Source organism: Massilia sp. S19_KUP03_FR1, assembly GCF_036688685.1.
Lineage (GTDB): Bacteria > Pseudomonadota > Gammaproteobacteria > Burkholderiales > Burkholderiaceae_D > JALYUM01.
Map to the genome: position 1 here is coordinate 114,387 of NZ_JAQQPS010000016.1, position 50,376 is coordinate 164,762.

A 50,376-nucleotide genomic window follows, 5' to 3' on the forward strand; every position below is an offset into this window, starting at 1 on the left:
CAGCCCTGTCGTTCGAGATCGACCAACTGCGCGACCGCGGCCTGATCACCGAATCGGTCGGGCGCGGCTTCACCATCGTACCGGGCGTGGCCTGGCCGGCGCTCGACGCCGTCCTGCGCAACCACAGCTTCGGCGATGTGCGTGACCTGTACCTGGCCGCCATGCCGATGCGCACCACCTGGCAGGGCAGCGTGAGCCTGCGCAGCTACCGCCATGGCCTGGCCCTGCTGCGCCTGGCCCTGTTCGACGGCGAAGGCCCGAAAGCGGTGGCCAATTTGCTGGCCGCCTGCCTGGCCTGCCACGAGTCGGCGTATCTGCACCCGCTGGTCGAAATCTTCGGGCGGCCGTTCGTGCCCGACATGATCGAACACATCAACCCGGCCCTGCGCGCGGACATCATGGCCGTGCTGTTGAACCAGGCGCAGCGCGACCCGCTCACCGCGCCGGCCATGCGCGACTATGCCCTCGACCTGACGTCGACAACCGGCGGCTCGGTCAATCTGCGCTCCGCTGTCACCGCACACCTGATCCTGTGCGGCCGCCTCGATGAAGCCACGCGCGTCATGGTCGACCTGGACAGCTCGACGACGCTGTACCACGCAGCCACGATCATGCTGCTGCGTGACGACAGCGAGAAAGCGCTGGCTGGCTTTGAACTGGCCCTGAAAACGCTGCGCAAGGAAACCGGCAAGAGAAAAGCCATTTTTGAGGGCTTCGGCGGCTATCTGTATGTAACGGCCTTGCTCAGGAGCGGTGATCCGAAACATGACAAGCTGGCCGAGGCTTACCTCGACAGCGCCACGCGCGCCGTGCAAAGCCACGACACCGCCGTCTACCAGCAGCTGTCGATGCTGCGCCAGATCCGCGCTGGCACGGTCGACACCGACGTGCTCCGGTCACGCAATTGGGAGGTCGCACTACAACCCGTCACCTTTCGCGCGCTGATGTACTGGTGGCTGGGTGTCGAACAGCTCGATGAACACCGCATGCGCCTGGAAGAAGCGCTGGACCAGGCCAACGCCGCCGGTTTCACGCTCATCGCCGCGCAGCTAGCCGCCGTCCTCGGGCAACTCGGCTACGTCAGCCACGAGCGCGACGCCATCACGCTGCGCCAGAACGGCCGCCTGTCCGACATGAGCATCTGGTTCGCGCGCGAAGAACCGTGGCAGCGCCAGTTGAATGCCCTGATCAACCTGCAACCGGCCGTGAATGTCGAAACGGTCAAGGAATCGCGCCTGGTGTGGCTGTTGCGCTACCAGGACGAGATGGGCGTGCAGCACATCGAACCGCGCGAACAGAAGCGCGATGCCCAGGGCGGCTGGAGCCGCGGCCGCGCCGTCGGCCTGAAACGCCTGTCCGAGGAAGCGGCCGAGCTGGATTTCCTGACTTCCCAGGACCTGCAGGTGGCCAGCACCATCGCCGGCTACAAGTATTATGGCAACAGCGCGGTGCGCTATGAGTTCGACACCGGTAAAGCCATCGCGGCGCTGATCGGCCACCCGCTGCTGTTCTGGTTCGACACCCCCGGCACCCGCATCGAGCTGTTGCCGGGCGAGCCGGAGCTGCTGGTGAAAGCGGCCGGCGGCAAGGTCACCATCACCATGCGTCCATCGCTCACCAGCGACGAACGCCTGGACAGCATCGTCTCGCGCGAAACACCCACGCGCTTGCGCGTCGTGAAAATCAAGGACGAGCACCGCCGCATCGCCGCCATCGTCGGGGAAGGCCTGGTCGTGCCGCTGCAGGCCGAGCGCCAGGTGCTGCAGGCCATCGGCGCCATCTCCGCGTCGATCACCGTGCAGTCGGACATCGGCGGCAGCGCGGCCGATATCGAGCAGGTGACGGCAGACCCGCGCATGCACGTGCACCTGCTGCCGTATCAGCAGGGCCTGAAAATGCAGATTTTGGTGCGGCCGCTGCCCGGCGCCGGCGCCTACTATCCGCCTGGCGACGGCGGCGAGAGCGTGATCGCCGACGTGAGCGGCGTGCGCACGGAAGCGAAGCGTGACCTGAATGGCGAGCGCGAGGCCGAACGTGAACTGATTGGCGCCTGCCACGGCCTCGACCACGCCGAACCCGAACACGGCGAATGGCTGCTGGGCCAACCGATCGCATGCCTGGAACTGCTGGCCGAACTGCAGGAACTCGACCCGACCAAAGTGGTGGTGGCGTGGCCGGAAGGCGAGTCGTTCCGCGTCATCAAAAAGGTGGAGACGAAAGCGGTCAAACTGTCGATCAAGCGCGACAAGGACTGGTTCGCGGCCAGCGGCGAAGTGGAGGTCGACGAGAACAAGGTGATGGACTTGCGCACCCTGCTCGAGAGCCTGCGCGCCGGAGAAGGCCGCTTCGTCGCGCTGGGGAACAACCAGTTCATGGCGCTGTCGCATGAACTGCACCGCCGCCTGATGGAGCTGTCCTCGTTCAGTGACCCCACCGGTGACGGGGTGAAAGTCAATCCACTGGCCAGCTTCGCGCTGGAAGAGCTGGCGCAGGATGCGGGCGGTGTGCAGTCCGATAAAGCGTGGAAGGATCACCTGGCGCGCCTGGCATCGACCAGCGATTACGTGCCGCAGCTGCCATCCACACTGCAAGCCGAACTGCGCGATTATCAGTTAGAGGGCTTCAGCTGGCTGGCACGCCTGGCCCACTGGGGTGTCGGCGCCTGCCTGGCCGACGACATGGGCCTCGGAAAAACCCTGCAGGCGCTGGCTTTGCTGCTGCTGCGCGCCCCGCAAGGACCGGCGCTGGTGGTGGCGCCTACGTCGGTCTGCATGAACTGGATCGCGGAAGCGGCGCGCTTTGCGCCAACCTTGCGCATCAAACTGTTCGGCCCCGGCGACCGCGCCGACATGCTGGAGAACGCCGGCGCCTTCGACCTGGTCATCTGCAGCTACGGCTTGCTGCAGCTGGAAGCGCCGTCGTTTGCCAAGGTCAAATGGCACAGCATCGTGCTCGATGAAGCGCAAGCGATCAAGAACGCCAACACACGCCGCTCGCAAGCCGTGATGGCGCTGCAGGGCGACTTCAAAATGGTGGCCACCGGCACGCCGCTGGAAAACCACCTGGGCGAATTGTGGAACCTGTTCCGCTTCATCAACCCGGGTTTACTCGGCAGCGCCGACCAGTTCAGCCTGCGCTTTGCCGGGCCGATCGAACGGGCCCAGGACAAGCGCGCTGAAACGGCCGCGCGCGCGCGCCTGCGCCGCCTGATTCAACCGTTCGTGCTGCGCCGGATTAAATCGCAGGTGCTGGCCGAACTGCCGCCGCGCACCGAGATCGTCATCCCGGTCGACCTGTCCGCCGACGAAACGGCGCTGTACGAATCGCTGCGGCGCCAGGCCATCGACAAGCTGGCGAATTTGCAGCAGCCGCAGAACCAGAAGGCCATCGAGATTCTGGCCGAGATGATGAAGCTGCGTCGCGCGTGCTGCAATCCGAACCTGGTCGCGCCCGAACTGGGGCTGGCCAGCAGCAAGCTGGCGCTGTTTGCGAAACTGGTCGACGGCCTGCTGGAGAATAAACACAAAGTGCTGGTGTTCAGCCAGTTCGTGGATCACTTGTCCTTGATTCGCCAGCACCTCGATAAAGAGGGCATCCGCTACCAGTACCTCGATGGTTCGACGCCGATGCAGGAGAGGAAGCGCCGAGTGGACGCTTTCCAGGCTGGCGACGGTGACCTGTTCCTCATCAGTTTGAAAGCGGGCGGGGTCGGCATCAACCTGACCGCGGCCGACTACGTGATCCACATGGATCCGTGGTGGAACCCGGCCGTGGAAGACCAGGCCTCGGACCGCGCGCACCGCATGGGCCAGCTGCGGCCCGTGACGATCTACCGCCTCGTCACCCGCCACACCATCGAAGAAGGCATCGTCGACCTGCACCGCCACAAGCGCGACCTGGCCGACAGCCTGCTGGAAGGGACCGACAGCGCGGCGCGCCTGTCGCCGGCCGACATGCTGGCCATGCTGCAGGAGGGATTGGCGAAGTGATGGCGTGCGCTCCACTGCTGTGCGATCATGCCTCTTTGAACGTTCAGTTGTAGGGGAGTAGTGACAGCGATGGATGAAAACAACGCAGGACACGCAGCGGCGCACGCGCAGGTCATCGGGCGCAAATCCTGGCTCGCGTATGGCGGCGTCGCGCTGCTGGCCGTGATCCTGTTGGGCGGTTTGCTGCCGGCCGCCTTCCTGTGGAACGAGACGGCCGCGCTCTGCGTGCTGGTGGCGTCCGGCGCCATCCTGTTTTACCGCATCGCCTTGCTGCGCAGCGTGCTGCTGTACATTGACGATGCCGGCGTCTGGGTCCACGCCGGCGTGCTGCCCTGGAAAAAGGGCGTCACCGGAGTGAAATGGCGCGACGTTGACGAAGCGACGTATGCACAGGGCTTCTGGAGCTGGCTGACGCGTTCCTACATGGTGCGGATCGGTCACCGCTTCACCAAATCGAATGAAATCGTATTGTCCAATATCGGCGGCGGCAAACACGCCGTCGGCTTGATCAATGCGCGCCACCAGGCGATCGTCCGCGCAGGACTGGACGATTGACCACCTTTATCAAGACAAGGTCCCGACCATGATGAAAACGAAAATTGCGCTGGCAGTGATGCTGGCCACGCTGGCGCTGGCGCCGGCAAGTGCCGCCAAAAAGCATGGCAAAGCCACGCACAGCACCACCAAATCCAAGGCCAAGGCCAAGCCCGAGAAGGCCGCCGCGGCAGCGCTGCCGGCCATCGTCGCCGCGCCTGCCGACCGGCGCCAGGACCGCGCCCTCGACACGCTGGCCATGCAGTTCCTCACCGCCCTGTGGCGCATCGATCCGGAGAACGGGATTGGCGTCGGCAAGTATGAAGCCGCCGCCAACCTGACCTTGCCCGATCCGGCCACGCGCGCCAAACAGCTAGCCTTTGCCAACGACTGGCTGGCCAAATTCCGCAAGCTCGATGCCAGCCAGTTATCCAGCAAGCAGCGCACCGACCAGGCCCTGTTGATCAACAAGCTGGAAACCGACCGCTGGTTCCTGACCACCTTCAAGGCCTGGGAGTGGAACCCGGCGCTGCACAATATCGCCCAGCCGCTCGACCTGATTTTGACCACGGAATACGCCTCGAAACCACAGCGCCTGCGCACCCTGCTCAAGCGCCTGGCCAACGTGCCCGCGTTCTACCAGGCCGCGCAGGCATCGATCGTCCATCCAACCCACGAGCACACGCAGCTAGCCATTGCACAGGCACCAGGCACGATGGCGATCCTGGCCGATATCGGCAAGGCCGCGCAGGAATCGATTTTGACGGTGCAGGAAAAAGCGATTTTTGCGGCCCGCATCGCCAACGCCGGCACCGCGCTGATCGGCTACACCGACTTCCTGTATGACATCGACCGCAAACAGCAGGCGAACAACAGTGCCCGCTCCTTCCGCATCGGCAAGGACCTGTACGACGCCAAGTTCGCGCTCGAAATTCAATCGTCCAGCAACGCCGAGCAGACCTACCAGAAGGCTTTGCGCGCACGCGAAGAACTCCTCACGCGCATGGACGGTTACGCCGACACACTGTGGGCCGGCACCATGGGCAATGTCGCCAAGCCGGCCGACCGCACCGCGAAAATCGGCGCGGTCATCGACAAGCTCTCGAGCCGCCACGTCGCGCGCGAGAATTTCGTGTCCGAGATCCGGCGCCAGATTCCGGTGCTGCAGGACTGGGTCATCAAGCACAACCTGCTGTCGCTCGACGCCAGCAAACCGCTGGTGGTGCGCGAAACGCCGATGTACCAGCGCGGCGTGGCCGGCGCGTCCATCGACGCCCCGGGCCCGTACCGCCCGCGCGACAAGACCTATTACAACGTCACGCCAATGGACGGCCTCTCGGCGGCCCAGGCCGAAAGCAGCCTGCGCGAGTACAACGAGTGGATTTTGCAGATCCTGAATATCCACGAGGCGATCCCGGGCCACTACGCGCAACTGGTGTATGCGAACCGCTCGCCGTCGCTGGTCAAATCCCTGTTCGGGAACGGCGCCATGGTCGAAGGCTGGGCTGTGTACGGCGAGCGCATGATGCTCGAGTCCGGCTACGGCGACAACACGCCCGAGATGTGGCTGATGTATTCGAAGTGGAATTTGCGCAGCGTATCGAACACCATCCTCGATTACAGCGTCCACGTACTTGGCATGACCCAGCAGCAGGCGCTCGACCTGCTGGTGCGCCAGGCGTTCCAGACGCCGCAGGAAGCGGCCGAAAAATGGCGACGCGTGCAACTGTCGTCGGTGCAGCTGACCAGTTATTTCAGCGGCTACAGCGAGATCATGGAGCTGCGTGAAGAGCGCAAACGCGCACTGGGCGACAAATTCGATCTGAAAGCGTTCAATGACAAGTTCCTCAGCTACGGCAATGCACCAGTGCGGGTGATCCGCGAATTGATGATGCAGCAGTAAGTACGCACTCTCGGCTGGCTGCGCTCGCAGCCGGCTTCTGCCCTCCTCTTCTCCAAATGATCATGTGCAGATCCGCACAGCGCGCCTGCCGCAACGCACCCCTGCGCTTTGATTTTGGCGCACTAGAATGAATTGCAGACCACGAATCTGCGCTTCCAATAGACGGAGACGACCATGACCAACCGCCCTACATCACGCGTGGCGCGGACCGCGTGCGCCCTGCTACTTCTCGCCCCCTGGCTGGGCACGCAGGCACAGGTCCATTCCGGCCCCGGCACCTGGAGCAGCAACCAGACCTGGGCCACGGACACCGTCAACGGCGGTTCCTTGACCGGCTATTATTACTGGCCGGCCACCGCGCCCACGCTGGCCGGCAAGCGCGCCCTGGTGTTGGTCTTGCACGGTTGCCAGCAGACCGCGGCTGGCGACGTCATCAACAACACCGACAACGGCTTTAACTGGAAGGCAGCCGCCGACCAGTACGGCGCAGTGATCCTGGCGCCGAATGCGACAGGAAATGTGTACAGCAACCACTGCTGGGACTACGCGCGCACCAGCCACAACCGCACGTCCGGCCACGATGGCGTGCTGCTCGAGCTCATCAATCGCTTCGTCACGAATACCCAGTACGCCATCGATCCGAAACAGGTGTACGTGGCCGGCCTGTCGTCGGGCGGTGGCGAGACGATGGTGCTGGCCTGCATGGCCCCGGACATCTTTGTTGGCGCCGGCATCAACGCCGGCCCGCCTCCGGGCACGACGACGGCACAAATCAGCTACGTACCGGGCGGCTACACGGCGACCACGGCAGGCAACAACTGCCGGGCTCTGGCTGGCGCCAATACGGCCAGCTTCGCCACCCAAATTGCCAGCGTCATCTGGGGTAGCAGCGACTACACGGTGGCGCAGGCGTATGGTCCAATGGATGCAGCGGCCATGCGCATCGCCTACGGCGGTAATTTTTACCAGGGCGCGAGCGCGACCGTGCCGGGTGGCGGCAGCAATATTCCCTACACCGACGTCAACGGCAAGCTGCGCACCTCGGAGATCACGGTAGCCGGGATGGGGCACGCGTGGCCTGCCGGCAACGGCGGGCAGAGCACGAATTATGTCGATGCCACGCACGTCAATTACCCGTCGTTCCTGATGAATTTCTGGTCGACCAACAACCTGCGCGTGAACCAGACGGGGGCGCCGGTGATGGCTTCGTGCAGCGCAACGGTGGCTGGTTCCACCGTCACCGTGAACGGCGCGGCGACGGACAGTGCGGGGGCGATTTCCAGCTACAAGGTGGTCTTGAGCGGGCCGACAGCCGTCAACGATGCGGCGGCCGGCAGCGGCGCGACTTTCAGCAAACAGTATTATTCGCTGACGAACGGCACGTATGCGGGAATGGTGACTGCTGCCGACAGCGGGACGGGCCTGACCTCGGCGGCGTGTGCCATTCCTGCGTTTACCGTCGGGACATCGGCGCCGCCGCCGGCGACGTGTACGGCGACGACATCAAGCAACTACGCCCACGTGCAGGCGGGCCGCGCGCACAATGGCGGCGGGTACGCGCTGGCGAACGGGTCGAATCAGAATATGGGCTTGAACAATACGTTTTATACGACCACGCTGGCGCAGACGGCAGCCCGGTATTTTGTAATCGGAGCGTGCCCGTCGCGCTGACAATTTCGTTGGCCCGTCATCCCCGCGCAGGCGGGGATGACGTGTTTACGACTAAACAACTACTTCGTCACCGTCAAATCATCTTCCGGCGGCGCCTGCGTCGCACGAACGAACGCCGGCGCCAGCAACAAGCCCAGCTCGTACAGCAGGCACATCGGAATGGCCAGGGCCAGCATACTGAAACCGTCCGGGGGCGTGATGATCGCGGCAATGACGAACGAGCCGACGATGGTGTACGAACGGATCGAGCGCAGCTTTTCGACGCTGACCAGTCCCATGCGCACGAGAATGACCACCACCACCGGCACCTCGAACGTTGCCCCGAAGGCCAGGCACATCGCCATCACGAAATCGAGATAGTTCTCGATATCCGGCATGACGGTGATCGACGCGGGCGCAAACGATGCAATGAAGTGGAACACGTTGCGGAACACGAAGAAGTAGCAGAACGCCACCCCGGCCATGAACAGCAGGGAGGACGACAGCACTAGCGGCAGCACCAGCCGTTTTTCATGGGCGTACAGGCCGGGCGCGATGAACGCCCACAATTGGTAAAACACCCAAGGCAGCGAAATGATGAGCGCGAGCATCAGCGTCACCTTCATCGGCACCATGAACGGCGCCGAGACGCCCGTGGCAATCATCATCGCGCCCGGCGGCAGCGAGGCCAGCATCGGTGCTGCGAGGAAATTGTAGATGGTGGCAGGACCGGGCCAGGCAAACAGGCCGGCACAAATGATGGCCACGCCGATGGCGGCGCGGACCAGACGGTCGCGCAGTTCAACCAGGTGGGAAATGAAGGTTTCTTCGGCCGGAGCTTGGACAGTCATTAAAAGAAAGAGGTATTGGATTTGACGCCAGGGCGGAAACGGCGCACGCGCGCGGCGCCGGAAATGACGTGCGTCTTGCCGCCGTGGCGCTGCTTGTACCAGGCCGGAATGGCCGAGGTGCGCACCAGCTTGTTGCGGCGGAAATCTTTGGCTTTGCGTTCCAGGTCGCTGATGGTGGCGGGAGAAGGCGTGCCGGCCACCGGGACGTCGTGGCGCAAGGCGTGTTCCACTTCTTCCATGCTGCCGGAAATCGTGCTCTGCACGTCGTCGCGGATGGACTGGGCGCTGTTTTTGACTTCCTGGTGCAGGCTGCGCAGCTCGTCGAGCTCGATTTCGCGGCTGACTTCGGATTTCACCTCGTGCAGGTAGCGCTGGGCGCGGCCATACAGGGTGCCTGCCATGCGTGCAACGCGCGGCAATTTTTCAGGACCGATGACAATCAGTGCCACCACGCCAATGATGGCGAGTTTCGTTAAACCCAGGTCGATCATGGCGTGGCGTGATCCTTAGTGACGGGATTTTTCGCGCGTTTCCACGTCGATGGTGGCTTTGTCGGCCACTTGCGATGGTGGCGCCGGCGGCACCGACGTCGATGGCGTCACCGGAGGTGGCGTTGCCTCATTGTCCTTGATGCCATCTTTAAAGCCTTTGACGGCTTTACCGATGTCCGAACCCATATTGCTCAATTTCTTGGTACCGAAAATGAGGATTACTACCACCAGGAGAATCACCCAGTGCACAGCGCTCATTGAACCCATAATCTTCTCCTTGCAGGGCAATACGCCCGAATTCGTGGAACGACCCACCGCCAGTATAAGCGATGCGGCAGTATCGTGGCATTTGCAATGTACTAGCTGGCCAACCCACGCCATGGTTTGGGGCCGCCATAGACATGCAAATGCAGGTGATACACCTCCTGCCCGCCGTCCGGTCCGCTGTTGATCAGCGTTTTGAAGCCGCCGTGCGGCACGCCCGCTTCGTCGATCGTGACCGCGCAACCATGCTCGGCGGCCAGTTTTGGCGCCAGCGCCAGCAATTTGCCCAATACATCAACTTGCGACGCGGTCGCCTGCGACAGCGTCGCGATATGCACCTTGGGAATCAGCAGCAAATGGACCGGCGCGGCCGGATGGATATCCTTGAACGCCAGCACATCGTCGTCTTCATACACGATGCTGGCTGGAATTTGTTTGGCGACAATCTTGCAGAAGATGCAATCTGGCATGCGATGCTCCTTAATTGGGTCGTGCGGCTTTTTCATCCAGCCCCGACAAGCCTTCGCGCCGGGCCAGTTCATCGAGCACCTGCTGCGGTGTCAGCTTGAACTGGGCCAGCAATACCAGCGAGTGGAACCACAGGTCGGCGCATTCATACAGCACCTTCGAACTATCGCCGTCGACGCGCGCATCCTTGGCGGCCATGACGGTCTCGGTGGCTTCTTCGCCGATCTTTTTCAAAATCGCGTCATCGCCTTTCGAAAACAGGCGCGCTACGTAGGACTTGGCAGGGTCGCCGCCATTTTCAAGCTTGCGCGATTCGATGACTTCAAAGACGCGGTTCAGTATTTGATCAGATGCTTCGCTCATGCCGGTTTCTTCGCATTCGTATAAATCGTTTCCGGATCCTGCAGCACCGGATCGACGGCCTGCCATTCGGCGCCGTCGAATTTTTGATAGAAGCAGGAGTGGCGGCCGGTGTGGCACGCAATGCCGCCGACCTGCTCGATTTTGAGCAGCACCACGTCTTCGTCGCAGTCGACGCGCATTTCCAGCACCTTCTGGATGTGGCCGGACTCTTCGCCCTTGTGCCACAGTTTTTTGCGCGAGCGCGACCAGTACACGGCCTCGCCGGTTTCCACCGTGCGCGCCAGCGCGTCGCGGTTCATCCAGGCGAACATGACCACATCGCCACTCGACGCTTCCTGGGCGATCACGGGCACCAGCCCATTTTCGTCCCAGCGCACTTTTTTAAGCCATTCGTTTGCCATCTCTTGTTTTACCTTCGTTTCAAACCAGCCGCATCGGGATGCCACGCTCGGCCATGAAGCGCTTCGCTTCACCGACCGTATGCTGGCCGTAATGGAAAATGCTGGCGGCCAGGACCGCGTCCGCGTGCCCTTCCAGAATGCCATTGGCCAGGTCTTCCAGGCTACCCACGCCACCCGACGCGATGACGGAAATGCCCACCGCATCCGACACGGCGCGCGTCAGGCCGAGATCAAAACCGGATTTGGTACCGTCGCGGTCCATGCTGGTCAACAGCAGTTCGCCCGCGCCGAGCTGCTCCATCTTGATTGCCCACTCGACCGCATCGAGACCGGTGGCATTCCGGCCGCCATGGGTAAACACTTCCCACTTGCCGGGGGCGACCTGCTTGGCGTCGATCGCGACGACGATGCATTGGGCGCCGTGTTTTTGCGAAGCGTCGTACACCAGCTGCGGGTTGACCACAGCCGAGGTATTCATGCTGACCTTGTCGGCGCCGGCATTGAGCAAGCGGCGCACGTCTTCGACCTTGCGCACGCCGCCACCGACGGTGAGCGGAATGAACACGGTCGATGCCACCGCTTCAATAATATGCAGGATCAGGTCGCGGTTGTCGGAGGACGCGGTGATGTCGAGGAAGGTGATCTCGTCGGCACCCTGGCCATCGTAGCGGCGCGCGATTTCAACCGGGTCGCCGGCGTCGCGCAATTCCGTAAAATTGACGCCCTTGACGACGCGGCCACCGGTCACGTCCAGGCAGGGGATGATGCGTTTGGCTAGCATGGGATCAAGCGCCGCCTTCAGTGAGTTGGTCCGCGCGTTCCTGCGCGGTGGTCAGGTCGAGCGAGCCTTCGTAGATCGAGCGGCCGCAGATGACGCCTTCGATGCCCTCGTCCTGCACCGCGCACAGGTCTTCGATATCTTTGAGCACGTGCACGCCACCCGACGCGATGATCGGGATGCGCACCGCTTGCGCCAGTTTTACCGTCGCCTCGATGTTCACGCCGCCCATCATGCCGTCACGGCCGATGTCGGTGTAGACGATCGATTCGACGCCGTAGGCCTCGAACTTCTTGGCCAGGTCGATCACTTCGTGACCGGACATCTTGCTCCAGCCGTCGGTGGCGACTTTGCCGTCTTTCGCATCCAGGCCGACGATGATGTGGCCCGGGAAGGCGCCACACGCATCGTGCAGGAAGCCGGGGTTTTTCACCGCTGCGGTACCGACGATGATGTAGCTGATGCCGTCGTCGAGGTAGCGCTCGATGGTGTCGAGGTCGCGGATGCCGCCGCCGAGCTGCACGGGGATTTCATCGATGCCCATTTCTTCGGCATAGTCCTGCACCACTTTCAGGATGGATTTCACGGCCGCTTCGTTCTTTGGCTTGCCGGCAAAGGCACCATTCAGATCGACCAGGTGCAGGCGGCGCGCGCCTTTTTTCAGCCAGTGCAGCGCCATATCGGCGGGGTCTTCGGAGAACACGGTGGCGAGTTCCATATCGCCCTGTTTCAGGCGAACGCAGTGACCGTCTTTCAGGTCGATGGCGGGGATCAGCAGCATGGTGGGTATCGTTTAGTTAGGTAAAAAAAAGCTCAGGGATTCCAGTGGACGAAATTGTGGTACATGCGTAGTCCGGCATCCGCACTTTTCTCCGGGTGGAACTGGGTGGCGACGATATTATCGCGCGCCACCGCGCAGCAGAACATGCCACCAAAATCGGTTTCGCCGATGTTATCGGCGGGGTCATCCAGCTGGGCGTAGTAACTGTGCACAAAATAAAAATACGCGTCTTCGTCGACGCCTTCCCACAACGGGTGCGCGCGCGTTTGGTGCACGCGATTCCAGCCCATCTGCGGCACCTTGAAGCGCGAACCGTCCGGCTGCAGTTTGCCGTCCAGTTGAAAGCGTACTACCTTGCCCGGCAACAAGCCGAGACCGGGGGTATTGCCCTCTTCCGAGACATCGAACAGCATCTGCTCGCCCACGCATACGCCCATGACGGGACGCGTTTTGGCGGCGCGCAGCAGCGCCTCTTCGACGCCGGAGGCGCGCAGGCTGGCCATGCAGTCGCGCATGGCGCCCTGCCCTGGCAGCACAATGCGGTCGGCGTGCTCGATATCGACGACTTCGCCCGAAATCTTGACATCGGCCTCGGGGGCTGCGGCACGCAATGCTTGCGCTACCGAGCGCAGATTGCCCATGCCGTAATCGACAACGACGATTTTATTGGTCATGGCAATCCTACAGCGAGCCTTTGGTCGAAGGAATCGTGCCGGCAGCGCGCTCGTCGAGCTCGGATGCCATGCGCAGCGCGCGGCCGAACGCTTTAAACACGGTCTCGCACTGGTGGTGTGCATTCACGCCGCGCAGATTATCGATGTGCAGCGTGACCAGGGCGTGATTCACGAAACCGCGGAAGAATTCGCCGGCCAAATCTACATCGAACTGGCCGATCATGGCGCGCGTCCACGGAATGTGCATTTCCAGGCCCGGGCGGCCCGAATAATCGATGACCACGCGCGACAGCGCTTCGTCCAGCGGCACATAGGCGTGGCCATAGCGGCGGATACCCTTGCGGTCGCCAATGGCTTTGGCCACGGCCATGCCCAGCGTGATGCCCGTGTCTTCCACCGTGTGGTGCGCATCGATGTGCAGGTCGCCGACGGCTTCCACTTCCAGGTCGAACAGGCCATGGCGGGCGATCTGGTCGAGCATGTGGTCGAGGAAGGGCACGCCGGTGTTCAGCTTCTGCTTGCCGGTGCCGTCCAGGTTGATGGCGACGCGAATCTGCGTCTCGTTGGTGTTACGGATAATCTCTGCGGTGCGGTTCATGGAAAGGTGCTCGGGCTAGACGGACGCTGTGAGGATGTTCAGGAAAACGGCATTTTCTTGCGGGGTACTGACGGTGACACGAATGCAATTGGCCAGTAATGGATGCATTTTACTCAAATTTTTGATCAAGACCTTCTCGGCCACCATCGCGGCCACCACTTTATCTGCGTCAAGCACGCGCAGCAGCAGGAAATTGGCCGCGGACGGGAACACTTCCACCCCCTTCAACTGGCCCAACGCGGCGACCATATTGGTCCGCTCGGCGTTGATGGCAGCTGCCTGTTCGTTGAGCACGTCGATATGGTCGAGCGCGAATTCGGCCGCGACCTGGGTCAGAATGTTCACGTTGTAGGGCGGGCGCACCTTCTCGAACTGCGCCAGCAGCTGCGGGTGCGCTGACATGTACCCGAGGCGGATGCCGGCCAGGCCCAGTTTCGACAGCGTGCGCATGACCACCAGATTCCGGTGCTGCGGCAGGCGTTCCATGAAGCTGGTGCGCGCAAACGGTTCGTAGGCCTCGTCGACCACGGCGATACCCGTGTCGCCCAGCGCCTCGATGATGGCATTGATGTCGTCGGCGTCGTACAGGTTGCCGGTCGGGTTGTTCGGGTAGGCAATGAAAACCAGCTTCGGCTGGTGTTCCTTGATGGCGGCGAGCATGGCTGGCAGGTCCAGCGTGAAGTCCGCCTTGAGCGGCACGCCAATAAAATCCATGCCGGCGAACTGCGCCGAACGCGCGTACATGACGAAGGCCGGAACCGGTGCCAGCACGACGGCGCGCTCGCCCTGGCGCGCGGTGGCCACGGCGACGATCGAAATCAATTCATCCGAGCCGTTGCCCAGGCTGAGGTCGTAGCCGGCCGGGATGCCTTGCGTAGCGCACAGCTTTTCCTTGAGCGTGGCGTAGGTCGGCACCGGGTAGCGGTTCAGCACTGCATTGGCCAGGCGCTCGGCCAGTTCCCCGCGCAGCGGCTCCGGCAGCTCGTACGGGTTTTCCATCGAATCGAGCTTGATGAACCCGCTGGCGTCGGCCACATGGTAGCCGCCAATGGCGCGCACGTCGGCGCGGATGGTGTTGGCGATCAGGGTATCGATTGTCATGCTTCTTTTTCCTCGGCAGATTGGTGAGCAGCCCGGGCTGCGGCCTTGCGTTTTTTGACGGTGGCGATGGTCGGCGCCGGTTCTGGCCCGATGAGCCGTTCGTTGATGATGGCGCAGTAATCGGGGTTCAGCTCGAAGCCAGTGAAATTGCGCCCGCAGCGTTGCGCCGCCAGCGCAGTGGTGCCGCTGCCCATGAACAGGTCGAGCACCACGCCGCCCGGCGGGCACGATGCCTTCACCATGCGTTCGATGATTTCCAGCGGCTTCTGGGTGGGATGCTCGGCGCGCTCGGGATGCTCCTTGTGCAGCCGCGAGACGCTCCAGACATCCTTCGGGTTGTAGCCGATTTCCAGCCACTTGGCGCCGACAAAAATCGAGCGCGAGCGGGCCTTCTTGGTGGCGGCGTCGTAAGGAATGCGTACCGCGTCGAGGTCGAAATAATAATCCTTGCGCCTGGCGAAAAAGCCGATGGTGTCGTGCACCGACGAGAAGCTGCGCACGCTGCCGCCCATCGACGGCACGCGCCGGTCCCAGATGATCTCGTTCATCATCGTCAGGCGCTTCTTTAACATCACGAAAATCTCGGGCGCAAACCGCCACGTGAGAAAAATATACAGGCTGCCGTTGGCCTTGAGCTTCGGAATGGCCGCATCGATCCACTGCTCGGTCCAGGCGAGGTAGGCTTCGACGCTTTGCTGGTCGGAGCCATTACCGTAGTCTTTACCGAGGTTGTAGGGCGGGTCGGTCAAAATCAGGTCGATGGCGCCATCCGGGATGCGCGCCAAACCGGTGAGCGCATCTTCGCAAAAGACCTGGTTGACCCAGGATTTCATGGCGTTCGCAAGGGTGAGCGTTGAAGCGGCACTGAATCGAGGCGCAGCTCGGCGCTGCGCGCGTGCGCCTGCAAGCCCTCGCCGTAGGCCAGTTCGGCCGCGACTTTACCGAGCGTTTGCGCACCGGCAGCAGACACTTCGATCATCGACGAGCGCTTCTGGAAATCGTACACGCCCAGCGGCGACGAGAAACGCGCCGTGCGCGAGGTCGGCAGCACGTGGTTCGGGCCGCAGCAGTAATCGCCCAGCGACTCGGACGAGAAGCGGCCCAGGAACATGGCGCCGGCATGGCGGATTTGATCGGCCCACTGGCGCGGCTCGACTGCCGAGATTTCCAGGTGCTCGGCTGCGATGTCGCTGGCGATCTCGCACGCCTCTTCCATGCTGCGCACCTTGATCAAGGCGCCGCGGTCGCTCATCGAGGTGGTGATGGTTTCAGAGCGCGGCATCGTCGGCAGCAGCTTGTGGATGCTCGCTTCCACCCTGGCGATGTAGTCGGCGTCCGGGCACAGCAAAATGGCTTGCGCCAGCTCGTCGTGCTCGGCCTGCGAGAACAGGTCCATCGCGACCCAGTCCGGGTCGGTGCTGCCGTCGCACAGCACCAGGATTTCGGACGGACCGGCGATCATGTCGATGCCGACGGTGCCGAACACGCGGCGCTTGGCGGCAGCCACATACGCATTGCCCGGGCCGACGATCTTGTCGACCGCCTGAATGGTCTCGGTGCCATAAGCGAGCGCACCGACAGCCTGCGCGCCGCCGATGGTGATCACGCGCGTGACGCCGGCAATGGCAGCGGCGGCCAGCACCATCTGGTTTTTGACGCCGTCCGGGGTCGGCACCACCATGATGATTTCCTTGACGCCGGCCACGTGGGCGGGAATCGCGTTCATCAGCACGGACGACGGATACGCCGCTTTACCGCCCGGGACGTAGATGCCGACGCGGTCCAGTGCATTGACGCGCTGGCCCAGCACCGTGCCGTCAGCTTCGGTGTAACTAAAACCGTTCAGTTCCTGCTTCTGGCGCGTATGAAACACGCGGATGCGGTCGGCGGCGGTGTGCAGGGCCGCGCGCTGCGCTTCCGGCAAGCCATCAAGCGCTGCCTGCAATTCGGCCTGGCCGATCTCCAGTTGCGCCATCGCCGTCACGCTGACGCGGTCGAAACGGTTGGTGTATTCGATCACGGCAGCGTCGCCGCGACTTTTTACGTCGGCCAGGATGGTGGTCACCGCATGCTCGATGGCGTCGTCCGTGGCGCTTTCGAACGCCAGCAGGGTATGCAGGCGCTCGTTAAAATCGGCGGCGGTGGAATCGAGGTGGCGGATCTGGATCATAGTTTTAAGCTTTTTTAGAGGCGCGTTCAAACGCGTCGAGAATCGGTTGCAAGCGCGCGCGCTTGAGTTTCAATGCAGCCTGGTTGACGACGAGGCGGGACGAGATGTCCATGATCTTCTCGACTTCGACCAGGTTATTGGCCCGCAGCGTGCCGCCGGTGGAGACCACGTCGACGATTGCGTCGGACAGGCCGACCAGCGGCGCCAGTTCCATCGAGCCATACAGTTTAATGAGGTCGACGTGCACGCCCTTGCTGGCAAAGTGCTGGCGCGCGGTGTTAACGAATTTGGTGGCCACGCGCAGGCGCGCGCCCTGGCGCACGGCGGTCTCGTAGTCGAAACCGGCGTGCACGGCCACCGACATGCGGCATTCGGCGATGTGCAGGTCGATCGGCTGGTACAGGCCTTCGCCGCCATGCTCGAGCAGCACGTCCTTGCCGGCCACGCCGAAATCGGCGGCGCCATGCTGGACGTAGGTCGGCACATCGGAAGCGCGCACAATCAGTACGCGCACGCCCGGGTCGTTGGTGTCCAGGATCAGCTTGCGCGAGGTTTCCGGGTCTTCGGTCACGATGATACCCGCCGCTTCGAGCAGCGGCAGCGTGTCTTCAAAAATGCGGCCTTTCGACAGGGCCAGAATCAACTGGCCAGGGTCGCGATCGTTGTTGCTACTTCGATTGTCCATGCTTCCTTTAATCCTTGTCGCTGATCCGCACCACGTCCGCGCCCACGGCCGACAGTTTGACTTCCATGCGGTCGTAACCGCGGTCGAGGTGATAAATGCGGTCGATGATGGTGATGCCTTCGGCGGCCATGCCGGCGATGACCAGCGAAGCCGAAGCGCGCAGGTCGGTGGCCATGACGGGCGCGCCGATCAGGCGGTCGACACCCTTGATGAAGGCGTTATTACCCTCGGTCTGGATGTTGGCGCCCAGGCGGTTCATTTCCTGCACGTGCATGAAGCGGTTTTCGAAAATGGTTTCGGTCACGCGGCTCGGGCCATCGGCGATGGTGTTCACGGCCATGAACTGGGCCTGCATGTCGGTCGGGAAGCCCGGATACTCGGTGGTACGGAAGGTTACCGGTTTCGGGCGGCCATCCATGCGCGCGCGGATCGTGTTGTGGCCCACGGTCAGCTGCAAGCCCACTTCGCGCAGTTTGTCGAGCGCGACGTCCATGATGTCGGTGCGGGTGTTGAGTAACTGGATCTCGCCGCCGGTGGCCGCCACCGCGCACAGGAAGGTGGCCGCTTCGATGCGGTCGGAGATAACTGCGTGCTGCGCGCCGTGCAAGGCTGGCACGCCCTGGATTACCAGGCGGTCGGTGCCGATGCCTTCGATCTTCGCGCCCATCTTCACCAGCAGGTTGGCAAGGTCCGTCACTTCCGGCTCGCGCGCGGCGTTCTCCAGAATCGTCTCGCCTTCGGCCAGGGTCGCCGCCATCAGCAGGTTCTCGGTGCCGGTGACGGTGATCATGTCGGTGACGATGCGCGCGCCTTTTAATCTTGCGCACCTGGCGTAGATGTAGCCGCCTTCAATGGTGATGTCGGCGCCGAGCGCGCGCAAGCCCATGATGTGCTGGTCGACCGGACGCGAACCGATGGCGCAGCCGCCTGGCAGCGACACCTTGGCTTCGCCGAAGCGCGCCAGCAGGGGCCCGAGTACCAGGATCGACGCGCGCATGGTTTTGACCAGCTCATAAGGCGCTTCGAGCGTATCGATCTTGCTGCCGTTGAGGATGACCTTGTCGCCATCGCGCTGGACCGTCAGGCCGGTCTGGGCGAGAATTTTGAGGATGGTCTTGACGTCATGCAGGCCCGGCACGTTGGACAGTTCCAGGTCGCCAGCCGTGAGCAGGCCTGCGCACAAAATCGGCAGCGCGGCATTCTTGGCGCCGGAGATGGCGATGTCGCCGTTCAGGCGTTTGCCGCCCGTGATTCGCAACTGGTCCATGGCTTATCCTTGGTATTCGTCGGGGGTCAGGGTTTTCATCGAGAGCGCGTGAATCTCTTCGCGCATGCGGTCGCCCAGCGCCGCGTAGACGATCTGGTGGCGGGCGATCAGGCGCTTGCCGGCAAACGCCGGCGAAACGATCAATGCGGTGAAATGGCGGCCGTCGCCGTCCACTTCGAGGTGGGTGCATTCGAGGCCGGCGGCGAGGTAGCCGTGGATCAGTTCAGGGGTAGTGTCCATCGTGGTTCCTTCAATTCGTATTGACCGCATAGATTAATGACGCAGATTGTAGCCGCGCTTGAGCAGGTTGACCGCAATTGTCGCCAGCACCACGAAGAACGCGGACACGATGGCGAGGCTGGTCCACGGCGACACATCGGACTGGCCGAAGAAGCCGTGGCGGAAGCCGTCGATCATGTAGAAAAACGGGTTCGCGTGCGACACGGCCAGCCAGAACGGCGGCAGCGAGTGGATCGAGTAGAACACGCCGGACAGGAAGGTGGCCGGCATGATCAGGAAATTCTGGAACGCGGCCAGCTGGTCGAATTTCTCGGCCCAGATGCCGGCGATGACGCCCATGGTGCCGAGGATGGCGGAACCGAGCAGGGCGAACACGATGATCCACAGCGGCGCCGCAAAACTCATCTGGGCGAACCAGACGGTAAAGAAAAACACGCCGGCGCCCACCACCAGGCCGCGCACGACCGAGGCCAGCACATAGGCCCAGATGATTTCCCAGTGCGACAGCGGCGGCAGCAGGATGAACACCAGGTTACCCGTGATTTTCGACTGGATCAGCGACGACGACGAGTTGGCGAAGGCATTTTGCAGCACGCTCATCATCACCAGGCCCGGAATCAGGAAGGCCGTGTACGACACGCCCGGATAGACCTCGACCCGGCCTTCGAGCACATGGCCGAAGATCAGCAGGTACAACATGGCGGTCAGGATCGGCGCGGCGACGGTTTGCGTGGCCACTTTCCAGAAGCGCAGCGTTTCTTTGTAAAACAGGGTCTGGAAGCCCACCGAAAAGAATGTCAAAGCGCTCCCCCGTCCATAATTTGCAGGAAGATGTCTTCCAGGTCTGCTTGCTGCAACTGCATTTCGTCGATCACGGCGCCGCTCAGGCGCAGGCGCGCGAGGATCTGTTCGACTTCGCCGTATTCGGTCACGCGCAGGCTGTATTTTTTACCGGGGCCGTTGCCGACCGCGTGGGTGTCGACCGCGACCAGGTGGCGCAAATCGTCCGGCAAGTCGCCGTGCGACAGGTGTACGATCAGTTGCGAGCCGGAGATGCGGCGGATTAGTTTGGTCATGGAGTCGAGCGCGACCACCTGGCCGAGTTTCAACATGGCCACGCGCTGGCACATGGCCTGCGCTTCTTCCAGATAGTGGGTGGTCAGAACCACCGTGTGGCCTTCGCGGTTCAGGCGCGCGATGAACTTCCACAGCGTCTGGCGCAATTCGACGTCGACGCCGGCGGTCGGCTCGTCGAGCACGATGACGGGCGGCTTGTGCACCAGCGCCTGCGCGACCAGCACCCGGCGCTTCATGCCGCCCGACAGCGCGCGCATGTTAACGTCAGCTTTATTGGTCAGGTCGAGGTTGTGCATCACCTCGTCGATCCACTTGTCGTTGTTCTTCAAGCCAAAATAGCCGGACTGCAGGCGCAGCGTTTCGCGCACCGTGAAGAAGGGATCGAACACCAGTTCCTGCGGCACCACGCCAAGGTTCTTGCGCGCGGCGCGGTAATCCGTGACGACGTCGTGGCCATGAATCTTGATGCTGCCCACGTCCGGGCGAATCAGCCCGGCGATGGTGGAAATGAGGGTGGTTTTGCCGGCGCCGTTGGGACCGAGCAGGCCGAAGAATTCGCCTTCTTCGATATCCAGAGAGATGCCGCCAAGGGCTTTGAGCGCCTTGTAGCTTTTCTGGACATTGGTGATCTGGATCGCTGTCATTCTTCTATTTGGTGATGCCGGCGGCGCGGGGCGCGGGGCCATGCAAGTAAACCACCGATTATAGGGGAAATTGGACGAGCAAGAGGCAGAGGGGAAAGGTTTGCAGTGCTTGAGCGCGTCACCCGGGGGTGACGCGTTTGATACAAGAGGTAGTCGCGACCGATTACTTCTTCTCGATCAACAACTCATCCACACCATACAAGCTCGCCAGTTTGCGCAAACTTGCCGGTACATTCGTGTAGACCAGCGTCTGCCCCGCCTGGCGGGCGCGGCGTTGCCAGGCGAGCAGCAGGGCCACAGCCGACGAATCGGCAGCGCCGACACTGCCGAGGTCGAATTCGGTCGTGCCGGCGCTTATGGCTGCGTAGCCTTGTTCCAGCGCCGCCGAGGCGGTCTGGAAAGACAGGATCGAATTGACGCCGCCCATTTATTTCGCCGGCGCTGCCAGCGGCTTGGCTGCCAGCTGCTTGTTGCGCTCTGCCAGCTTGGTGATCAAACCGTCGATGCCCGATTTGCCGATTTCGCTTGCGAAGTTACCCTTGTAGGTTTCGACCAGCCACGCGCCCAGCACGTTGATGTCGAAAATCTTCCAGCCTTGCGGGCCTTTGTTCAGGCGATAGTTCAGCGTGATCGGCTCGCCGCGCGAGCTGGTCACCTGCGAACGCACTTCGACGTCGACATCGGCAGGATCGGCGCGCAGTGGCTTGAATTCCACTTTGTCGTCGTTCTTGATCTGCGACAGTGCGCCCGAGTACGTGAATACCAGCAGCGTGCGGAACTCTTCCGACAAACGCTTCTGTTGCGCAGGCGTGGCCTGGCGCCAGAAACGGCCGGCGGCCAGCGCCGTCATTTTTTCGGTATCGACGAACGGCAAAATTTTCGATTGCACCAGCGCCATGACTTTTTGCTGGTTGCCGGCTTGAATGTCCTTGTCGGCCTTGGCCGTGTCCAGCACATCGGTGCTGATGCGCTTGACCAGCAGGTCAGGTGCTTCGTTGCCGACAGGTGCGGCGACGACAGCGTGGGCGGCAAACGCCATCGAGGCGGTAGCGATAATGGTAACGATGTTCTTCATGTAGTTTTCCTTTGGTTGCGTTGGCACCATCTTACTTGGTGACTGGCGCAGGTGTCGCAGAGGATGGTTCCGCAGGCGTAACAGGTGTAACAGGTGTATCCGCCGCCGGCGTGGCGGTAGGGGCATCGTCGCCGTAGGCAGCCTTCATGTCCAGCTTGCCGCTGTCGTTGCCAGCCATGCTCTTGGCGCCACCGTCGGTGACCTGGCTCTGGCGGCGCTGCAGGTAGCCGTCACGGATGAATTCATAACGGTCCAGTGCCGCGCCTTCGACCAGGTCGGAGGCATCGAGCAGACTGGCGCGGGTGTCGACCGCTTTCACCACGGTACCGATGTTACGGACATTCGGCGGACGCTTGTGGGTCCACAGGTCGCCATACCAGTCGCCTGGCAGAGCTGCCGTATCGCGAATGGTCGACGGCCCCAGAATCGGCAGCACCAGGTACGGACCCGATGGCACACCCCAGTGGCCCAGGGTCTGGCCCAGGTCTTCGTTATGCTTTGGCAGGCCGGCTGGCGAAGCGATATCCAGCACGCCCACCAGGCCGAAGGTCGAGTTCATGGCGAAGCGCGTGAAATCCTGCATACCGGCTTCACCCTTGCCTTGCAGCAGGTTGTTCACGCCGCTCCAGGCATCGCTCAAGTTGCCGAAGAAATTATGCACGCCCGTTTGCACGAACGATGGCAGCACGTTCTTGTACGCCGTGGCCACTGGCTTCAGGGCATATTTGTCGACGGTGTCATTAAACGTGAACACGCCGCGGTTAAGACCCTCAAGAGGATCGCGCGGGTTATTGGTCGTGGCGCATCCGCCAAGGGTCAGGCTGGCCAGAACGACGGCGGCGGCGAGACGGCTGGACTGCATTGTTGTTGTTTTCATTTCGTGGTTTCCTTTCCGTCGGCAGCTTTGCTGTAGATGAACTGATTGATCAGGTCTTCCAGCACGGTGGCCGATTGGGTGCGTGAGATACGGTCGCCATTGACAAGGTTTTTGGTGTCGCCACCAGGATCGATGCCGATGTACTGCTCGCCGAGCAAGCCGGCAGTCAAAATCTTCAACGAACTGTCTTTGGGAAAATTAAAGGCGGGTTGCATTTCCAGCGAGACGACGGCCTGGAAGGTTTTGTCGTCGAAACTGATGTCGCCCACGCGGCCGACCACGACACCGGCGCTTTTTACCGGTGCTTGCGGCTTGAGGCCGCCGATATTGTCGAACTTGCCTGTGACGACATAGGTCTTGTTGAACGACAGGGTGCTCATGTTGCCGGCCTTGAGTGCCAGAAACAGCAGCGACACAACGCCGAGTAATACAAACAAGCCAACCCAGACGTCAATAGTTTTGCGATGCATAATTATTATTCCTAATATCGATCAAACGAGACAAATTTGCGTTCGTTTGGAACTGCCAAACTACCAAATTACTTATTAAACATCAGTGCGGTCATCATGAAATCCAGTCCCCATATGAGCAGGGAGGAGATCACAACCGTACGGGTGGTGGCGCGCGATACATCTTCCGGGGTTGGCTGGGCCATATAACCCTGGAACAAGGCCGTGAACGTCACGCCGATACCGAAGATAACGCTTTTGATGACACCGTTCAGTACGTCAGCGCGCACATCGACGCCAGCTTGCATCTGCGACCAGAACGCACCTTCGTCGACACCAATGAGTTGCACACCAACCAGATAGCCGCCCAGCACACCGACTGCCGAGAACACCAGCGCCAGCACCGGCATGGCGATCACGCCGGCCCAAAAACGGGGCGCCAGCACACGCTGGATCGGGTTGATGGCCATCATTTCCATGGCAGACAATTGTTCTCCGGCTTTCATCAGGCCGATCTGCGCCGTCAGCGAGGTGCCAGCGCGGCCGGCAAACAACAGTGCGGTCACGACCGGACCGAGTTCGCGCGTCAAAGCAAGTGCGACAACCTGGCCGAGTTTTTGTTCCGCGCCATATTGGTTCAGCGTGTAGTAGCCTTGCAGGCCCAGCACCATGCCGACGAACAGGCCGGAGACGGCAATGATCACCAGCGAGTAGTTGCCGATGAAGTGAATCTGCTCGGAAATGAGCGCCGGGCGCTTCATCGCGCCAAACGTTACGCCGAGCAAATTGAAGAACGAGCGCGTCGCGAAACCGAGACTGGCGACGCCTTCGCGAATATTCAGGCCGATCGTCGCAAAGAAATTCAGGACCAGGCTGCGTGCCGAGTGGGTGCGGGAGGAGGTACTCATTTATGCACGCCCAATCCCAGGTCGTCGGCCAGCGACTTGCCGGGATAGTGGAAGGGCACCGGGCCATCGGCCTCGGCATTGACGAATTGCTTCACGTAAGGATCTTCCGAGACCCGCATTTCGGCCGGCGTGCCTTGGGCAACGATGGCGCCTGCGGACATAAAATACACATAATCGGCGATCGCAAAGCACTCTTGCACATCGTGCGAGACCAAAATCGAGGTCGAACCGAGCGCGTCATTGAGGTTGCGGATCAAATTGGCCGTCACGCCCATGGAGATCGGGTCGAGGCCGGCGAACGGCTCGTCGTACATGATCAGTTCCGGGTCGAGCGCGGTGGCGCGCGCCACGGCGACCCGGCGCGCCATGCCGCCGGAAATCTCGCCTGGCTTGAGTTTTGCGGCATTGCGCAAGCCGACGGTGTTGAGTTTCATCAGTACCAGATCACGAATCAGTTCTTCCGGCAAGTCCGTATGCTCGCGCAGCGGAAAGGCCACGTTGTCGAAGACGGACAAATCGGTGAACAAGGCGCCGAACTGGAACAGCATGCCCATCTTGCGGCGCAGGCGGTACAGGCCGTCGGTGTCGAGCTGGTGCACGACTTCGCCGGCAACCGATACTTGCCCTTTTTGCGGGCGGATCTGGCCACCGATCAGGCGCAGCACCGTGGTCTTGCCGCAACCCGACCCGCCCATGACGGCGATGAGCTTCCCGCGCGGGAAGTCCATGCTCAGGTTCTTCAGAATGGGGCGTGGGCCGTACGCGAAGTACAGATCACGGATTTCGACAAGATTAGGCACAGGAATTTGGACTATGAAAGAATGGCGTATTGTAGTGCAGAAACGGCAATCCTTGCTTGGGACACCCCCGTTTCGACCCCGCTTCCGACGCGAAGAAACAACACTACTAACCAGTCAGTCAGATATTTCCGCGCGTAAGTATTTGTTTTTGTTGAATTAGATACATACATTAGTGAATGATTGGAATGTACAGGCACAATAAGTGCTGTGCGGCAATGACATAAGCCACGTGTAAATGACGGTAAAGACCGGGAGAAAAGATGCGTCGAATCACAGGATGGTTGACGGCGGCGCTGCTCGCCGGAATCGCGTTGCCCAATGTGGCAAGCGCGCAAAAGATAGATGGTCCCATTGTCCAGGCGGCTGCCGACAAATTTGCCACCGGCGTGGTGTGGCGCAGCGCCTCCGTGCTGGAAGCCGATTTCAGTTGCGCTGGCAAGGTGCAGCAAGCCATTCTCGGCACGTGGGACAAGGAAATTGTCGTCGCGATTTTCACCCAGGGCATTCACCAACCGCCCGCGCTGCTGCACTTCGACGCCAGCGACCGCAAGGCCCAGGCCAGCAAAATCCGGGTGGATGACTACAACCTGACCGCGGACGAAATAGCCGGGGTGTCGGGCGATGCCCCGGTTGGCTACCGCCCGTCGACCAGTTGCCATGGCATACGCCTGTCGGATGACAGTTATGAGGCTGCCCACATCTACTGGAACCACGACCAGCAACGCTTCGATACGTGGAGCCAGTAGCCCACTTGCCCGGTCAGCGCGGCAGGACGGACGAGCCCATCAGGAATTCGTCGACGGCGCGCGCGCATTGCCGACCTTCGCGGATGGCCCACACCACCAGCGACTGGCCACGGCGCACGTCGCCGGCGGCAAACACCTTGGGTGCCGAGGTCTGGTAGCACTGCTCGCCATCGGTGGTGGCACGGGCGTTGCCGCGCGCATCTTTCTGCACGCCGAACGCGTCCAGCACCTGCTGCACTGGTGACACAAAACCCATGGCCAGCAACACCAGGTCGGCTTTCATCTCGAATTCCGAATCCGGCACTTCGATCATGCGGCCTTCTTTCCACTCAACACGGCACGCGATCAATTTCTCGACCTTGCCGCCTTTGCCCTCCAGGCGCTTGGTGGCCACGGCCCAGTCACGTTCGCAACCTTCCTCATGCGACGACGAGGTGCGCAATCGCGTTGGCCAGTAGGGCCAGACCAGCGGCTTGTTTTCTTGCTCGGGCGGCTGCGGCATCAGTTCGAACTGAGTCACCGATGCGGCGCCGTGGCGGTTCGAGGTGCCGACGCAATCGGACCCGGTGTCGCCGCCACCGATCACGACCACGTGCTTGCCGGTGGCCTTCAACTGGTCTTTCAGTTTATCGCCGGCATTGACCCGGTTTTGTTGCGGCAGGAAGTCCATCGCGAAGTGCACACCCTTCAACTGACGGCCCGGCACCGGCAAATCGCGCGGCTGCTCGGCGCCGCCGGCGATGACGACGGCATCGAAGGCTTTTTCGAGGTCTTCCGGGAAAATCGTTTCGCGCGCCATATTGCTGACGGTTGCCGGGAAATCCTTGCCAACCATCACGCTGGTGCGAAACACGACCCCCTCAGCCTCCATTTGTTCCACCCGACGGTCGATGTGCGACTTTTCCATCTTGAAGTCGGGGATGCCGTAGCGCAGCAGGCCGCCGATGCGGTCGCTCTTTTCGAACACGGTCACGGCGTGACCGGCGCGCGCCAGTTGCTGGGCCGCGGCCAGGCCGGCTGGACCGGAACCGACGATGGCGACTTTCTTGCCGGTCAGCGTGGTGGGCGGCTGGGGGACGACCCAGCCATGTTCCCAGCCGGTATCGATGATTTTGTGTTCGATCGACTTGATGCCGACCGGATCGTCATTGATACCGAGCGTACAGGCGGACTCGCAGGGCGCCGGGCAAACGCGGCCGGTGAACTCGGGAAAATTGTTGGTCGAGTGCAGGGTTTCCAGGGCGGCGCGGTAATTGCCGTGGTAAACCAGGTCGTTCCAGTCCGGGATCAGGTTGTTCACGGGACAGCCCGTGTTGCAGAACGGAATGCCGCAATCCATGCAGCGCGCGCCTTGCACCTTGGCCTGCGGATCGCTCAAGGCGATCGTGAATTCCTTGTAGTTCTTGACGCGCGTGTCAGGGGCCAGGTGGCCTTCTTCCTGACGCTTGAATTCCATGAAACCAGTGATTTTGCCCACGTTTTTTCCTTTGGTGCCCGATTAGAGTTGCCGTCACCCCGGCGAAAGCCGGGGCCCATGCTGAGCGTGTCCCTGAGGAAGTGCCGGTTCAGTATGGATCCCGGCCTGCGCCGGGACGACGGTGGTAGCGTGTTTGCATTGCGGCGGGATTACGCCACCACTTCCACCTTGTCGTTCGCCTCTTCCATGCTGCTGTTATGCATCTCTTCCAGCGCACGTTTGTATTCCGTCGGGAACACTTTGACGAATTTGCTGCGACCTACCGCCCAGTCGTCGAGCAGGTTGCGGGCGCGGGTGCTGCCGGTATGCTTGAAATGGCGTTGCACCAGGCGTTTCAAAATGGCCTCGTCGGACTCGCGCTCGCTTTCGCGCGACTGGCTGTGCCAGGCCGACGCGTCAGTCTGGTCGCGCGTGCTCAGCACCGGTTCCAGGTTCACCATCGTCAGATTGCAGCGTTTCTCGAAATCGCCTTCCGGGTCATATACATACGCGACGCCGCCCGACATGCCGGCCGCAAAGTTGCGTCCCGTCTCGCCCAGCACCACGACCGTGCCGCCCGTCATGTATTCGCAGCCATGGTCGCCGCAGCCTTCGACCACCGCCGTCGCGCCGGAGTTACGCACGGCAAAACGTTCACCGGCGACGCCATTAAAGAAGGCTTCACCGGAAATCGCACCGTACAGCACCGTGTTGCCCACGATAATGTTGTCCACCGCCCAGCCGCGGAATTCGGTATTCGGCCGCACGATGATGCGTCCGCCCGACAAACCCTTGCCGACGTAATCGTTGCCTTCGCCGACCAGGTCAATCGTGATGCCGGCGGCAAGGAAGGCCGCGGCCGACTGGCCCGCCGTCCCTTGCAACTGGATATGGATGGTGTCGTCCGGCAAACCGGCGTGGCCGTAGCGCTGCGCCACTTCGCCCGACAACATGGTGCCGACTGTGCGATTGACGTTGCGCACCGGCGAAATGAACGAGACGCGCTCGCCCTTCTCCAGTGCGGCCTTGGCTTGCGCGATCAATTTATGGTCGAGCGCCTTGTCGAGGCTGTGATCCTGCGCGCCGGTATGGAAAATCGACTGGCCGCTGGTGTTTTCCGGCTGATAGAAAATGGCCGAGAAATCCAGGCCGCTGGCTTTCCAGTGGGCGATGGCTTTCGATTTGTCCAGCAAATCGGCGCGGCCGATCAGTTCGTCGTAGGTGCGGATGCCCAGTTGCGCCATCAGCTGGCGGGCTTCTTCGGCGACAAAGAAGAAGTAATTGACGACGTACTCAGGCTTGCCGGAAAACTTGGCGCGCAGGATAGGGTCTTGCGTTGCCACGCCTACCGGGCAGGTGTTCAAGTGGCATTTACGCATCATGATGCAACCCTCGACCACCAGCGGCGCGGTCGCAAAACCGATTTCGTCGGCGCCCAGCATGGCGGCAATGACGACGTCGCGGCCGGTTTTCATCTGGCCGTCGGCCTGCACGCGGATGCGGCTTCTTAAACCGTTCAATACCAGCGTCTGCTGGGTTTCGGCCAGGCCGAGCTCCCACGGCGTGCCAGCATGTTTCACCGACGACAACGGCGAGGCGCCGGTGCCGCCGTCGTGACCAGCCACCACCACGTGGTCGGCCTTCGCCTTGGTGACGCCGGCGGCGACGGTGCCGATGCCCACTTCCGACACCAGTTTCACCGAGATCGATGCGCGTGGATTGGCGTTTTTCAGGTCGTGGATCAGCTGGGCCAGATCTTCGATCGAATAAATATCGTGGTGCGGCGGCGGCGAAATCAGGCCGACACCCGGCACCGAGAAACGCAGCGCGGCAATGTACTGGGTAACCTTGTGGCCCGGCAGCTGACCGCCTTCACCCGGTTTTGCGCCCTGCGCCATCTTGATTTGAATCTGGTCGGCGGAATTGAGGTACTCGGTGGTGACGCCGAAACGGCCGGACGCCACCTGCTTGATTTTTGAGCGCAGCGAGTCGCCTTCCTGCAACGGAATGTCAACCACGACGTTCTGTTCGCCGATGACCGACGCCATGGTCTGGCCCTGGCGAATTGGAATGCCCTTCAGTTCCTGGGTGTAGCGGAACGGATCTTCGCCGCCTTCTCCCGTGTTCGACTTGCCGCCGATGCGGTTCATGGCGATGGCCAGCGTGGCGTGCGCCTCGGTCGAAATCGAGCCGAGCGACATGGCGCCGGTGGCAAACCGCTTGACGATTTCCTTGGCCGGCTCGACTTCGTCAATCGAAATCGCTTTGCTCTGGTCGACCTTGAACTCGAACAGGCCGCGCAGAGTCAAATGGCGGCGCGACTGGTCATTGATCAGCTGCGCGTATTCTTTATAGGTGCTGAAATTGTTGGCGCGGGTCGCGTGCTGCAGTTTTGCGATGGCATCCGGCGTCCACATATGGTCTTCACCACGCACGCGGAAGGCGTACTCGCCGCCGGCGTCGAGTGCGTGCGCCAGCACCGGGTCGGGGCCGAACGCGAGGTTATGCAGGCGCAGCGCTTCTTCGGCCACTTCAAACAGGCCGATGCCTTCGACGTTCGACGAGGTGCCCTTGAAATATTTGTTAACCAGCGACTTGTTCAGGCCCACGGCTTCGAAAATCTGCGCGCCGCAGTAGGACATATAGGTCGAGATACCCATCTTCGACATCACCTTCATGAGGCCCTTGCCGACCGCCTTGGTGTAGTTGTAGATGGCGGTGTCGGCGGACAGGTCGCCGGGCAGGCCAGCGGCCAGCTCGACCAGTGTTTCCATGGCCAGGTAGGGGTGGACGGCTTCCGCGCCGTACCCTGCCAGCAAGGCAAAGTGGTGGGTTTCGCGGGCGGAACCGGTTTCAACCACCAGGCCGGTGGAGGCGCGCAGGCCGCGGCCGACCAGGTGCTGGTGGATGGTCGAGGTGGCCAGCAGCGCGGGGATGGCGACCTGGTCGGCAGCGACGTTGCGGTCGGAAACGATCAGGATGTTGTGGCCGGATTTGACGGCGTCGACCGCTTCGGCGCAGAGCGAGGCCAGCGAGGCTTCGATACCCTCTTTACCCCAGCCGACCGGGTAGCAGATATTCAGCTCATACGACTTGAACTTGCCGCCCGTGTGCTGGGTGATGTTGCGCAGACGCGCCATATCGTTAAAGCCCAGCACCGGCTGCGACACTTCCAGGCGCATCGGCGGGTTGACGTTGTTCGTGTCGAGCAAGTTCGGTTTCGGGCCGATGAACGAGACCAGCGACATCACCATCGCTTCGCGGATCGGGTCGATCGGCGGATTGGTCACTTGGGCAAACAATTGTTTGAAGTAGTTATATAAAGGTTTGAGCTTGTTCGACATCACCGCCAGCGGCGAGTCGTTGCCCATCGAACCAGTGGCTTCTTCGCCCAGGATCGCCATTGGCGCCATCAGGAACTTCAGGTCTTCCTGGGTGTAGCCGAACGCTTGCTGGCGGTCCAGCAGCGAGGCGCCGGCCTTTTCGCCCAGCGCCGGGGTGTCCTTGGCGCGGTTGTGCACCAGCTGACTTTCGGACAGCTTGATTTCGTTCAGCTTGATGCGCACCGAGTTGATCCACGCCTTGTACGGCTTGCCGTTGGCGTACATGTCCTTCAACTCTTTGTCGTCGATGATGCGGCCCGCTTCCAGGTCGATCAGGAACATTTTGCCGGGCTGCAAACGCCATTTTTTGACGATGCGCGATTCGGCGATCGGCAGCACGCCCGATTCGGACGCCATGACCACCAGGTCGTCGTCGGTGACGATGTAGCGGGCCGGGCGCAGGCCGTTGCGGTCCAGCGTGCCGCCGATGTGGCGGCCGTCGGTGAAGGCCATCGCGGCGGGGCCGTCCCACGGCTCCATCATGGCCGCGTGGTATTCATAGAAGGCGCGGCGGTTGTCGTCCATGGTGGAATGGTTTTCCCAGGCTTCCGGGATCATCATCATCATGGCTTGTGCAATCGGGTAGCCGGCCATGATCAACAGCTCGAGGGCATTGTCGAAGCAGGCCGTGTCGGACTGGCCTTCATAGATAAGCGGGAACAGTTTCTGCAGGTCATCGCCCAGCACGGCCGACTTCATGACGCCTTCACGGGCACGCATCCAGTTGAAATTGCCTTTGACGGTGTTGATTTCACCGTTGTGGGCGATCAGGCGGTACGGGTGCGACAGCGGCCATTCCGGGAAGGTGTTGGTCGAGAAACGCTGGTGCACCAGGGCCAGGGCCGAGATGCAACGGGCATCCTGCAGGTCCTTGTAATACACGCCCACCTGGTCAGCCAGCAGCAAACCTTTATAAACGATGGTGCGCGCCGACATCGACGGCACGAAAAATTCCTTGCCGTGCATCAGTTTCAGCGCCTGGATTGCGTGGCCGGACGATTTACGGATCACATACAGTTTGCGCTCGAGGGCGTCGGTGACCATGATGTCGGGGCCGCGGCCGATGAAAATCTGGCGGATGACTGGTTCCTTGGCGCGCACGGTGGGCGACATCGGCATGCTGTCGTCGAGCGGCACATTGCGCCAGCCCAGCACGACCTGGCCCTCGATGCGCGCGGCGCGCTCGATTTCCTGTTCACAGGCGATGCGCGAAGCATGCTCTTTCGGCAAGAACACCATGCCGACGCCGTATTCACCGGGCGGCGGCAGCTCAATACCCTGCTTCGCCATCTCGTCGCGGAAATACTGGTCCGGGATCTGGATCAGGATCCCGGCGCCATCGCCCATCAATTTGTCGGCCCCGACCGCACCGCGGTGGTCCAGATTCTTCAAAATCAACAGCCCCTGCTCGACGATCGAGTGGCTCTTGTTACCTTTGATGTGGGCGATGAACCCGACGCCGCAGGCATCGTGTTCGTTGGCGGGATCATATAAACCTTGGGCAATCATGCGTCTCTCCACAACAAATCAGGGGTTGGAGGTTGAGAATAGTGCAATGCAACAGACAACGTCAACCCAAACAATTAGGGTCAGAGTCGAATTGTTTTGCAACATTTCTCCAGCACGATTAATTGGGGACAGAGTCAATCCAGGGGAGGTTCGGTGCTTCTGCCCTATGGCGTCACAGCGATCAGACGGGGGTTTCTTTGAAAGGACGGCCGCGTTTGGCGGGCAAAATCTGCCGTTGCGTCGTACGTTCGAGGTTTTCCTTGAACGTCAGCGAGCCGAGCGGCAGGCTGCGCATCAACGACGTCGAGATGAAATCCAGTTCATCCGGGGTGATGCCCTGGTCCACCAGCGCAATATAGGCCGCTTCGCGCTGGAACGGCGTATTGCCGAGCGCCCAAAACAGGGGATGGTCGCTGAGCAGCGTGTCGATGCGCGCGCCGGCGTGGTGGGCGTAGCTCGACCACGGGTAGTCGAGCGGCGTGGCTGATAGATGCCCGCGTACGGGATTGAGGTCGATATAACGGCTGCAGGCAAGGAAATAGCGGTCGGTGTCGACCAGCGAGGTGCGGAAGCGCCCCTGGAACAGGCTGCCATAGCGTTCGTACTTGTTGTTAAACCACGGCACGTAGTAGCGGCCCAGCTTCTGCATCATCTGCGCCAAACCCTCATTGTCGATCGGCGTGGCCAGCAGATGCACGTGGTTTGGCATCAGCACGTAGGCGTGGATCGCCACCCGATAGAATTTGGCGCATTCTTTAAGCCAGGCCATGAAGCGCTGGCAATCTTCCTCGTCGCGGACAATGGCCTGGCGATCATTGCCGCGCTGGATGACGTGATGCGGCTGGTTCGGGATGACGAGGCGTGGAGGACGGGCCATGGCAGGAATCGGAAAGGGGAGAGCGGCGGATTTTAACCAAGCCGACCGACTCTGTCCCTAATTAATCGCAAGTCGCCTCAAAAAGCGCGTGACTCTGTCCCCAATTCAAGCGAAAGCAGGTTTTCCCGAAGCAATTGCTTAAAAATTCGACACTGACCCTACCTTGGGGTGTCGCTGAATTGAGACAAAAAAATTGCTCAAAAAAGCGACACTGACCCTAATTATTAAGTACGAGCCTTGGGGAAAGGGTATTACGCGAGGGTGAAGCCGGCGGAGAGGCTGTAGCCTTCGCCGTAGGCGCTGCGCAGCGGCAGGTCCTGGGCCAGGCCGGTGCGCACTTTTTTGCGCAGGCGGTAGACCAGCATGTCCACCCGGCGGCTGGCGTCGGGATCGTCGCCACCCATGCCGGCCACAATCACCTGGCGCGGGACGGGACGGGTGTTGATGGTGAGCAAGTGCAAGAAATTGCACTCTTTTTCGGTCAGGTCGATCAGCTTGCCCGTCAACTCCAGCTGGCGCGCGCTCACGCGCAGCGTCCACTTGCTCAGCGTCGGGGTCGGCTCGTGCGGACGAACACGGCGGTCCAGCGCCTCGATGTGGGCGGCCAGCTCGGGGAACTTGATCGGCTTGGTCAGATAGTGGTCGGCGCCCAGGCGCAGGCCGAGAATCCGGTTGTCGAAGGCGACGCGGCCGGTAAGCACCAGCAAGCCGATTTCCGGATACAGCTGGCGCATGCGCGGAATCACATTGAACCCGTCCTCATCCGGCAAGCCCAGGTCGAGCACCACGACGGCAGCCGGCGTGCGCGTCAGCGCCGCCCACATTTCGCTGGCAGTGGTGGCGATGGTGACCTCATGGTCCAACTCGCGCAGGAACTCAGCCATATCGATGGCATAGTCCCCATTATCTTCAACGATCAGTATCTGCGTCATGGGTAGGCCATGTGAATGTTAGTGGTGATGGCGGACATGCGCAGGGCGCCTAACCCGGTGTTCCAGCAGGATTATCACTGCTGGGCGCAGCAGAAGCAAGTTGTTTCCCGGCATCACGAATTGGCAATTGGATTTTGAATACGGTTGGCGCCTGGCCCACTGCCGAAGTCAGTTCAATCGTGCCGCCGTGCACCTCGATCACCGAGCGCGCCATGTACAGGCCCAGGCCGCTGCCGGGCAAGCCCAGCGCATTGCGGCCACGGAAAAATTTATTGAATACCAGCCCCACTTCATCGGCGGGAATGCCGGCGCCTTCATTGCTCACTGAAAGCTCGAGATTGCTGCGCACGGCGCTTCCGGGTGCGGCAGGCACCGTGTCGCCGCGCAACACGATGGTTGAGTCGCCCGGCGAAAACTGAATCGCATTGTCGACCAGGATTTTAACCGCCAGGCGCAAGCCGGCCGGATCGCAGCGCACGCTGGCCGGCACCTCGCCCAGCGCAATGCTGACGTGGCGTCCCGCCGCGCGGGCCAGGACGGCGCCTTCCTCCAGCACCAGCTTGGGCGCCAGCGCGTCGGCCTTACGCTGGTGCCCGATGTCGAGCATGCGCTCGGGCGACAGGTAGTCGTCCAGCATCGCGATCAAGCGGTCGGCAGCCAGCCCGATCTTGCGGTAGCGCGCGCGCGTCGCCTCGTCAGCATGGTGGTGCGTCGCTTCCAGGCGCTGGATGGCGCCGTCGATGGTCGACAGCGGGGTGCGGAATTCGTGGTTGAGCATGCTGGCGAAACGGCGCCGCTCCTTGTCGCGCGCACGCCGGTCGGACAGGTCGCGCGCGATACCGACCAGCACAAGCGCGCGGCCGTCCTCGTCGAGCAACAAACGCGACGTGATTTCCAGCGCGATCAACTCGCCGTCGCTGCGCGGCACTTCGCATTCGCGCACCAGTTGCAAGCGCGTGGCGTCCCCATCGGCAAGACGCTGCAGGCGCTGGGCCAGACCGGCACCCAAGCCCGCCAGCGGGCCCGGACTGCCACCGAGTTGCTGCGCGACGTCGTTCATGGAATAGCCGAGAACGGTTTCCACAACCGGACTGACGTAGAGCGGCTTGCCGCTGGCGCAGTCGATACTCCAGGCAATATCGCCGCCCAATTCAGCGATGGCGCGAAATTGCTCCGACAGCGCAATGGCGGCGCCTGGCAGGCTTAGATCAAAATCGGCGTGAACGGACATCAGAACCTTCAATGAAGAGTGCCGCACTAGTATATGCGCCGACTTGTCAGATGTATATAAGGTTGTCATTAAACAGTTTCTTTTGGTAACAGAAATTGTTGAATGACGTTGCTTTTATAGCGATTCGAGAGGCGCAAAAATCGCTTGCAGGTCTTCTTGCGTCAGTGCCATCTTCTGCGACTCGCCTTCGGCCAGAATTGATTGCGCCAATTCCGATTTTTTTTGCTGTAGTAATTGAATCTTTTCTTCCAGTGTGCCCTTGGCAATCAGTTTGTAGACGAACACCGGTTTATCCTGGCCAATGCGCCAGGCGCGATCGGTGGCTTGCTGTTCGGCAGCCGGATTCCACCACGGATCGTAGTGGATCACGGTGTCGGCCGCGGTCAGATTCAGGCCGACGCCGCCCGCTTTCAAACTGATCAGGAAAATCGGCACCGCACCCTGCTGGAATGCGGCGACCTGGGCCGCGCGGTCACGGGTGTCGCCGGTCAACAAGGCGTAGCGGATATTGCGGGCGTTCAGTTCTTCTTCGATCAGTGCCAGCATGCTGGTAAATTGCGAAAAAACCAATATCTTGCGGCCTTCATCCAACAGATCGTCGACCATCTGCATCAAATCGATCAACTTGGCCGACGCCCCGGCAGACTTCTTCGCCGGCAACGATTTCACCAACCTCGGGTCGCAGCAGACCTGGCGCAGTTTCAGCAAGGCTTCGAGAATCACGATCTGGCTGCGCGCCACGCCTTTGCGGTCGATTTCGTCGCGCACTTTCTTGTCCATCGCCAAGCGCACGGTTTCATACAGGTCGCGCTGCGGTCCGGTCAGTTCGACCTTGCGCACCACTTCCGTCTTGCTTGGCAATTCCTTGGCAACATTGTCCTTGGTCCGGCGCAGCAGGAAGGGCCGGATGCGGCGATTCAGCAAGGTGCGCCGCACCGGATCGTCCTGGCGTTCGATCGGATGGCGGAACTGGCTGTTGAAGGTTTTTTCGTCGCCCAGCAAGCCCGGCAGCAAAAAATGAAATTGCGACCACAGTTCGCCCAGGTGATTTTCAAGCGGCGTGCCGGTCAGACACAGGCGGTGACGCGCATTGAGCATGCCGGCCGTCTGCGCCGCCTTCGAGCGGTTGTTCTTGATGTAGTGCGATTCGTCCAGGATGATCAGGTGAAACGCGTGCTCGCGCAGCTTTTCTTCGTCGCGCGGCAGCAAGGCGTAGGTCGTCAGCACCAGGTCGACTTCTTCGATCTGGTCGAACATGTCCATGCGCTCTTTGCCTTGCAGCAACAGCACGCGCAGGCCGGGCGCAAAGCGCGCGGCCTCTTCCTGCCAGTTGGTCATCAGGCTGGTCGGGGCGATCACGAGTGCCGGATTGGTGAGACGCCCAGCTTCCTTCTCCACCAAAATGTGCGCCAGCGTTTGCACCGTCTTGCCCAGACCCATGTCATCGGCCAGGATGCCGGCCAGGTCGTATTCGCGCAGGAATTGCATCCAGGCCAGACCGTCGGCCTGGTAATCGCGCAAGGTGGCCTGTAATCCCACCGGCGCCGGCACTTTTTGCACCGCGCCGAACATGCTCAGCTTGCGACCCGTTTCGCGCAGTTGTTCGCCACCAATCCAGCGCAACGCCGTGCCACGCGCCAACTCTTCCAGGCGGCTGGCGTCCAGCGTCGACAGGCGCAGTTTTCCTTTGATCTTGTCGTTAAAATACAACTCACCCAGCGTGGTCAGGATCGGTTTCACGCGGCCCCACGGCAGCGCCACGCGCTGGCCATCGGGCAACACCGCCAGCACCTGGTCGGTGTCCGCATGCGCAGCCAGGACTTCCGGATCGAAATCCGTCGGCGCGCTGCGGATCATCTGCACCAGCACCGGCAGCAGGGGAATCCGGTGGCGATTGACGACGATGCCCAGTTCCAGTTCGAACCAGGCATGGCCCGCTTCTTCCGGCTCGTCGATCTGGGCGTACCAGTTTTCCACCGGCACCACGTCATAGCGGTATTTGGGCGCACGCTGCACATGGAAACCGGCATCGGACAGCGCGTCGAGATCGTTTTCGGCAAAGCGCAGCCAGTGCGCCTGGCTTTCCAGTTGCAAGGCGCCGGCCAGGGCGTTCAGGGGCGCCGTAGCCGGCTTGTGGAAACCGCGCGCGTGCAACGCTTCCAGGGCCGCGCGCTCCGCATCGGCATCGCGCGCGATAATTTCGGTGATGTCGCCGATCTGGCGCACCACGCGCTGCGATGGATCAAAGGAAATGCGCTGGCCGTCGTAATCGAACGACAGCACGGCGAAATCGTGGGCGCGCTGGCCGGCGCCATCGGCCAGAATGACGGCGTCGAGGAGCAGCACCGGTTGCGGTTTGACGTCGTTGCGCAGGCGCTGGGTCAGCGGTTGCGGCAAGGGCATCAATTGTTGCAGGCCATGGGCCAGCAGCAATTGCGAGACGCGCCGCTTGTCGGTCCCGGCCAGCGTCGGCGCTTGCGCCACCAGGGCTTGCAGCTCGGCCAGGGTGATGTCGACGCCGCCACGGTTCAGTTCCAGCGGGCCGCAGGACAGGTTGTCGATGTACCACGGCGGGTCGGTCGGCAACATGTAGTCGATCTGGTCGGCCGCGCTGTGGGTGTTGCCCGGCGGCGGCGCCACGCACCAGCCGAGACGCGCATTCTTGCCTTCGTCGCGCCAGGCCAGGTTGGCCTCGCGCATCGGTCCCTGCTGCAGCGGATACACCAGCCCATTGCCCATGTCGGACCAGGAGTTGGCCCACAGTAATTTACCTTGCTCGAGCAGCATCTGCAGCAAGATGGCGCCGACTTTGCCCTTCGGCTCGGTGGCGCTGGTGGTCTGGGTGGACCCGCTGCGCATGGCGATAAAGAAGCGCACCAGGTCTTCGTCCTCGCCTTCCAGGTAACTAGGCGGGGCTGACAGCAAGGTAAACACTTCGCTCACCGGGCTGGCCGAGGCCACATCGCCGTTCGGGCGCAAGCGCGCTTTGCACAGGCACACGGCGACATGGCGACCACCGCTGGTGGGCGCCATCACATACACGAATTTGTACTGGATCAGCTTGGGATCCTTGACCTCGTCGGTCAGCTTGGGCTGCGGATGCGCCGCCGCCTCGACCCGCTGCAGCCAACTGGTGACCGATGCGGGCAGCGCGGGCGAACGCGCAGGGCTACTGGCTGGAGGGGTGTCGCCGGCATCGTCGCGGTGAAAATCAACTGTGTGCATGGGTCTCTAAGGAATGTATCAAAAGCAACAACACCAGTTATTATCTCTTATCCGGGCGGTTCTGTTTTGTTCCTGACTTCAGTTCACACAGAAAAGTTTTATTGCTGAAATTATTCGACGCCGCCCGCGCCCCCCTCCCCCAGCGCCGCGCGCATTCCTACGGCGCGCTGTTGACCAAGTAGCGTTGCGTCGACGCGACTGATTCGCCGGCTGATGGCTGCTTAGTCGGCACACCGCCTGGTGTCAAGACTGGCGCATTCTCGTCGAATGCGTATGATTGCCCGCTTGACTGACCGCCCCGGACTCACTGACACATGCTGCCTTCCATCGAACAACGCCTTGCCCTCGAACTCGTCGCCAAACCTGCGCAGGTGGCCGCCGCCATCGCCTTGCTCGATGAAGGTGCCACTGTGCCCTTCATCGCCCGTTACCGCAAGGAAGCCACGGGCGGACTCGACGACATCCAGTTGCGCCTGCTGGAAGAACGCTTGCGCTACCTGCGCGAGCTGGAAGACCGGCGCGCCGCCATCGTCGCGTCGATCACCGAGCAGAACAAGATGACGCCGGCCTTGCTCGACGCGATCACCCACGCCGAAGACAAGACCCGCCTCGAAGATTTGTACTTGCCCTACAAACAGAAACGCCGCACCAAGGCGCAGATCGCCATCGAAGCGGGCCTGGCGCCGCTGGCCGACGCGCTCCTGGCCGATCCCATGCTGACACCGGAACAAGCCGCCGCCGCCTACCTGCGCGATCCGTTCAGCAATGAGGACGGCAGCGCCAACCCGGGCGTGGTCGACGCCAAGGCGGCGCTGGACGGCGCGCGCCAGATCCTGATGGAGCGCTTTGCCGAGGACGCCGGGCTGCTGAAAAGCTTGCGCGAGTATGTGCAGGAACACGGCATCGTCGAATCGAAAGTGGTCACGGGCAAGGAAGATGAAGGCGAAAAGTTCGCCGACTATTTTGATTACTCGGAAACCATCGGCACCGTGCCCTCGCACCGCGCGCTGGCACTGCTGCGCGGACGCCGCGAAGGCATGCTGGACGTCACCTTGCGGCTCGACACCGAGCTTGAAAAACCAAAATGGGATGCGCCGCACAACCCCTGCGAAGGCCGCATCGCCGCCCGTTTCGGCATCAAGAACACGGGTCGTCCCGCCGACAAATGGCTGGCGGACACGGCGCGCTGGACCTGGCGCGTCAAAAGTTTCATGCACCTGGAATCGGAATTGATGGGCGCCCTGCGTGAACGCGCCGAGCTCGACGCGATCCAGGTGTTCGCCTTGAACCTGAAAGCGCTGCTGCTGGCCGCCCCGGCCGGCCCGCGCGCCACCATGGGCCTCGATCCGGGCTTGCGTACCGGCGTCAAGGTCGCCGTGGTGGACACCACCGGCAAGGTTGTCGATACCGCTGTCATCTACCCGCACCAGCCGAAAAACGACTGGGAAGGGTCGCTCCACACGCTGGGCAAGCTGGCCGCCAAGCACAATGTGTCGCTCATTTCGATCGGCAACGGCACCGGTTCGCGCGAGACCGATAAATTGTCGCTCGACCTGATCAAGCAGCAGCCCGAACTGAAACTGACGAAGATTGTCGTCTCGGAAGCGGGCGCATCGGTTTATTCCGCATCCGAATTCGCGTCGAAGGAGTTGCCCGACATGGATGTGTCCCTGCGCGGCGCCGTGTCGATTGCGCGCCGCCTGCAGGATCCGCTGGCCGAACTGGTCAAAATCGACCCGAAATCGATCGGCGTGGGTCAGTATCAACACGATGTGAGCCAGAGCCAGCTGGCCCGTTCGCTCGACGCGGTGGTGGAAGATTGCGTCAATGCGGTAGGCGTCGATGTGAATACGGCCTCGGCGCCGCTGCTGGCGCGCGTGTCCGGCCTGTCGGCCAGCGTGGCGCAGAGCATCGTCAGCTACCGCGATCTGAAAGGGGCATTCGCCTCGCGCGCGGCCTTGAAAAGTGTCCCGCGCCTTGGCGATAAAACCTATGAACAGGCCGCCGGCTTTTTGCGCGTGATGGGCGGCGCCAATCCGCTCGATGCCTCGGCGGTGCACCCGGAATCCTATCCGCTGGTCGAAAAAATCCTGGCCGACCTGAAAAAAGACCTGAAAGGCGTGATCGGCGAGGCGGCCCTGCTGAAATCGCTCAATCCTGCGCGCTATGCCGACGATAAATTCGGCGTGCCGACCATTACCGATATTTTGAAAGAGCTGGAAAAGCCGGGACGCGATCCGCGCCCGGAGTTTTCCACGGCGACGTTCAAGGAAGGCGTCGAAGAAATCCGCGACCTGCGGCCGGACATGATTCTCGAGGGTGTGGTCACCAACGTGGCGGCATTCGGCGCCTTTGTCGACATCGGCGTGCACCAGGATGGCCTGGTCCATATTTCGGCGCTGTCGAATACCTTCGTGAAGGATCCGCACACGGTGGTCAAGGCGGGACAGGTCGTCAAAGTCAAGGTGCTGGAAGTCGACGAGAAGCGAAAACGCATTGCGTTGACCATGCGCCTGACCGACAGCGCACCGCAAGCAGGTTCAAAACCGGAACAGCGACCGGACCGCAACGACCGCACGCGCGTGGCGCAGCAAAACAAAAAGGATGAACGGGTGCCAACGGCGGGCGGCGCAATGGCAGCGGCGTTTGCGAAGTTTAAAAAATAGGTAAAATGGTGCCATTCATTCATTTACCCTGAGGCAGCCATGAGCGACGTACAAACCTGGATCAAAGAGACCGTGAACAGCACCCCTGTCGTACTGTTCATGAAAGGCACGGCCCAGTTTCCACAGTGCGGCTTTTCCGGCCGCGCCATTCAAATCCTGAAATCCTGCGGCGTCGAGAACATCGCCACAGTGAACGTGCTGGAAGATCCGGAAGTTCGCCAGGGTATCAAGGATTATTCGAACTGGCCAACCGTGCCGCAGCTGTATGTCAAAGGCGAATTCGTCGGCGGCACCGACATCATGAACGAGATGTTCGCGTCCGGCGAACTGAAGGCCCTGCTGGATGCCTGAGGCCAAGCCGCGCCGGATCGTTGTTGCCATCACAGGCGCCACCGGCGCGGTGTATGGCGTGCGGCTGCTGCAGCTCCTGGGCGCCATTCCCGGCGTCGAAACGCACCTGGTGGTTTCCGACGCCGCGGCCCTGACCCTGCAAACCGAAGTGGGCATGCAGCGGCGCGACGTCGAAGCCTTAGCGCACGTCGTGCATAAAAATCGTGAGATTGGCGCCACCATTGCCAGCGGCTCGTTCCAGAGCGACGGCATGGTGATTGCACCTTGTTCGATGAAAACCCTGGCCGCTGTGGCACTGGGCCTGTCGGACAACCTGATCGCGCGCGCGGCCGATGTGGTGCTCAAGGAGCGCCGCCGGCTCATCTTGATGGTGCGCGAAACGCCATTCAACCTGGCGCACCTGCGCAACATGACGTCCGTGACCGAAATGGGCGGCATTATCTTCCCGCCACTGCCAGGCTTTTATCAGAAGCCGGCGTCGATCGAGGAAATGGTCGACCACACCGTGGCCCGTGTCATCGATCTGCTTGGCATTGACCATACGCTGGCGCCACGCTGGGCCGGCATCAAGGCCAGCTGACAGGTCAGCGTTTCTCGAACACGCTCTCGGTACGCTTCTGTTCCCTGGCTTCTTCCACCATGTGCCGCTGCGCGATACGCTTGCGCATCACTTCGGCATGCTGGGCAGCTGTCATTGGGGGGACGGTCATCAAGTCTTTCAACTTCGCGGTATTGCTGTAGTTACTTTTCATGGACGGCACTATCCTCGGCGGAAACACGTAACAAAAGGCAAGAACGCTACGCCTTGATTATGGCGCACGATCCGCATTTGTGCTGGTCCGCTTGAAGATATTGTGAAATGCAGTCACTCACGCGTGGCAAGCACGCGCTGAAAAGGCAGCCGCTGGCACGGCTGCGTCGCAAGCAACGACCTACTTCTGGTAATTAACGCGGACCAGCATGCGGATGAATTCACGCGCCAGCTGGCGGTGATGTTCATCGAGGCGCTGCAGATCCGAGATCAGCTTCACGTCCGCCGATTCAAAACGTGGCACGCCAGCGCCGTCGCCATTGGCAGCAGCATCGTTGTCGCCACCGAAACGCAGCCAGTCGGCAGGTACGCCAAGCCACTGCGCGATCATGCGCAGTTTTTCTTGCGTCGGGATCGCTTCGCCGACCAGCCATTTACGAGCGGCATGGACGGTAATCGGGCGACCTTCAAAACGTACATTGAATTCACGGGCCAGGCGGGTTGGGCTGTCCGGGGAGTAATGGGCATTTTTCAGAGCCGTCTGCAGGCGTTCGCTGAAATTTTCGCGTTCGTTTGTCGAGTTCATAGGTGCGGGTGGTGGATTAACGACGCTCGGCGCGCTAGGGGTGGAAAAATTTGTGACAATTCCGACAGTGTTATTTAACATAGTTGTGATTATTGAGAGAATTACAGGGGTTTAACGCATCGTGCCACAAAGTTGGTATGTTTGTGCAGGACAAGGCAAAAATAAAAATGGCTAGATGGTCAAAATACGGGCAATTCAAGTCAGTAAATACTAAAAATGCTGAATAAAATGCAGTAAATCCTGCATGTACCACTAGGAACAAATCGATTTAAATTAATTTTTACGCTTGATCGCAAGCATCTGTTAATTGTTTACTTAACGCAACAACCTCTTCACTTGCGCTCTATGGCAAGCCGGTCCTCGAGCGCAGCGTTGAGCGCTTAAGATGTTGCTCAACGTGCATTATTAAGTGAAAAAACAGCCATCCGCTTACTGTAAATACGAAGAGTAAAGCCAGAAAATTCAGCATTTGTTACGAGAAGTTTATATGTTGCACTATGTTACTTTAAGAAACATACCGAAAAGGGGGTGAAAATACGTGACGGCGTGACATGGCCCTGAAACACCCTGCCCCTGCCTTGGTCCGCCGCTGAGCGCGCAGAAGAAGAAAACGCGGCAAACCGCGATTTTTGCGCCGGAAAAGATCGGCGCGCTACAATGTAATTGACGTTGACGTAAACGGAAATCAACGCGCATCGTGCGGTTTCACCCCTCGCATAGCGCAAATTCCCCTATTTTTAACCTCTGTCCACCACAACCATGCGTACCTATACCATCGCCGAACTGGCCAAAGAATTCGACCTGACGGCCCGTGCCATTCGCTTCTATGAAGACCACGGCCTGCTCAGCCCGATGCGCGAAGGATCCGGCCAACGCAGCCGGGTCTACACGGCGCGCGACCGAACCCGCCTGAAGCTGACCCTGCGCGGCAAACGGCTGGGCCTGACCCTGTCTGAAATCAAGAGCATCGTCGACATGTATGAGTCGCCCAAAGACACCGTGGCGCAAACGGAACGTTTCCTGGGTGTGCTGACCCACCAGCGCGCCACGCTCGAGCAGCAACGCGTCGATATCGACATGGCGCTGGCCGAGATCGCTGCGCACGAGGACGAGTGCCGGCGCATGCTGGCCGAGGCAGGTGTCGCTCAGGCTGCCGCCACGGCCTGAGCGACCGACACACGGCTGGCTTGACGTTTACGTTAACGTCACTTGCGCGTATCATCGCCTTTCCTTACCGCGCACTTTTGTGGAGACGACATGCTGCACCTACCAGGCTTGACCTTTGACCATGGCGAAGACATCGCCGCGCTGCGCGAAGCGATCCAGCAATTCGCTGCCGCCGAAATCGCCCCGCGCGCTGCCGAGATTGACCGCAGCGACCAGTTTCCAATGGACCTGTGGCGCAAGATGGGCGAGCTGGGCGTGCTCGGCATTACCGTGAGCGAGGAATACGGTGGCGCCAATATGGGCTATCTGGCCCACATCGTCGCGATGGAAGAAATTTCGCGCGCGTCCGCTTCGGTCGGCCTGTCGTACGGCGCTCACTCGAATCTGTGCGTCAACCAGATCAAGCGCAACGGTACTGAAGCACAAAAACAGAAATATCTGCCGAAACTCATTTCCGGTGAACACATCGGCGCGCTCGCCATGTCCGAGCCGAATGCCGGTTCCGACGTCGTCAGCATGAAACTGCGCGCCGATTTGAAGGGCGACCGCTACGTTCTGAACGGCACCAAGATGTGGATTACCAATGGCCCCGACGCCGACACCCTCGTGGTGTACGCCAAGACCGACCTGGACGCCGGTGCGCGCGGCATGACCGCCTTCCTCATCGAGAAAAGCTTCAAGGGTTTCTCGGTTGCGCAAAAGCTCGACAAGCTCGGCATGCGCGGCTCGCACACGGGTGAACTGGTGTTCCGCGATTGCGAAGTGCCGGTCGAGAACGTTCTGGGCGGCCTCGGCAAGGGCGTCAACGTGCTGATGTCAGGCCTCGATTTCGAGCGCACTGTGCTCTCCGGCGGCCCGCTCGGCATCATGGCCGCGTGCATGGATGCGGTCGTGCCGTACGTGCATGAACGCAAGCAGTTCGGCCAGGCGATCGGCGAGTTCCAGCTGATGCAGGGGAAGCTGGCAGACATGTATTCGACCATGATGGCCTGCAAGGCGTATGTCTACGCAGTAGGACAGGCATGCGACCGCGCCGGCTCGCCCGAAGCCGTGCGCGCCCTGCGCAAAGACGCTGCCGGCGCGATCCTGTATTCAGCCGAAAAGGCGACCTGGATGGCCGGCGAAGCGATCCAGACGCTGGGCGGCAATGGCTACATCAACGAGTATCCGGTCGGGCGCTTGTGGCGCGACGCGAAGCTGTACGAAATTGGTGCGGGCACCAGCGAAATTCGCCGGATGCTGATCGGGCGCGAGTTGTTTGGCGAAACAATGTAAACGGTTTATTTATTTATTACCGCTCCACTTGTCACGTCTGTCCATAAACTGAATGGAGAACACCATCATGAATGATCCTATCGTTATCGTCGGCGCAGCGCGCACCCCCATGGGCGGGTTTCAGGGCGATTTTTCTTCTCTCTCCGCGAGCGACCTCGGCGCCGTCGCCATCAAGGCAGCCGTCGAACGCGCCGGTCTCGATCCCACCCTGGTCGAACACGTTTATTTCGGTAACTGCCTGATGGCGGGCCAGGGCCAGGCCCCGGCTCGCCAGGCCCTGATCAAGGCCGGCCTGCCGGTTTCCACCGGCGCCGTGACCCTGTCCAAAATGTGCGGCTCGGCCATGCAGAGTGCAATCTTCGCGCACGATGCCCTGCTCGCTGGCAGTGCCGACGTGATTGTCGCCGGCGGCATGGAATCGATGACCAATGCGCCGTACCTGATCCCGAAAGCGCGCGGCGGCTACCGCATTGGCCATGGCATCATGTTCGACCACATGATGCTCGACGGCCTGGAAGACGCCTACAGCCGCAACGAAAAAACCGGTGAAGGCCGCTCGATGGGCACCTTCGCCGAAGAGTGCGTGGCCAGCTACCAGTTCACGCGCGAGCAGCAGGATGCGTTTGCCATCGCATCGGTCCAGCGCGCCCAGCACGCCACCGCAGAGGGCCATTTCAAGTGGGAGATCGCGCCGGTCACCGTGAGCGGCCGCGGCGGCGACACCGTCATCGAAAAAGATGAGGGCCCGCTCAAGGCCAAACTGGAAAAAATCCCGAGTCTGCGCGCCGCCTTCAAAAAAGACGGCACCATTACGGCCGCCTCCTCGTCGTCGATCAACGACGGCGCCGCCGCTCTGGTGATGATGCGCGCCTCGAAAGCGGCCGAACTGGGCCTGTCGCCAATCGCGCGCATCGTCGCCCACGCCACGCATGCGCAAGCGCCCGACCTGTTCACCACGGCGCCGATCGGCGCGCTCCATAAACTGTTCAAGAAAACCGGCTGGCGCGTCGGCGAGGTTGACCTGTTCGAGATTAACGAAGCCTTTGCCGCGGTGCCGATGGCGGCCATGAAGGACCTCGACATCCCGCACGATAAAATCAATATCCACGGCGGCGCATGCGCGCTGGGCCACCCGATCGGCGCATCCGGCGCCCGCATTCTGGTGACGCTGATGGGCGCACTGAAACAGACCGGCGGCAAGCGTGGCGTTGCGGCACTGTGCATCGGTGGCGGCGAAGCGACCGCAATGGCCATCGAAATGGTATAAAACGATACTTGTCGAATAGTGGGAGAACGGATGTCAACTGCACTCATTCTGGGCGCTTCGCGCGGCATTGGCCATGAACTGGTGCGCCAGTACCGTGCCGACGGCTGGCGCGTCATCGCCACCGCACGCAAGCAGTCCGACTGCGACGCCCTGAAAGAAATGGGCGCCGAAGCGCATCTGCTGGATGTCAACGACACGGCCGGCATCGCCGCCATGGGCTGGAAGCTCGACGACGAGCGCATCGACGCGGCCTGGCTGGTGGCCGGCGTCTACGGCCCCCGCCATGCGGGCTTTCCGACCGACGTCGAATTCGATGAGGTCATGCACACCAACGTCCTGTCGGCGATGCGTTTGCTGCCGGTGGTGGCACCGCTGGTGGCAGCCGTGCGCGGCAAGGTGGCCGTGATTTCGTCGCGTATGGGTTCGATTGGCGAGCGCACCAGCGCCAGCGGCTCGCTGTACCGCGCCAGCAAGGCGGCACTGAACTCGGTCCTGAAAGACACGGCCCTGACTTACGGCGGCGCCGGCGCCACCTGCGTCGCCTTTCACCCGGGCTGGGTGCAAACCGACATGGGCGGCAGCGGCGCCGACCTGGTGGTGGCCGACAGCGTGCGTGGTATGCGCACGGCGCTGGCCGGCATCAAGCCAGAGGCCAACGGTTCCTTCCTCAACTACGACGGCACCAGCCTTCCCTGGTAAAGCGAATCTGACGCCATGATCCTCACCGAAGAACACGCCATGATCCGCGACGCCCTGCGCAGCTTTGCGCAGGCGCGCCTGGTACCCAACGCCGCGCGCTGGGATCGCGAACACCATTTCCCGCAAGCGGAGTTGAAAGAGCTGGCGGCGCTGGGCGCGTTCGGCGTAGCCGTGCCCGAGCAATACGGCGGTGCCGGCCTCGATTACGTCGCCCTGGCGCTGGTGCTGGAAGAAATCGCTGCCGGCGACGGCGGCACCTCGACCATCATCTCGGTCAACAACTGCCCGGTATGCTCGATCGCCATGATGTATGCGAACGAGGCGCAAAAGGTGCAATGGCTCACGCCCCTGGCCAGCGGCGCCATGCTGGGCGCGTTTGCGCTGACCGAGCCGCACACGGGCAGCGATGCGGCGGCATTGCGCACCACGGCCGTACGCGCTGGCGACAGCTATGTCATCAACGGCTCGAAACAGTTCATCACCAGCGGCAAATACGGCGACGTCGCCATCGTCATGGCGGTAACCGACAAGGCAGCCGGCAAACGCGGCATCAGCGCGTTCTGGGTGCCGACCGATACCCCTGGCTACATCGTGGCCGGGGTCGAGCAGAAGATGGGCCAGCACTCGTCGGACACGGCGCAAATCCTGTTCGATAATTGCCGCATCCCCGTGGAAAACCTGATCGGCGAGGAGGGGCAAGGTTACAAGATTGCCTTGTCCGGCCTCGAGGGCGGGCGCATCGGGATCGCCTCGCAGGCGGTCGGCATGGCGCGCGCCGCGTTCGACGCGGCCCTGGCCTATGCCAGGGAGCGCGAGAGCTTCGGCAAGCCGATTTACGAGCACCAGGCGGTGCAGTTCAGGCTGGCCGACATGGCCACCAGAATCGAAGCGGCGCGCCAGCTGATTCACCATGCGGCAATGATGAAGGACGCCGGCCTGCCCTGCCTGAAGGAAGCGGCGATGGCAAAACTGTTCGCATCCGAAATGGCCGAGCGCGTGGTGTCGGACGCCATGCAGGTCTTCGGCGGCTACGGCTATGTGAGCGATTTTCCCATCGAGCGTATCTACCGCGACGTGCGCGTTTGCCAGATCTACGAAGGCACCAGCGACATCCAGAAGATCCTGATCGCGCGCGCCCTGTGATAGCGCCGCCGGTCACCATCCACCCGCTGGAGCCGGGCCAGCTCCCGGCCTTGTTCGCCTATCTCGACGAGCACTTGCGCGACAATGGCAAAAACGGCACGCCACTGTTCCAGCCGCAGTCGCGCAGCGAGTCGACCTTTCCGGCCGACCGCAAGGCCGCGTTTGCGAATGGCCTGGCCACGCCGCTTGGCCTGCCCGGCTGGCGCCGCGCCTGGATCGCGCGTGACGCCAGCGGCGCCATCGCCGGCCACATCGACCTGCGCGCGCGGCCCGAAAAAGCCGCGGCCCACCGCGTGATGTTGGGCATGGGCGTGCAGCGCAAGCACCGCCGCCAGGGTCTCGCTACCCACCTGCTGCGCGCGGCCCACGCATGGGCGCTGCAGGAAACCACGCTCGACTGGATCGACCTTGAACTCCTCACGAGCAACCTGCCGGGACGCGCGCTGTATCTCGCCAACGGGTACGTGATTACCGGCGAAGTGGCCGACATGTTCCGGATCGATGGCGAGGCGTTGGGCTATACCTTCATGACGCTGGGACTGCGCTGACCATTCCTGCAGTGACACCCCCGAGATCCACCCAAGCAAGTGAAATCGCTTGGCTTCGTCCTGGCGGGCGCAACTGGGAGTGGCACAATCGTGGCATTCCGAAAGCCCCCTCGACTCACAGCGAACGGCTTATTGCGTGAGTACACTGACCTTGTCGATCGTAAAACTGGTCTGGGCGATCGAATCTTCCACCATGACATAGGTCAGGATCACCGTTTGCCCCTTGTACGGCAGCAGGTTGAAGCTACGGGTGGTGTAACCCGTCGCCTTGTTCAGGTTGGTGTACGTCGCCAGCGTGCCCAGCACGGTTCCAGCCGTATTCCTGACCGCCACCTCGAGCCGGTCGTAGGCCATGGTCGTGGTGGTTTCGGCGCTATCGATGTGCAGGGCAAAACTGAGCGTGGCAGACTTGGCTGTTGCTGGCAGCACCACGGCTTGGGCCAGGGCCTCGACCGCCATGGTGCCGTTACCGCCGAGGTAGCCGAACTGGCTGCCTTCGGCCGCGGCCTGGCCGGACCCGGCCCACGAACCGATCACCCCGACGTCACCGCTCCAACCGGTCACGCCGGCCTCGAAACCGCCGTTGACGATGCGCTCGACGCCAGATATCGCCGTCACCGTCAACGTCACCGTCAGCGCGGCGTTGGCGCTGGTGGCGCTGGTTGGGGCGGCCGCCGAGTCGGTGACCTTGACGCTGAACACGGCGCCAGTGTCGGCTGCCTTGGTAACCAGGCTGTAGCTGGCCGCCGTGGCGCCGGCAATCGCCGCGCCATTCCGCAGCCACTGGTACTTGTAAGGCGCGGCGCCGCCACTGGCAGTCACGGCAAACGAGGCGGTCGCCCCGGCCAGCACGCTCACACTGGCCGGGTTCGACGCGATCGCCACGGCCGGCACCTTGACTGTCAGCGTGGCGTTGCTGCTAGTAGCGCTGGTGGGCGTGGCCGCCGAGTCGGTGACCTTCACGCTGAACACGGCGCCGGTATCGGCCGCCTTGGTGACAAGACTGTAGCTGGCCGCCGTGGCGCCGGCAATCGCCACACCACTCCTCAGCCACTGATACTTGTAAGGCGCGGCGCCGCCACTGGCGGTCACGGCAAACGACGCGGTGGCGCCGGCGAGGACACTCACGCTGGCCGGGTTCGACGCAATCGCCACGGCCGTCACCTTGACGGTCAGCGTGGCGTTGGCGCTGGTGGCGCTGGTGGGCGTGGCGGCCGAGTCGGTCACCTTGACGCTGAACACGGCGCCGGTATCGGCTGCCTTGGTGACCAGGCTGTAGCTAGCCGCGGTGGCGCTGGCAATGGCCGCGCCATTGCGCAACCATTGGTACTTGTAGGGCGCGGTGCCGCCGCTGGCGCTCACGGCAAACGAGGCAGTGGCGCCAGCAAGCACGCTCACGCTGGCCGGCTGCGATGCAATCGCCACGCTCGGCAGGGTGACCGTCAGGGAGGCGTTGGCGCTGGTGGCGCTGGTGGGCGTGGCGGCCGAGTCGGTCACCTTGACGCTGAACACGGCGCCGGTATCGG

At 61.8% G+C, this 50,376-nt stretch carries 46 protein-coding genes and 1 pseudogene (1 of these 47 cut by a window edge); 14 read left to right on the forward strand and 33 right to left on the reverse strand.

Annotated elements, in window-relative coordinates:
• The 4 genes from V6M87_RS18315 to V6M87_RS18330 all read left to right on the forward strand — a co-directional run.
• Positions 1–3,989, forward strand: the 3' portion of a protein-coding gene (locus V6M87_RS18315) for a DEAD/DEAH box helicase (protein ID WP_332878086.1). The gene continues 145 nt to the left of window position 1, outside the view; the window shows 3,989 of its 4,134 coding nt (coding positions 146–4,134); the start codon falls outside the window, past its left edge; it ends in the stop codon at positions 3,987–3,989.
• Between the two features lie 69 nt (positions 3,990–4,058).
• On the forward strand, positions 4,059–4,544 hold the full coding sequence (locus V6M87_RS18320) for a hypothetical protein (RefSeq protein ID WP_332878087.1): 486 nt from the start codon (positions 4,059–4,061) through the stop codon (positions 4,542–4,544).
• Positions 4,545–4,572: 28 nt separating this feature from the next.
• The gene (locus tag V6M87_RS18325; protein WP_332878088.1) at positions 4,573–6,426 is read left to right on the forward strand and encodes a DUF885 domain-containing protein; all 1,854 of its coding nucleotides are present in this window, start codon (positions 4,573–4,575) and stop codon (positions 6,424–6,426) included.
• Between the two features lie 174 nt (positions 6,427–6,600).
• Positions 6,601–8,097: an extracellular catalytic domain type 1 short-chain-length polyhydroxyalkanoate depolymerase gene (locus V6M87_RS18330; RefSeq protein WP_332878089.1), complete on the forward strand. Its 1,497-nt coding sequence runs from the start codon at positions 6,601–6,603 to the stop codon at positions 8,095–8,097.
• 59 nt (positions 8,098–8,156) lie between these two features.
• On the opposite strand, the gene tatC is transcribed toward V6M87_RS18330, so the two are convergent.
• The 24 genes from tatC to V6M87_RS18450 all read right to left on the reverse strand — a co-directional run bounded on the left by tatC (position 8,157) and on the right by V6M87_RS18450 (position 25,038).
• Positions 8,157–8,927: a twin-arginine translocase subunit TatC gene (gene tatC / locus V6M87_RS18335; RefSeq protein ID WP_332878090.1), complete on the reverse strand. Its 771-nt coding sequence runs from the start codon at positions 8,925–8,927 to the stop codon at positions 8,157–8,159.
• Entirely contained in the window at positions 8,927–9,418 is a 492-nt protein-coding gene (tatB, locus tag V6M87_RS18340; protein WP_332878091.1) for a Sec-independent protein translocase protein TatB, read from the reverse strand. The genes tatC and tatB overlap by 1 nt, the downstream gene beginning before the upstream one ends.
• A gap of 15 nt (positions 9,419–9,433) precedes the next feature.
• Positions 9,434–9,685 (reverse strand): Sec-independent protein translocase subunit TatA, encoded by a 252-nt coding sequence (gene tatA, locus V6M87_RS18345; RefSeq protein WP_332878092.1) that lies wholly within the window; start codon positions 9,683–9,685, stop codon positions 9,434–9,436.
• A 92-nt stretch (positions 9,686–9,777) separates the two neighbouring features.
• Positions 9,778–10,152, reverse strand: coding sequence for a histidine triad nucleotide-binding protein (locus V6M87_RS18350; RefSeq protein ID WP_332878093.1), 375 nt, complete (start codon positions 10,150–10,152; stop codon positions 9,778–9,780).
• A 10-nt stretch (positions 10,153–10,162) separates the two neighbouring features.
• Positions 10,163–10,513, reverse strand: a complete 351-nt coding sequence (locus V6M87_RS18355) for a phosphoribosyl-ATP diphosphatase (protein WP_332878094.1) — start codon at positions 10,511–10,513, stop codon at positions 10,163–10,165.
• The gene (hisI, locus tag V6M87_RS18360) at positions 10,510–10,914 is read right to left on the reverse strand and encodes a phosphoribosyl-AMP cyclohydrolase (protein ID WP_332878095.1); all 405 of its coding nucleotides are present in this window, start codon (positions 10,912–10,914) and stop codon (positions 10,510–10,512) included. Before hisI ends, V6M87_RS18355 begins: the two co-directional genes overlap by 4 nt.
• 19 nt (positions 10,915–10,933) lie before the next feature.
• The gene (hisF, locus tag V6M87_RS18365; protein ID WP_332878096.1) at positions 10,934–11,695 is read right to left on the reverse strand and encodes an imidazole glycerol phosphate synthase subunit HisF; all 762 of its coding nucleotides are present in this window, start codon (positions 11,693–11,695) and stop codon (positions 10,934–10,936) included.
• A 4-nt stretch (positions 11,696–11,699) separates the two neighbouring features.
• Entirely contained in the window at positions 11,700–12,473 is a 774-nt protein-coding gene (hisA, locus tag V6M87_RS18370; protein ID WP_332878097.1) for a 1-(5-phosphoribosyl)-5-[(5-phosphoribosylamino)methylideneamino]imidazole-4-carboxamide isomerase, read from the reverse strand.
• 32 nt (positions 12,474–12,505) lie between these two features.
• On the reverse strand, positions 12,506–13,147 hold the full coding sequence (gene hisH, locus V6M87_RS18375; protein ID WP_332878098.1) for an imidazole glycerol phosphate synthase subunit HisH: 642 nt from the start codon (positions 13,145–13,147) through the stop codon (positions 12,506–12,508).
• A gap of 7 nt (positions 13,148–13,154) precedes the next feature.
• On the reverse strand, positions 13,155–13,745 hold the full coding sequence (gene hisB, locus V6M87_RS18380) for an imidazoleglycerol-phosphate dehydratase HisB (protein ID WP_332878099.1): 591 nt from the start codon (positions 13,743–13,745) through the stop codon (positions 13,155–13,157).
• A 15-nt stretch (positions 13,746–13,760) separates the two neighbouring features.
• Entirely contained in the window at positions 13,761–14,846 is a 1,086-nt protein-coding gene (gene hisC, locus V6M87_RS18385) for a histidinol-phosphate transaminase (RefSeq protein WP_332878100.1), read from the reverse strand.
• Complete coding sequence (locus V6M87_RS18390) at positions 14,843–15,679, reverse strand: DNA-methyltransferase (RefSeq protein ID WP_332878101.1); 837 nt, start codon at positions 15,677–15,679, stop codon at positions 14,843–14,845. The genes hisC and V6M87_RS18390 overlap by 4 nt, the downstream gene beginning before the upstream one ends.
• On the reverse strand, positions 15,676–17,016 hold the full coding sequence (hisD, locus tag V6M87_RS18395; protein WP_332878102.1) for a histidinol dehydrogenase: 1,341 nt from the start codon (positions 17,014–17,016) through the stop codon (positions 15,676–15,678). The genes V6M87_RS18390 and hisD overlap by 4 nt, the downstream gene beginning before the upstream one ends.
• A 4-nt stretch (positions 17,017–17,020) precedes the next feature.
• Positions 17,021–17,701, reverse strand: a complete 681-nt coding sequence (gene hisG, locus V6M87_RS18400) for an ATP phosphoribosyltransferase (RefSeq protein WP_332878103.1) — start codon at positions 17,699–17,701, stop codon at positions 17,021–17,023.
• A 7-nt stretch (positions 17,702–17,708) separates the two neighbouring features.
• Positions 17,709–18,968, reverse strand: a complete 1,260-nt coding sequence (murA, locus tag V6M87_RS18405) for a UDP-N-acetylglucosamine 1-carboxyvinyltransferase (RefSeq protein WP_332878104.1) — start codon at positions 18,966–18,968, stop codon at positions 17,709–17,711.
• A gap of 3 nt (positions 18,969–18,971) precedes the next feature.
• A complete protein-coding gene (locus tag V6M87_RS18410) occupies positions 18,972–19,208 on the reverse strand; it encodes a BolA family protein (RefSeq protein WP_332878105.1) in 237 nt (78 codons plus the stop codon).
• A gap of 33 nt (positions 19,209–19,241) precedes the next feature.
• Positions 19,242–20,009: an ABC transporter permease gene (locus V6M87_RS18415; RefSeq protein WP_332878106.1), complete on the reverse strand. Its 768-nt coding sequence runs from the start codon at positions 20,007–20,009 to the stop codon at positions 19,242–19,244.
• Positions 20,006–20,929: an ABC transporter ATP-binding protein gene (locus V6M87_RS18420; RefSeq protein WP_332878107.1), complete on the reverse strand. Its 924-nt coding sequence runs from the start codon at positions 20,927–20,929 to the stop codon at positions 20,006–20,008. Before V6M87_RS18420 ends, V6M87_RS18415 begins: the two co-directional genes overlap by 4 nt.
• Positions 20,930–21,092: 163 nt before the next feature.
• Positions 21,093–21,356 (reverse strand): STAS domain-containing protein, encoded by a 264-nt coding sequence (locus tag V6M87_RS18425; protein ID WP_332878108.1) that lies wholly within the window; start codon positions 21,354–21,356, stop codon positions 21,093–21,095.
• Positions 21,357–22,004: an MlaC/ttg2D family ABC transporter substrate-binding protein gene (locus V6M87_RS18430; protein WP_332878109.1), complete on the reverse strand. Its 648-nt coding sequence runs from the start codon at positions 22,002–22,004 to the stop codon at positions 21,357–21,359. It abuts the gene before it with no gap.
• A gap of 31 nt (positions 22,005–22,035) precedes the next feature.
• Entirely contained in the window at positions 22,036–22,881 is an 846-nt protein-coding gene (locus V6M87_RS18435; RefSeq protein ID WP_332878110.1) for an MlaA family lipoprotein, read from the reverse strand.
• Positions 22,878–23,351 carry an outer membrane lipid asymmetry maintenance protein MlaD gene (mlaD, locus tag V6M87_RS18440; protein ID WP_332878111.1) on the reverse strand — a complete coding sequence of 158 codons (474 nt, stop codon included), beginning with the start codon at positions 23,349–23,351 and terminating at the stop codon, positions 22,878–22,880. The genes V6M87_RS18435 and mlaD overlap by 4 nt, the downstream gene beginning before the upstream one ends.
• Before the next feature lie 68 nt (positions 23,352–23,419).
• Positions 23,420–24,238 (reverse strand): lipid asymmetry maintenance ABC transporter permease subunit MlaE, encoded by an 819-nt coding sequence (gene mlaE, locus V6M87_RS18445; RefSeq protein WP_332878112.1) that lies wholly within the window; start codon positions 24,236–24,238, stop codon positions 23,420–23,422.
• Positions 24,235–25,038 (reverse strand): ABC transporter ATP-binding protein, encoded by an 804-nt coding sequence (locus V6M87_RS18450; protein ID WP_332878113.1) that lies wholly within the window; start codon positions 25,036–25,038, stop codon positions 24,235–24,237. Before V6M87_RS18450 ends, mlaE begins: the two co-directional genes overlap by 4 nt.
• Positions 25,039–25,298: 260 nt before the next feature.
• On the opposite strand from V6M87_RS18450, the gene V6M87_RS18455 reads away from it, so the two are divergent.
• On the forward strand, positions 25,299–25,784 hold the full coding sequence (locus V6M87_RS18455) for a hypothetical protein (protein ID WP_332878114.1): 486 nt from the start codon (positions 25,299–25,301) through the stop codon (positions 25,782–25,784).
• A 13-nt stretch (positions 25,785–25,797) separates the two neighbouring features.
• Here V6M87_RS18455 and V6M87_RS18460 read toward each other — a convergent pair whose 3' ends face one another.
• The 6 genes from V6M87_RS18460 to V6M87_RS18485 form a co-directional block, all read right to left on the reverse strand.
• Positions 25,798–27,261 (reverse strand): glutamate synthase subunit beta, encoded by a 1,464-nt coding sequence (locus V6M87_RS18460; RefSeq protein ID WP_332878115.1) that lies wholly within the window; start codon positions 27,259–27,261, stop codon positions 25,798–25,800.
• Between the two features lie 149 nt (positions 27,262–27,410).
• The gene (locus tag V6M87_RS18465) at positions 27,411–32,132 is read right to left on the reverse strand and encodes a glutamate synthase-related protein (RefSeq protein ID WP_332878116.1); all 4,722 of its coding nucleotides are present in this window, start codon (positions 32,130–32,132) and stop codon (positions 27,411–27,413) included.
• Positions 32,133–32,313: 181 nt separating this feature from the next.
• On the reverse strand, positions 32,314–33,009 hold the full coding sequence (locus tag V6M87_RS18470; RefSeq protein ID WP_332878117.1) for a transposase: 696 nt from the start codon (positions 33,007–33,009) through the stop codon (positions 32,314–32,316).
• A 251-nt stretch (positions 33,010–33,260) separates the two neighbouring features.
• On the reverse strand, positions 33,261–33,941 hold the full coding sequence (locus tag V6M87_RS18475) for a response regulator transcription factor (RefSeq protein WP_332878118.1): 681 nt from the start codon (positions 33,939–33,941) through the stop codon (positions 33,261–33,263).
• A 49-nt stretch (positions 33,942–33,990) separates the two neighbouring features.
• Positions 33,991–35,172 carry a PAS domain-containing sensor histidine kinase gene (locus V6M87_RS18480; protein ID WP_332878119.1) on the reverse strand — a complete coding sequence of 394 codons (1,182 nt, stop codon included), beginning with the start codon at positions 35,170–35,172 and terminating at the stop codon, positions 33,991–33,993.
• Between the two features lie 114 nt (positions 35,173–35,286).
• On the reverse strand, positions 35,287–38,397 hold the full coding sequence (locus V6M87_RS18485; protein ID WP_332878120.1) for a DEAD/DEAH box helicase: 3,111 nt from the start codon (positions 38,395–38,397) through the stop codon (positions 35,287–35,289).
• Between the two features lie 314 nt (positions 38,398–38,711).
• On the opposite strand from V6M87_RS18485, the gene V6M87_RS18490 reads away from it, so the two are divergent.
• From V6M87_RS18490 to V6M87_RS18500, 3 genes are read left to right on the forward strand one after another with little or no spacing between them, the layout of a single operon-like run.
• Positions 38,712–41,063, forward strand: coding sequence for a Tex family protein (locus tag V6M87_RS18490; protein ID WP_332878121.1), 2,352 nt, complete (start codon positions 38,712–38,714; stop codon positions 41,061–41,063).
• 39 nt (positions 41,064–41,102) lie between these two features.
• Positions 41,103–41,414: a Grx4 family monothiol glutaredoxin gene (gene grxD / locus V6M87_RS18495; RefSeq protein WP_332878122.1), complete on the forward strand. Its 312-nt coding sequence runs from the start codon at positions 41,103–41,105 to the stop codon at positions 41,412–41,414.
• Positions 41,407–41,994 (forward strand): UbiX family flavin prenyltransferase, encoded by a 588-nt coding sequence (locus V6M87_RS18500; RefSeq protein WP_332878123.1) that lies wholly within the window; start codon positions 41,407–41,409, stop codon positions 41,992–41,994. The genes grxD and V6M87_RS18500 overlap by 8 nt, the downstream gene beginning before the upstream one ends.
• 4 nt (positions 41,995–41,998) lie before the next feature.
• Here the strand turns inward: V6M87_RS18500 and V6M87_RS18505 are convergent, their stop codons facing one another.
• Entirely contained in the window at positions 41,999–42,124 is a 126-nt protein-coding gene (locus V6M87_RS18505) for a hypothetical protein (RefSeq protein WP_332878138.1), read from the reverse strand.
• Between the two features lie 222 nt (positions 42,125–42,346).
• On the reverse strand, positions 42,347–42,832 hold the full coding sequence (locus V6M87_RS18510; protein WP_332878124.1) for a hypothetical protein: 486 nt from the start codon (positions 42,830–42,832) through the stop codon (positions 42,347–42,349).
• Between the two features lie 678 nt (positions 42,833–43,510).
• Between V6M87_RS18510 and V6M87_RS18515 the strand changes: the two genes are divergently transcribed.
• The 6 genes from V6M87_RS18515 to V6M87_RS18540 all read left to right on the forward strand — a co-directional run bounded on the left by V6M87_RS18515 (position 43,511) and on the right by V6M87_RS18540 (position 48,850).
• Positions 43,511–43,918, forward strand: a complete 408-nt coding sequence (locus V6M87_RS18515; RefSeq protein WP_332878125.1) for a MerR family transcriptional regulator — start codon at positions 43,511–43,513, stop codon at positions 43,916–43,918.
• A gap of 90 nt (positions 43,919–44,008) precedes the next feature.
• Positions 44,009–45,193, forward strand: coding sequence for an isovaleryl-CoA dehydrogenase (locus V6M87_RS18520; protein WP_332878126.1), 1,185 nt, complete (start codon positions 44,009–44,011; stop codon positions 45,191–45,193).
• A gap of 67 nt (positions 45,194–45,260) precedes the next feature.
• Entirely contained in the window at positions 45,261–46,460 is a 1,200-nt protein-coding gene (locus V6M87_RS18525; RefSeq protein WP_332878127.1) for an acetyl-CoA C-acyltransferase, read from the forward strand.
• Positions 46,461–46,490: 30 nt separating this feature from the next.
• Positions 46,491–47,159 carry an SDR family oxidoreductase gene (locus V6M87_RS18530; RefSeq protein WP_332878128.1) on the forward strand — a complete coding sequence of 223 codons (669 nt, stop codon included), beginning with the start codon at positions 46,491–46,493 and terminating at the stop codon, positions 47,157–47,159.
• Positions 47,160–47,174: 15 nt separating this feature from the next.
• Entirely contained in the window at positions 47,175–48,302 is a 1,128-nt protein-coding gene (locus V6M87_RS18535) for an acyl-CoA dehydrogenase family protein (protein WP_332878129.1), read from the forward strand.
• On the forward strand, positions 48,299–48,850 hold the full coding sequence (locus V6M87_RS18540; RefSeq protein ID WP_332878130.1) for a GNAT family N-acetyltransferase: 552 nt from the start codon (positions 48,299–48,301) through the stop codon (positions 48,848–48,850). Before V6M87_RS18535 ends, V6M87_RS18540 begins: the two co-directional genes overlap by 4 nt.
• A gap of 129 nt (positions 48,851–48,979) precedes the next feature.
• Here the strand turns inward: V6M87_RS18540 and V6M87_RS18545 are convergent.
• A pseudogene (locus tag V6M87_RS18545) lies at positions 48,980–50,376 on the reverse strand (hypothetical protein); the annotation flags it as partial.

Coding starts and splice junctions, on each gene's coding strand:
- V6M87_RS18525 (WP_332878127.1), top strand. CDS start 45,261: ATGAATGATCCTATCGTTATCGTCGGCGCAGCGCGCACCCCCATGGGC.
- grxD (WP_332878122.1), top strand. CDS start 41,103: ATGAGCGACGTACAAACCTGGATCAAAGAGACCGTGAACAGCACCCCT.
- V6M87_RS18350 (WP_332878093.1), bottom strand. CDS start 10,152: ATGCCAGATTGCATCTTCTGCAAGATTGTCGCCAAACAAATTCCAGCC.
- V6M87_RS18520 (WP_332878126.1), top strand. CDS start 44,009: ATGCTGCACCTACCAGGCTTGACCTTTGACCATGGCGAAGACATCGCC.
- V6M87_RS18410 (WP_332878105.1), bottom strand. CDS start 19,208: ATGGACACTACCCCTGAACTGATCCACGGCTACCTCGCCGCCGGCCTC.
- hisB (WP_332878099.1), bottom strand. CDS start 13,745: ATGAACCGCACCGCAGAGATTATCCGTAACACCAACGAGACGCAGATT.
- V6M87_RS18470 (WP_332878117.1), bottom strand. CDS start 33,009: ATGGCCCGTCCTCCACGCCTCGTCATCCCGAACCAGCCGCATCACGTC.
- V6M87_RS18485 (WP_332878120.1), bottom strand. CDS start 38,397: ATGCACACAGTTGATTTTCACCGCGACGATGCCGGCGACACCCCTCCA.
- murA (WP_332878104.1), bottom strand. CDS start 18,968: ATGGACCAGTTGCGAATCACGGGCGGCAAACGCCTGAACGGCGACATC.
- hisD (WP_332878102.1), bottom strand. CDS start 17,016: ATGATCCAGATCCGCCACCTCGATTCCACCGCCGCCGATTTTAACGAG.
- V6M87_RS18480 (WP_332878119.1), bottom strand. CDS start 35,172: ATGTCCGTTCACGCCGATTTTGATCTAAGCCTGCCAGGCGCCGCCATT.
- V6M87_RS18430 (WP_332878109.1), bottom strand. CDS start 22,004: ATGAAGAACATCGTTACCATTATCGCTACCGCCTCGATGGCGTTTGCC.
- V6M87_RS18530 (WP_332878128.1), top strand. CDS start 46,491: ATGTCAACTGCACTCATTCTGGGCGCTTCGCGCGGCATTGGCCATGAA.
- V6M87_RS18425 (WP_332878108.1), bottom strand. CDS start 21,356: ATGGGCGGCGTCAATTCGATCCTGTCTTTCCAGACCGCCTCGGCGGCG.
- V6M87_RS18330 (WP_332878089.1), top strand. CDS start 6,601: ATGACCAACCGCCCTACATCACGCGTGGCGCGGACCGCGTGCGCCCTG.
- V6M87_RS18435 (WP_332878110.1), bottom strand. CDS start 22,881: ATGAAAACAACAACAATGCAGTCCAGCCGTCTCGCCGCCGCCGTCGTT.
- V6M87_RS18420 (WP_332878107.1), bottom strand. CDS start 20,929: ATGACAGCGATCCAGATCACCAATGTCCAGAAAAGCTACAAGGCGCTC.
- V6M87_RS18320 (WP_332878087.1), top strand. CDS start 4,059: ATGGATGAAAACAACGCAGGACACGCAGCGGCGCACGCGCAGGTCATC.
- V6M87_RS18505 (WP_332878138.1), bottom strand. CDS start 42,124: ATGACCGTCCCCCCAATGACAGCTGCCCAGCATGCCGAAGTGATGCGC.
- tatA (WP_332878092.1), bottom strand. CDS start 9,685: ATGGGTTCAATGAGCGCTGTGCACTGGGTGATTCTCCTGGTGGTAGTA.
- V6M87_RS18390 (WP_332878101.1), bottom strand. CDS start 15,679: ATGAAATCCTGGGTCAACCAGGTCTTTTGCGAAGATGCGCTCACCGGT.
- mlaD (WP_332878111.1), bottom strand. CDS start 23,351: ATGCATCGCAAAACTATTGACGTCTGGGTTGGCTTGTTTGTATTACTC.
- V6M87_RS18465 (WP_332878116.1), bottom strand. CDS start 32,132: ATGATTGCCCAAGGTTTATATGATCCCGCCAACGAACACGATGCCTGC.
- tatC (WP_332878090.1), bottom strand. CDS start 8,927: ATGACTGTCCAAGCTCCGGCCGAAGAAACCTTCATTTCCCACCTGGTT.
- hisH (WP_332878098.1), bottom strand. CDS start 13,147: ATGACCAATAAAATCGTCGTTGTCGATTACGGCATGGGCAATCTGCGC.
- V6M87_RS18500 (WP_332878123.1), top strand. CDS start 41,407: ATGCCTGAGGCCAAGCCGCGCCGGATCGTTGTTGCCATCACAGGCGCC.
- hisA (WP_332878097.1), bottom strand. CDS start 12,473: ATGCTGCTGATCCCCGCCATCGACCTGAAAGACGGTCACTGCGTTCGC.
- hisC (WP_332878100.1), bottom strand. CDS start 14,846: ATGACAATCGATACCCTGATCGCCAACACCATCCGCGCCGACGTGCGC.
- V6M87_RS18355 (WP_332878094.1), bottom strand. CDS start 10,513: ATGAGCGAAGCATCTGATCAAATACTGAACCGCGTCTTTGAAGTCATC.
- V6M87_RS18475 (WP_332878118.1), bottom strand. CDS start 33,941: ATGACGCAGATACTGATCGTTGAAGATAATGGGGACTATGCCATCGAT.
- V6M87_RS18490 (WP_332878121.1), top strand. CDS start 38,712: ATGCTGCCTTCCATCGAACAACGCCTTGCCCTCGAACTCGTCGCCAAA.
- V6M87_RS18325 (WP_332878088.1), top strand. CDS start 4,573: ATGATGAAAACGAAAATTGCGCTGGCAGTGATGCTGGCCACGCTGGCG.
- tatB (WP_332878091.1), bottom strand. CDS start 9,418: ATGATCGACCTGGGTTTAACGAAACTCGCCATCATTGGCGTGGTGGCA.
- hisI (WP_332878095.1), bottom strand. CDS start 10,914: ATGGCAAACGAATGGCTTAAAAAAGTGCGCTGGGACGAAAATGGGCTG.
- V6M87_RS18455 (WP_332878114.1), top strand. CDS start 25,299: ATGCGTCGAATCACAGGATGGTTGACGGCGGCGCTGCTCGCCGGAATC.
- V6M87_RS18515 (WP_332878125.1), top strand. CDS start 43,511: ATGCGTACCTATACCATCGCCGAACTGGCCAAAGAATTCGACCTGACG.
- V6M87_RS18535 (WP_332878129.1), top strand. CDS start 47,175: ATGATCCTCACCGAAGAACACGCCATGATCCGCGACGCCCTGCGCAGC.
- V6M87_RS18510 (WP_332878124.1), bottom strand. CDS start 42,832: ATGTTAAATAACACTGTCGGAATTGTCACAAATTTTTCCACCCCTAGC.
- hisG (WP_332878103.1), bottom strand. CDS start 17,701: ATGGACAATCGAAGTAGCAACAACGATCGCGACCCTGGCCAGTTGATT.
- hisF (WP_332878096.1), bottom strand. CDS start 11,695: ATGCTAGCCAAACGCATCATCCCCTGCCTGGACGTGACCGGTGGCCGC.
- mlaE (WP_332878112.1), bottom strand. CDS start 24,238: ATGAGTACCTCCTCCCGCACCCACTCGGCACGCAGCCTGGTCCTGAAT.